The sequence below is a fragment of the Sphingomonas sp. LY29 genome, assembly GCF_035593985.1.
Taxonomy (GTDB): domain Bacteria; phylum Pseudomonadota; class Alphaproteobacteria; order Sphingomonadales; family Sphingomonadaceae; genus Sphingomicrobium.
Map to the genome: position 1 here is coordinate 1,667,121 of NZ_CP141587.1, position 53,310 is coordinate 1,720,430.

General features: G+C 66.0%; 64 protein-coding genes and 1 tRNA gene (1 of these 65 cut by a window edge). 42 read left to right on the forward strand and 23 right to left on the reverse strand.

Annotated elements, in window-relative coordinates; all coding sequences use genetic code 11:
* Position 1: 1 nt before the first annotated feature.
* The 5 genes from pyrE to SH584_RS08490 are packed head-to-tail and all read left to right on the forward strand — an operon-like array spanning position 2 to position 3,772.
* The gene (gene pyrE / locus SH584_RS08470) at positions 2-583 is read left to right on the forward strand and encodes an orotate phosphoribosyltransferase (RefSeq protein ID WP_324806290.1); all 582 of its coding nucleotides are present in this window, start codon (positions 2-4) and stop codon (positions 581-583) included.
* Complete coding sequence (locus tag SH584_RS08475; protein ID WP_324806291.1) at positions 580-1,308, forward strand: pyridoxine 5'-phosphate synthase; 729 nt, start codon at positions 580-582, stop codon at positions 1,306-1,308. Before pyrE ends, SH584_RS08475 begins: the two co-directional genes overlap by 4 nt.
* The gene (gene acpS / locus SH584_RS08480; protein ID WP_324806292.1) at positions 1,305-1,712 is read left to right on the forward strand and encodes a holo-ACP synthase; all 408 of its coding nucleotides are present in this window, start codon (positions 1,305-1,307) and stop codon (positions 1,710-1,712) included. Before SH584_RS08475 ends, acpS begins: the two co-directional genes overlap by 4 nt.
* Complete coding sequence (gene lepB, locus SH584_RS08485) at positions 1,713-2,669, forward strand: signal peptidase I (protein ID WP_416385127.1); 957 nt, start codon at positions 1,713-1,715, stop codon at positions 2,667-2,669. It abuts the gene before it with no gap.
* Positions 2,666-3,772, forward strand: coding sequence for an AI-2E family transporter (locus SH584_RS08490; RefSeq protein ID WP_322841630.1), 1,107 nt, complete (start codon positions 2,666-2,668; stop codon positions 3,770-3,772). Before lepB ends, SH584_RS08490 begins: the two co-directional genes overlap by 4 nt.
* Positions 3,773-3,779: 7 nt before the next feature.
* On the opposite strand, the gene SH584_RS08495 is transcribed toward SH584_RS08490, so the two are convergent.
* Together SH584_RS08495 and rpsU are read right to left on the reverse strand one after the other, a co-directional pair.
* Positions 3,780-4,286: an FKBP-type peptidyl-prolyl cis-trans isomerase gene (locus tag SH584_RS08495; RefSeq protein ID WP_322841629.1), complete on the reverse strand. Its 507-nt coding sequence runs from the start codon at positions 4,284-4,286 to the stop codon at positions 3,780-3,782.
* Positions 4,287-4,327: 41 nt separating this feature from the next.
* A complete protein-coding gene (rpsU, locus tag SH584_RS08500; protein ID WP_294007032.1) occupies positions 4,328-4,534 on the reverse strand; it encodes a 30S ribosomal protein S21 in 207 nt (68 codons plus the stop codon).
* Between the two features lie 318 nt (positions 4,535-4,852).
* Between rpsU and SH584_RS08505 the strand changes: the two genes are divergently transcribed.
* Entirely contained in the window at positions 4,853-5,527 is a 675-nt protein-coding gene (locus SH584_RS08505; RefSeq protein WP_324806296.1) for a murein L,D-transpeptidase catalytic domain family protein, read from the forward strand.
* Positions 5,528-5,610: 83 nt separating this feature from the next.
* Here the strand turns inward: SH584_RS08505 and SH584_RS08510 are convergent, their stop codons facing one another.
* Positions 5,611-6,876 carry a L,D-transpeptidase family protein gene (locus SH584_RS08510; RefSeq protein ID WP_324806297.1) on the reverse strand — a complete coding sequence of 422 codons (1,266 nt, stop codon included), beginning with the start codon at positions 6,874-6,876 and terminating at the stop codon, positions 5,611-5,613.
* A gap of 222 nt (positions 6,877-7,098) precedes the next feature.
* Between SH584_RS08510 and SH584_RS08515 the strand changes: the two genes are divergently transcribed.
* The 3 genes from SH584_RS08515 (at position 7,099) to SH584_RS08525 (ending at position 8,118) form a co-directional block, all read left to right on the forward strand.
* Entirely contained in the window at positions 7,099-7,404 is a 306-nt protein-coding gene (locus SH584_RS08515; protein WP_324806298.1) for a PilZ domain-containing protein, read from the forward strand.
* A gap of 10 nt (positions 7,405-7,414) precedes the next feature.
* The gene (locus SH584_RS08520; protein WP_324809542.1) at positions 7,415-7,729 is read left to right on the forward strand and encodes a PilZ domain-containing protein; all 315 of its coding nucleotides are present in this window, start codon (positions 7,415-7,417) and stop codon (positions 7,727-7,729) included.
* 161 nt (positions 7,730-7,890) lie between these two features.
* A complete protein-coding gene (locus tag SH584_RS08525; RefSeq protein ID WP_324806299.1) occupies positions 7,891-8,118 on the forward strand; it encodes a hypothetical protein in 228 nt (75 codons plus the stop codon).
* 1 nt (position 8,119) lies between these two features.
* On the opposite strand, the gene SH584_RS08530 is transcribed toward SH584_RS08525, so the two are convergent.
* The gene (locus SH584_RS08530) at positions 8,120-9,037 is read right to left on the reverse strand and encodes a peptidylprolyl isomerase (RefSeq protein ID WP_324806301.1); all 918 of its coding nucleotides are present in this window, start codon (positions 9,035-9,037) and stop codon (positions 8,120-8,122) included.
* An 87-nt stretch (positions 9,038-9,124) separates the two neighbouring features.
* On the opposite strand from SH584_RS08530, the gene purT reads away from it, so the two are divergent.
* The 7 genes from purT to SH584_RS08565 are packed head-to-tail and all read left to right on the forward strand — an operon-like array spanning position 9,125 to position 14,413.
* Positions 9,125-10,291, forward strand: a complete 1,167-nt coding sequence (gene purT / locus SH584_RS08535) for a formate-dependent phosphoribosylglycinamide formyltransferase (protein ID WP_324806302.1) — start codon at positions 9,125-9,127, stop codon at positions 10,289-10,291.
* 33 nt (positions 10,292-10,324) lie between these two features.
* A complete protein-coding gene (locus SH584_RS08540; RefSeq protein WP_322841621.1) occupies positions 10,325-10,465 on the forward strand; it encodes a hypothetical protein in 141 nt (46 codons plus the stop codon).
* Positions 10,466-10,493: 28 nt separating this feature from the next.
* On the forward strand, positions 10,494-11,501 hold the full coding sequence (argC, locus tag SH584_RS08545; protein ID WP_324806304.1) for an N-acetyl-gamma-glutamyl-phosphate reductase: 1,008 nt from the start codon (positions 10,494-10,496) through the stop codon (positions 11,499-11,501).
* Positions 11,498-12,661: a bifunctional glutamate N-acetyltransferase/amino-acid acetyltransferase ArgJ gene (argJ, locus tag SH584_RS08550; protein ID WP_324806306.1), complete on the forward strand. Its 1,164-nt coding sequence runs from the start codon at positions 11,498-11,500 to the stop codon at positions 12,659-12,661. The genes argC and argJ overlap by 4 nt, the downstream gene beginning before the upstream one ends.
* Positions 12,658-13,518, forward strand: a complete 861-nt coding sequence (argB, locus tag SH584_RS08555; RefSeq protein ID WP_324806308.1) for an acetylglutamate kinase — start codon at positions 12,658-12,660, stop codon at positions 13,516-13,518. Before argJ ends, argB begins: the two co-directional genes overlap by 4 nt.
* The gene (locus SH584_RS08560) at positions 13,515-13,976 is read left to right on the forward strand and encodes an arginine repressor (protein WP_324806310.1); all 462 of its coding nucleotides are present in this window, start codon (positions 13,515-13,517) and stop codon (positions 13,974-13,976) included. The genes argB and SH584_RS08560 overlap by 4 nt, the downstream gene beginning before the upstream one ends.
* 17 nt (positions 13,977-13,993) lie before the next feature.
* Positions 13,994-14,413: a hypothetical protein gene (locus tag SH584_RS08565; protein WP_324806312.1), complete on the forward strand. Its 420-nt coding sequence runs from the start codon at positions 13,994-13,996 to the stop codon at positions 14,411-14,413.
* A 4-nt stretch (positions 14,414-14,417) separates the two neighbouring features.
* On the opposite strand, the gene SH584_RS08570 is transcribed toward SH584_RS08565, so the two are convergent.
* The 3 genes from SH584_RS08570 to SH584_RS08580 all read right to left on the reverse strand — a co-directional run bounded on the left by SH584_RS08570 (position 14,418) and on the right by SH584_RS08580 (position 16,717).
* Positions 14,418-14,687 carry a hypothetical protein gene (locus SH584_RS08570; RefSeq protein WP_324806314.1) on the reverse strand — a complete coding sequence of 90 codons (270 nt, stop codon included), beginning with the start codon at positions 14,685-14,687 and terminating at the stop codon, positions 14,418-14,420.
* Between the two features lie 181 nt (positions 14,688-14,868).
* Entirely contained in the window at positions 14,869-14,994 is a 126-nt protein-coding gene (gene ykgO, locus SH584_RS08575) for a type B 50S ribosomal protein L36 (protein WP_006833921.1), read from the reverse strand.
* Positions 14,995-15,079: 85 nt separating this feature from the next.
* Positions 15,080-16,717 (reverse strand): M20/M25/M40 family metallo-hydrolase, encoded by a 1,638-nt coding sequence (locus SH584_RS08580; RefSeq protein WP_324806316.1) that lies wholly within the window; start codon positions 16,715-16,717, stop codon positions 15,080-15,082.
* A 163-nt stretch (positions 16,718-16,880) separates the two neighbouring features.
* Here SH584_RS08580 and SH584_RS08585 point away from each other — a divergent pair, with 163 nt between their 5' ends.
* Together SH584_RS08585 and gpmA are read left to right on the forward strand one after the other, a co-directional pair.
* Positions 16,881-18,032 carry a M14 family metallopeptidase gene (locus SH584_RS08585; protein WP_324806318.1) on the forward strand — a complete coding sequence of 384 codons (1,152 nt, stop codon included), beginning with the start codon at positions 16,881-16,883 and terminating at the stop codon, positions 18,030-18,032.
* Complete coding sequence (gpmA, locus tag SH584_RS08590) at positions 18,032-18,718, forward strand: 2,3-diphosphoglycerate-dependent phosphoglycerate mutase (protein ID WP_324806320.1); 687 nt, start codon at positions 18,032-18,034, stop codon at positions 18,716-18,718. Before SH584_RS08585 ends, gpmA begins: the two co-directional genes overlap by 1 nt.
* Positions 18,719-18,730: 12 nt before the next feature.
* On the opposite strand, the gene SH584_RS08595 is transcribed toward gpmA, so the two are convergent.
* Positions 18,731-19,339, reverse strand: coding sequence for a GGDEF domain-containing protein (locus SH584_RS08595; protein WP_322841611.1), 609 nt, complete (start codon positions 19,337-19,339; stop codon positions 18,731-18,733).
* A gap of 114 nt (positions 19,340-19,453) precedes the next feature.
* On the opposite strand from SH584_RS08595, the gene purE reads away from it, so the two are divergent.
* The 3 genes from purE to SH584_RS08610 are packed head-to-tail and all read left to right on the forward strand — an operon-like array spanning position 19,454 to position 21,721.
* Complete coding sequence (gene purE / locus SH584_RS08600) at positions 19,454-19,936, forward strand: 5-(carboxyamino)imidazole ribonucleotide mutase (protein ID WP_322841610.1); 483 nt, start codon at positions 19,454-19,456, stop codon at positions 19,934-19,936.
* Positions 19,933-21,003: a 5-(carboxyamino)imidazole ribonucleotide synthase gene (locus SH584_RS08605; protein ID WP_324806324.1), complete on the forward strand. Its 1,071-nt coding sequence runs from the start codon at positions 19,933-19,935 to the stop codon at positions 21,001-21,003. Before purE ends, SH584_RS08605 begins: the two co-directional genes overlap by 4 nt.
* A 37-nt stretch (positions 21,004-21,040) precedes the next feature.
* Positions 21,041-21,721 (forward strand): CDP-alcohol phosphatidyltransferase family protein, encoded by a 681-nt coding sequence (locus SH584_RS08610; RefSeq protein WP_324809543.1) that lies wholly within the window; start codon positions 21,041-21,043, stop codon positions 21,719-21,721.
* Positions 21,722-21,791: 70 nt separating this feature from the next.
* On the opposite strand, the gene SH584_RS08615 is transcribed toward SH584_RS08610, so the two are convergent.
* Both SH584_RS08615 and SH584_RS08620 read right to left on the reverse strand, forming a co-directional pair.
* A complete protein-coding gene (locus tag SH584_RS08615) occupies positions 21,792-24,653 on the reverse strand; it encodes a M16 family metallopeptidase (protein ID WP_324806326.1) in 2,862 nt (953 codons plus the stop codon).
* A gap of 98 nt (positions 24,654-24,751) precedes the next feature.
* Complete coding sequence (locus SH584_RS08620; protein WP_324806327.1) at positions 24,752-25,573, reverse strand: DUF1206 domain-containing protein; 822 nt, start codon at positions 25,571-25,573, stop codon at positions 24,752-24,754.
* A gap of 98 nt (positions 25,574-25,671) precedes the next feature.
* Here SH584_RS08620 and lepA point away from each other — a divergent pair, with 98 nt between their 5' ends.
* On the forward strand, positions 25,672-27,477 hold the full coding sequence (gene lepA / locus SH584_RS08625) for a translation elongation factor 4 (protein ID WP_322841606.1): 1,806 nt from the start codon (positions 25,672-25,674) through the stop codon (positions 27,475-27,477).
* 168 nt (positions 27,478-27,645) lie between these two features.
* On the opposite strand, the gene yghU is transcribed toward lepA, so the two are convergent.
* The 3 genes from yghU to SH584_RS08640 are packed head-to-tail and all read right to left on the reverse strand — an operon-like array spanning position 27,646 to position 29,859.
* The gene (gene yghU / locus SH584_RS08630) at positions 27,646-28,488 is read right to left on the reverse strand and encodes a glutathione-dependent disulfide-bond oxidoreductase (protein ID WP_324806331.1); all 843 of its coding nucleotides are present in this window, start codon (positions 28,486-28,488) and stop codon (positions 27,646-27,648) included.
* Between the two features lie 38 nt (positions 28,489-28,526).
* On the reverse strand, positions 28,527-28,889 hold the full coding sequence (gene crcB, locus SH584_RS08635; RefSeq protein WP_324806332.1) for a fluoride efflux transporter CrcB: 363 nt from the start codon (positions 28,887-28,889) through the stop codon (positions 28,527-28,529).
* Between the two features lie 4 nt (positions 28,890-28,893).
* A complete protein-coding gene (locus SH584_RS08640; protein WP_324806334.1) occupies positions 28,894-29,859 on the reverse strand; it encodes a DUF808 domain-containing protein in 966 nt (321 codons plus the stop codon).
* 101 nt (positions 29,860-29,960) lie between these two features.
* Between SH584_RS08640 and SH584_RS08645 the strand changes: the two genes are divergently transcribed.
* Positions 29,961-31,151 (forward strand): chymotrypsin family serine protease, encoded by a 1,191-nt coding sequence (locus tag SH584_RS08645; RefSeq protein ID WP_324806336.1) that lies wholly within the window; start codon positions 29,961-29,963, stop codon positions 31,149-31,151.
* A gap of 80 nt (positions 31,152-31,231) precedes the next feature.
* Here the strand turns inward: SH584_RS08645 and SH584_RS08650 are convergent, their stop codons facing one another.
* The 3 genes from SH584_RS08650 to SH584_RS08660 form a co-directional block, all read right to left on the reverse strand.
* On the reverse strand, positions 31,232-32,050 hold the full coding sequence (locus SH584_RS08650; protein ID WP_324806338.1) for an N-acyl homoserine lactonase family protein: 819 nt from the start codon (positions 32,048-32,050) through the stop codon (positions 31,232-31,234).
* 141 nt (positions 32,051-32,191) lie between these two features.
* On the reverse strand, positions 32,192-32,623 hold the full coding sequence (locus tag SH584_RS08655) for a hypothetical protein (protein ID WP_324806340.1): 432 nt from the start codon (positions 32,621-32,623) through the stop codon (positions 32,192-32,194).
* 83 nt (positions 32,624-32,706) lie between these two features.
* Positions 32,707-33,099 (reverse strand): hypothetical protein, encoded by a 393-nt coding sequence (locus SH584_RS08660; RefSeq protein WP_324806342.1) that lies wholly within the window; start codon positions 33,097-33,099, stop codon positions 32,707-32,709.
* A gap of 337 nt (positions 33,100-33,436) precedes the next feature.
* Here SH584_RS08660 and SH584_RS08665 point away from each other — a divergent pair, with 337 nt between their 5' ends.
* From SH584_RS08665 to SH584_RS08680, 4 genes are all read left to right on the forward strand, one after another.
* A complete protein-coding gene (locus SH584_RS08665; RefSeq protein WP_324806344.1) occupies positions 33,437-34,126 on the forward strand; it encodes an SRPBCC family protein in 690 nt (229 codons plus the stop codon).
* Positions 34,127-34,136: 10 nt separating this feature from the next.
* Complete coding sequence (locus tag SH584_RS08670) at positions 34,137-35,360, forward strand: zinc-dependent alcohol dehydrogenase (RefSeq protein WP_324806345.1); 1,224 nt, start codon at positions 34,137-34,139, stop codon at positions 35,358-35,360.
* The gene (locus SH584_RS08675; RefSeq protein ID WP_324806347.1) at positions 35,347-36,126 is read left to right on the forward strand and encodes an SDR family NAD(P)-dependent oxidoreductase; all 780 of its coding nucleotides are present in this window, start codon (positions 35,347-35,349) and stop codon (positions 36,124-36,126) included. The genes SH584_RS08670 and SH584_RS08675 overlap by 14 nt, the downstream gene beginning before the upstream one ends.
* A 77-nt stretch (positions 36,127-36,203) precedes the next feature.
* Positions 36,204-36,971 carry a hypothetical protein gene (locus SH584_RS08680; protein WP_324806349.1) on the forward strand — a complete coding sequence of 256 codons (768 nt, stop codon included), beginning with the start codon at positions 36,204-36,206 and terminating at the stop codon, positions 36,969-36,971.
* A 288-nt stretch (positions 36,972-37,259) separates the two neighbouring features.
* Here SH584_RS08680 and SH584_RS08685 read toward each other — a convergent pair whose 3' ends face one another.
* Entirely contained in the window at positions 37,260-37,874 is a 615-nt protein-coding gene (locus SH584_RS08685; RefSeq protein ID WP_324806351.1) for a peptidylprolyl isomerase, read from the reverse strand.
* 78 nt (positions 37,875-37,952) lie between these two features.
* On the opposite strand from SH584_RS08685, the gene SH584_RS08690 reads away from it, so the two are divergent.
* The 8 genes from SH584_RS08690 to SH584_RS08725 are packed head-to-tail and all read left to right on the forward strand — an operon-like array spanning position 37,953 to position 43,502.
* Positions 37,953-38,864, forward strand: coding sequence for a heme o synthase (locus tag SH584_RS08690; protein WP_322841594.1), 912 nt, complete (start codon positions 37,953-37,955; stop codon positions 38,862-38,864).
* Positions 38,861-38,998: a hypothetical protein gene (locus SH584_RS08695; RefSeq protein ID WP_322841593.1), complete on the forward strand. Its 138-nt coding sequence runs from the start codon at positions 38,861-38,863 to the stop codon at positions 38,996-38,998. Before SH584_RS08690 ends, SH584_RS08695 begins: the two co-directional genes overlap by 4 nt.
* Positions 38,995-39,540: a cytochrome c oxidase assembly protein gene (locus SH584_RS08700; protein WP_322841592.1), complete on the forward strand. Its 546-nt coding sequence runs from the start codon at positions 38,995-38,997 to the stop codon at positions 39,538-39,540. The genes SH584_RS08695 and SH584_RS08700 overlap by 4 nt, the downstream gene beginning before the upstream one ends.
* Before the next feature lie 34 nt (positions 39,541-39,574).
* The gene (locus SH584_RS08705) at positions 39,575-40,429 is read left to right on the forward strand and encodes a cytochrome c oxidase subunit 3 (RefSeq protein ID WP_324806354.1); all 855 of its coding nucleotides are present in this window, start codon (positions 39,575-39,577) and stop codon (positions 40,427-40,429) included.
* Positions 40,429-40,821, forward strand: coding sequence for a DUF983 domain-containing protein (locus SH584_RS08710; RefSeq protein WP_324806355.1), 393 nt, complete (start codon positions 40,429-40,431; stop codon positions 40,819-40,821). The genes SH584_RS08705 and SH584_RS08710 overlap by 1 nt, the downstream gene beginning before the upstream one ends.
* The gene (locus SH584_RS08715; protein ID WP_324806356.1) at positions 40,818-41,417 is read left to right on the forward strand and encodes an SURF1 family protein; all 600 of its coding nucleotides are present in this window, start codon (positions 40,818-40,820) and stop codon (positions 41,415-41,417) included. The genes SH584_RS08710 and SH584_RS08715 overlap by 4 nt, the downstream gene beginning before the upstream one ends.
* Positions 41,410-42,636, forward strand: a complete 1,227-nt coding sequence (locus SH584_RS08720; protein ID WP_324806357.1) for a M16 family metallopeptidase — start codon at positions 41,410-41,412, stop codon at positions 42,634-42,636. The genes SH584_RS08715 and SH584_RS08720 overlap by 8 nt, the downstream gene beginning before the upstream one ends.
* Positions 42,633-43,502, forward strand: a complete 870-nt coding sequence (locus SH584_RS08725) for a class I SAM-dependent methyltransferase (RefSeq protein ID WP_324806358.1) — start codon at positions 42,633-42,635, stop codon at positions 43,500-43,502. Before SH584_RS08720 ends, SH584_RS08725 begins: the two co-directional genes overlap by 4 nt.
* Here SH584_RS08725 and SH584_RS08730 read toward each other — a convergent pair.
* Genes SH584_RS08730 through SH584_RS08740 form a run of 3 tightly spaced genes read right to left on the reverse strand, consistent with a single transcriptional unit; the run spans position 43,499 to position 45,155 of the window.
* Complete coding sequence (locus tag SH584_RS08730) at positions 43,499-44,137, reverse strand: heme exporter protein CcmB (RefSeq protein ID WP_416385175.1); 639 nt, start codon at positions 44,135-44,137, stop codon at positions 43,499-43,501. The genes SH584_RS08725 and SH584_RS08730 overlap by 4 nt on opposite strands.
* A complete protein-coding gene (locus SH584_RS08735) occupies positions 44,134-44,682 on the reverse strand; it encodes an ABC transporter ATP-binding protein (RefSeq protein WP_324806362.1) in 549 nt (182 codons plus the stop codon). The genes SH584_RS08730 and SH584_RS08735 overlap by 4 nt, the downstream gene beginning before the upstream one ends.
* Entirely contained in the window at positions 44,679-45,155 is a 477-nt protein-coding gene (locus tag SH584_RS08740; protein WP_416385128.1) for a metallopeptidase family protein, read from the reverse strand. The genes SH584_RS08735 and SH584_RS08740 overlap by 4 nt, the downstream gene beginning before the upstream one ends.
* A gap of 15 nt (positions 45,156-45,170) precedes the next feature.
* Here SH584_RS08740 and SH584_RS08745 point away from each other — a divergent pair.
* The 6 genes from SH584_RS08745 to SH584_RS08770 all read left to right on the forward strand — a co-directional run bounded on the left by SH584_RS08745 (position 45,171) and on the right by SH584_RS08770 (position 49,940).
* A tRNA-Ser gene (locus SH584_RS08745) sits at positions 45,171-45,261 on the forward strand.
* A 192-nt stretch (positions 45,262-45,453) separates the two neighbouring features.
* The gene (locus tag SH584_RS08750) at positions 45,454-46,641 is read left to right on the forward strand and encodes a tyrosine-type recombinase/integrase (RefSeq protein ID WP_324806364.1); all 1,188 of its coding nucleotides are present in this window, start codon (positions 45,454-45,456) and stop codon (positions 46,639-46,641) included.
* Positions 46,642-46,819: 178 nt separating this feature from the next.
* A complete protein-coding gene (locus SH584_RS08755; RefSeq protein ID WP_324806365.1) occupies positions 46,820-47,017 on the forward strand; it encodes a helix-turn-helix transcriptional regulator in 198 nt (65 codons plus the stop codon).
* A complete protein-coding gene (locus SH584_RS08760) occupies positions 47,017-47,712 on the forward strand; it encodes a hypothetical protein (protein WP_324806367.1) in 696 nt (231 codons plus the stop codon). The genes SH584_RS08755 and SH584_RS08760 overlap by 1 nt, the downstream gene beginning before the upstream one ends.
* A gap of 6 nt (positions 47,713-47,718) precedes the next feature.
* Positions 47,719-48,489, forward strand: coding sequence for a hypothetical protein (locus tag SH584_RS08765; protein ID WP_324806368.1), 771 nt, complete (start codon positions 47,719-47,721; stop codon positions 48,487-48,489).
* The gene (locus tag SH584_RS08770; protein WP_324806369.1) at positions 48,486-49,940 is read left to right on the forward strand and encodes an AAA family ATPase; all 1,455 of its coding nucleotides are present in this window, start codon (positions 48,486-48,488) and stop codon (positions 49,938-49,940) included. Before SH584_RS08765 ends, SH584_RS08770 begins: the two co-directional genes overlap by 4 nt.
* Positions 49,941-50,123: 183 nt before the next feature.
* Here SH584_RS08770 and SH584_RS08775 read toward each other — a convergent pair whose 3' ends face one another.
* From SH584_RS08775 to SH584_RS08785, 3 genes are all read right to left on the reverse strand, one after another.
* Positions 50,124-50,816: a hypothetical protein gene (locus SH584_RS08775; protein WP_324806371.1), complete on the reverse strand. Its 693-nt coding sequence runs from the start codon at positions 50,814-50,816 to the stop codon at positions 50,124-50,126.
* A 206-nt stretch (positions 50,817-51,022) separates the two neighbouring features.
* Positions 51,023-51,661, reverse strand: a complete 639-nt coding sequence (locus SH584_RS08780) for an AbiV family abortive infection protein (protein WP_324806373.1) — start codon at positions 51,659-51,661, stop codon at positions 51,023-51,025.
* 449 nt (positions 51,662-52,110) lie between these two features.
* Positions 52,111-52,743 carry a DUF2726 domain-containing protein gene (locus SH584_RS08785; protein ID WP_324806375.1) on the reverse strand — a complete coding sequence of 211 codons (633 nt, stop codon included), beginning with the start codon at positions 52,741-52,743 and terminating at the stop codon, positions 52,111-52,113.
* 279 nt (positions 52,744-53,022) lie between these two features.
* Here SH584_RS08785 and SH584_RS08790 point away from each other — a divergent pair, with 279 nt between their 5' ends.
* Positions 53,023-53,310, forward strand: the 5' portion of a protein-coding gene (locus SH584_RS08790) for an HNH endonuclease (protein WP_324806377.1). It continues 615 nt past the right edge of the window; only the first 288 of its 903 coding nucleotides appear in the window; it begins with the start codon at positions 53,023-53,025; its stop codon lies off the right edge, out of view.

A 53,310-nucleotide genomic window follows, 5' to 3' on the forward strand; every position in this document is an offset into this window, starting at 1 on the left:
CATGACCGACGACGAGATTTTGGCGGAATTCCGCGACGCCGACGCGCTCCTTGAAGGTCACTTCATCCTGTCGTCGGGGCTGCACAGCCCGCGTTACCTGCAATGCGCGCGGGTGTTGATGGACGCCAAGCGCGCTTCCCGCCTCGCTGCCGCGCTCGCCGCCAAGCTTCCGCGCGACATTGCGGAGTCGGTCGACGCGGTCGTCTCCCCGGCGATGGGCGGGGTGATCATCGGCCACGAAATGGGCCGCGCGCTGGGCAAGCGCGCGATGTTCGTCGAGCGGCCCGAGGGCGAGTTCTACCTCCGCCGCGGATTTGCGCTCGAGCCGGGCGAGCGCGTGCTGATGGTCGAGGACGTCGTCACCACCGGCCTGTCGAGCAAGGAAGCGATCCGCGCGATCGAGGAAGCCGGCGGCAAGGTCGTCGCCGCCGCCTCGCTGGTCGATCGGTCGGGCGGCACGGTCGAGCTTGGCGTGCCGTTTACCCCGCTGATCCGCATCGACGTCCCCACCTACACCGCCGACGGCCTGCCGCCCGAACTCGCGGCCGTGCCCGCCATCAAGCCGGGCAGCCGCTCGGCGTGAACCGCCCGCTGCGCCTTGGCGTCAACATCGACCATGTCGCGACCATCAGGAATGCGCGTGGCGGTTCGCATCCCGACCCGGTCCATGCCGCACTGACCGCGGCGGCTGGCGGGGCCGACGGGATCACCGCTCACTTACGCGAAGATCGGCGCCACATCACCGATGGCGACATCGACCGGCTGATGGCGTCGATCGACCTTCCGCTGAACCTGGAAATGGCAGCGACCGAGGAAATGCTGGGCATCGCGCTCGCGCATCGACCGCACGCCGCCTGCATCGTCCCCGAAAAGCGCGAGGAGCGCACCACCGAGGGCGGTCTCGACGCTGCGGGGCAGTTCGAGATGCTCAGCCCTTATGTCGCGCGGCTGTCCGATGCGGGCATCCGCGTGTCGCTGTTCATCGAACCCGACGCGCGTCAGATCGAAGCCGCCTTGCGCCTCGGCGCCCCCGTGATCGAGTTTCACACCGGACGCTTCGCCCATGTCGAGGGCGACGAACGGGAGATGGAATTGCGCCGGATTGCCGACGCCGCCGCGCTGGCCGCGAAGAACGGGATCGAACCGCACGCGGGCCACGGCCTGACGTTCGACAATGTCGCGCCGATCGCCGCGATTCCGCAACTCGCCGAACTCAACATCGGTCACTTCCTGATCGGGGAGGCGATCTTTGTCGGACTGGAAAACAGCGTCCGGCAAATGCGGGCGCTCATGGATGCCGCTCGATGATCGTCGGCATCGGCAGCGACCTGTGCAATATCGAGCGCATCCAGGCGTCGGTCGACCGGTTCGGCGAGCGCTTCCTGCTTCGCGTCTTCACCGACGTCGAACGGGCAAAGGCGGAGCGACGCCCGTTCACCGCCGCGGGAACGCTGGCCAAGCGGTTCGCCGCCAAGGAAGCTTTCTCGAAAGCGGTCGGCACCGGGTTCAAGCGCGGGGTATTCATGAAGGACATCGGCGTCGTCAATGCGCCGTCGGGCGCGCCGACGCTCGCGCTGACGGGTGGCGCCAAGGCCCGGCTTGACGCCTTGGCCCCGCCGGGCCACGCCATCGACGTGCATCTGACGATGACCGACGACCATCCGTGGGCGCAGGCCTTCGTCATTCTGACCGCTCGCAAGATGGAGCCCTGATTGTCCGACACGTCCGAGCCGGTCGCCGCCGCCGCTCCCCCCTCCACTGACACCGCCGCACCTCCCGCCAAGGAAAGCCGCGGAAGCGCGATCTGGCGCGAAGTGAAGGGGCTGTTTTGGGTCTTGCTGGCGGTACTCGCCTTCCACAGCTTCGTGGCCAAGCCCTTCTACATTCCCTCGGAATCGATGATGCCGACCCTGCTCACCGGCGATCGGCTGGTGGTCAGCAAATATCCCTACGGCTGGTCGTTCGTCTCGCCGACCATCCCTAATCCCGCCGCCATCTTCCGCACGCTGGTGCTGCGCGGGCCGGCGGAGCCGTGGGGGGTGACCTTGCCTTTCATGAAGGGGCGGGTGCTTGGCCGCGTTCCCGACCGCGGCGACATCGTCATCGTCACGCCGCCCGGCCAGAATGAGGATTATATCAAGCGCGTGATCGGTCTTCCCGGCGACACCGTCGAGGTTCGCGGCGGACGTCTGATCCTCAACGGCAAGCCGGTCCGCGCGCAGGTCGTGCCGCCGGCGATGGTGCCCGTCGACGCCAATGCGCCGTGCAGCTTCAACAATTTCTGGGACCGCCGCGTCGACACGCCGAGCGGCAGCTACTGCCGCCTGCCTTTGGTGCGCGAAACGCTTCCCAATGGCGCGAGCTACGACACGATCGAGGACGGGCGCAGCCCCGGCGACGACTTTCCCGCCACGCGCATACCGGCCGACCATGTCTTCCTGATGGGCGACAACCGCGATCACAGCAGTGACAGCCGCTATGCGCTCGGCGCGCCCAACAACGGGCTCGGCGGTCCGGTGCCGATCGAGAATATCGGCGGCCGCGCCGAGTTTATCACCTTCAGCCTCGACGGCACGACGACGTTGAACCCGCTGACCTGGCTGCAGGCATTTCGCGGGGGCCGTGCCGGCCGCTCGCTTCATCCGGTCGAGGAAGGCCAAGCCCAATGACCGAAGCGACTACGCATGAGCATCACCATCATGTCGAAAAGCCCGGCCCCGCCGACTTCTCGGATTCGCTGACCCGCACCGAATCGCGCAAGGCGATCATCTGGCTCGGCATCGCGCTGATGATCGTCGGGGTGATCTGGCTGGCGCAGCCGATCCTGCTGATCATCGGCGGGATGGTGTTCGCGATCATCCTCGACGGCGGGACCCGTCTGCTCGGGCGGGTGCTTCCGATCGGACGCGGCTGGCGACTGGCGATCGTGACCATCGTCGGCTTCGGCTTTCTCGCCTGGACCTTCTATTTCGCGGGGACGACGCTGGCTGAACAGGCCGGGGCGTTGCGCACGACGGTGATGGCGCAGGCCAACAAGGTCATGGAATGGGCGGCGGGCACCGGGATGATGCCCGAAGGCGGCGTCGGCAATCTGGGCAACCAGCTGCTCGGCGGCGTCGGCCGCCTGACTAGCGCGGTCAGCACCCTGTTCGGCGCGCTCTCGTCGATCATCCTGATCCTGTTCATCGGCATCTTCATCGCGATCGAGCCCAAGCTTTACGATCGCGGCGTCGCCTGGATGCTCCCGATCCGCAGCCGCGCCAGCTTCTACGAGATCGGCGACCACGTCGGCTTCGTCCTACGCCGCCTGATGGCGGGCCGGATTCTCGGCATGGTCGTCGAAGGCGTCGGCACCTGGCTGATGCTGATGTGGGGCGGGGTGCCGATGGCGGCGCTGCTCGGCCTGCTCACCGGTCTGCTCGCGTTCGTCCCCAACATCGGCGCGGTGGTGTCGGGCGTGCTGATGGTCGCGGTCGGCTTCTCGGCCGGGACCGACGCGGGCATCTGGGCGATCGCGACCTATCTGTTCGTGCAGACGGTCGATGGCTATCTGATCGTGCCCTATGTCGCGAAGAAGACCGTCGACCTGGCGCCCGCGCTCGTGCTGGCGGCGCAGCTGATCTTCGGTGCGCTGTTCGGGATCATGGGGCTGCTGCTCGCCGATCCGATCGTCGCGACGATCAAGACGACGCTGGAAGACCTGTCGAAGCGGAAGGGCAAGGCGCCCGATGGCGACGCGCTTCCGCCGAAGCAGGAAGCGCCGCCGGCCTAAAAGCGCTCTAGAGGCCTTGGGGCGGCAGCTGGCCCTGCGCGGCCTGCGCGGCGGCGACCTGCTCGGCGGCGTTGGGGACGACCTGCAGGACGTGCACGTCGAATTCCAGGTCCTCGTTCGGCTTGAACGGGCTGCCCGGGGGCGGGTTCGGACCGTAAGCGAGCTTGCCCGGAATCTTGATCTTGTAGCGGCCGCCCTGCTGCATCCGCATCAGGCCCTGCTTGAAGCCGGGAACGACCTGTCCGACCAGCAGCGGCGCGGGGCCGCGACCATCGGTCGAATCGAAGACCGACCCGTCTTCCTTGCGGCCGGTATATTCGATGATCACGCCGTCCTGCTCGCCGATCGCGGGACCCTTGCCCGGCGCGATCGTCTGCACGTCGACCACTTCCAGCCGACCCGCGCCCATCATCGCGACGCCAAGGGCGATCGCCGCTAGCAGCGCGATCCCCAGCCAAAGCTTGAGCATCGAGCCGCGCGCGATCGGGCGAATCGGAACCTGGGTCACAGACATGGAATCATCCTCGCGAGCGGCGATGGAAGGCGTCGAAGGGCTTAGCGGGCGCCTTCGCGCTCGACGCGCTTGCGCTCGAGCTTGCGAGCACGACGGATCGCGGCGGCACGTTCACGCGCACGCTTTTCCGACGGCTTCTCGTAGTGACGACGCAGCTTCATTTCGCGATAGACACCTTCGCGCTGCAGCTTCTTCTTGAGCGCGCGCAGCGCCTGGTCGACATTATTGTCGCGAACGATGATCTGCATAAAAAGTCGTCCAACTCCCTTCGATCGCCCACCGGTTGGGCATGCCGGGCAACCGGGCCAGGACATCCGGCCCCAGGGTCGCCAAGCAAAGAACATGATTCGCTGAAACGGCCCTTTGGACCCAGCGGAAGGCGGCCCCTTAACAGCGCTTCCCAAGCAATTCAAGCGCAGGCGGAATCGGCCTGCCGACGACGAACCGTGGCCGATCCGCGATAAACCCTTGGAACTGCTGGCTTATCGTTATCGGCGATTAAGCTTTCTTCCCGTATAAGCTTGGGCTCAACGGAGGGGTAGTTCATGTCCTTGAATCGTCGGGAAATGTTGCGTCTGGGTGCTGCGGGTGCAGGCGGCTTGCTGCTGACCAGCGCGGCGGCCTCGCAAGTCCTGCCGCTTGGCCGGATGACGCCGCAATCGTCGGCAATGCCGCCGGTCCGCCCGCTCTTGCCGGCCACCGTCGCGTCCGCGCCGCTGGCGCCGGTCGGTGTTGATCCCGCGCTGTTTCAGCGCGCCAAGGCCGCGCTTGCGCGCCACGCTTATTCCATCCGCGACCGCGATTTCATCGGCATCGTCGATTTCGCGCAGCATTCGCATCTGCCGCGGTTCCACGTCGTCCACCTTCCCAGCGGGACGGTCGAAAGCCACGCCGTCGCGCACGGCAAGGGATCGGACCTTGGCCACACCGGCTTCCTCGCCAGCTTCTCGAACCAGCCGGGGTCGGAAGCGACCTCGAACGGCACCTACATCACCAGCGAAACCTATGAAGGCAAATACGGCCATTCGATGCGGGTGAAGGGCCTCGACTGGTCCAACAACAATGCCGAGAATCGCGCGATCGTCATCCATAACGCCTGGTATGCCGAACCCGACGTAATCGCGCAGCATGGCAAGCTCGGCCGCAGCCAGGGCTGCTTCGCCTTTTCGCGCAAGAGCCAGTGGGACGTCATGCATCGCCTCGGCGGCGGCCGCATGATCTACGCGGACAAGCTTGCCTGACCGGCACGCTCTCCTCCACCACATAAAAAGGGCGGCGCCGATCATCTCGGCGCCGCCCTTTCCGTATCCGCTGACGTCGCGCCCTAGTTCGACGCGACTTTCTTCGCCGGGGCGGCGCCGGGCGCCTTGCCGTCGTTGTCGAGCAGTGCGGCGATGACCTTGGCATCGCGCTTGTAGAGGTCCTGATACTCGGTGATCGTCCCGTCGGTCAGCGCGGCGGCGCTGAAATAGACGATGTGAACCGGCACCGGCTTGACGAAATTCGCCTGCTTCGACTTCTTCGAAGCGAGCGTGTCGGCGATGCGATCGGTCGTCCATTCGCCGCCATCGTCGCCGAGCAGTTCGGTCGCCAGGTCGAGCACGTCTTCGGTCCGGACGCAGCCATGGCTCAGCGCTCGTACCTGACTGTTGAAGCGGCTACGCGCGTTCGTGTCGTGCAGATAGATGTTGTACGGATTGTACATCACGAACTTGAGCTGGCCGAGCGCGTTGCTCGGTCCCGGCGGCTGGCTCCAGCGGACGAATTTGCCGTTCTTGTCCTTGATCGCGACGAAGCCCGACTTGCCCGCCACTTCGGGCCAGATGCTCTTCGGCACTTCCCACGACGGGTTGAGGATCACGCCGGTCGCCATCACGCTAAGCTGCGGGGTCGGCGTCTTGATCGCGCCGGCGATCGCCTTGCGCTTCCAGCGGGTCGCGCCATTCTCGACCAGGGTCGCGTGAAACGACGGCACGTTGACGATGATATACTTCTGCCCAAGGTCGCGCGGCAGCCAGCGCCAGCGGTCCATGTTGAGGCGGATCCGGTTGACCTTCGCGGTCTGATCCTTCGGCGTCACCTGAAGCGCGGTGCGAAGCGCGCCGTATTGCGGGTGGCTGGGCAGCAGGCCGTTGAGTGCCTCGGCAATGCGGTTGTCGTACAGCGCACGGTCGAGCAGCATCCGCTGGCGCGTCGCGTCGATATCCTTGTCGACGATATGCCAACCGATGCGCGCATCGCCGCGAACGTGTCCGAGCGCGATGTCGGACGACAATTTGTTGAACGACGATGTCGCCGCCGCGGACAGCGCAACCGGATCGCCACCGCGAAGCGCTGCCTCGAGCGCACCCGGATTATAGTCTGCCGGCGTCAGTCCTTCGCGGCCAACCCCGCCGATGTAGGCGATCAGCGCCTGCACCTGCGCCGGCTGCCACACGGGCGGCGGCGGCGGCGGGGGCGGCACGTCGGCCGGGGCCGCGGTCGTCGGCGCGGGCAGGGGGGCGATCGGGTCGGTCGGCGCAACCTGGGCAATCGCGGAAATCGACAGCGACGCCGTTCCCGCAAACAGGACAAGCTTGTTCCAACGCATCATGATCACTCGTTCCCCTATGAATTTCGCTCTCGCGCGGTCCGGCTGTTCTAGCCCGTGCGCCCCTGCTTGCTACCCTCACCCAACAATACATGTGATGAACGGTGGCGACCAGAGGGCGAAGTGCCCTCCCGACAAGTTTTCGGCCGCGCCAACCACTTCTTAAGCAGTTGGCATCCATGGTGAACTTCTTGGGCGCGTGGTGCGCCAAGGGGATCCATCGTGACGACGCGTTTCCAGCTTCAGGGCACCATGATCCCCCGCGCGGTCCGCCGCATGGTCGATCATCGCAGCGAGCCGCGGGTCGACGCCGACCAGGGCAAGTGCTCGCTTCGGATGAGGGGGCGTGACCATGATGTCACGCAGGTCAACTGGTCGTCCTCGGGGGCGATGATCCGATTTGACGATGACGCGCATATCGGCGAACCGCTAACGCTCCAGTTGCTTGACCGCGAAGCGGTTCATGGTCAGGTGCGCTGGTGGCGGGATGGCCGGATGGGTATCGGGTTCGGGCAACCGCTGGAGTGACGTCGTGGAGATGAGTTTCGTCATGATCAAGGCGCGGATTGCCGATGCCGAGGACCCTGCCGACCGCCGACGCGACCCGCGTCTTCCGGTCGACCTCGACGCTCGCGTCCGCGAATTGGGCAGCGAGGGCAATGAGGCGCGCGTCCTCAACATCAGCACCACCGGCTTCATGGCCGAGACCGACGGCGAGTTCGAAGTCGGAAGCCGGATCTGGCTGATCCTGCCTGGCCGCGAGCGCGCGAATGCGCTCGTCCGCTGGATCGCGGGCAAACGGATTGGCGCCGAATTCGCGGAACCAATTCAGCTCGACGCACTCGACGCCTGAGCGATTTGGGCCGGCGTGGCCCGATTGCCACATCGACGAATGCGGGGCGTCCCGCGCAGGGGCAGGTCGTTCCGGCCATGCAACTCAAACTTCTTTCGGTCGTTCAAATCCGCCGAAAGGAACTTCACATGGCTTCTGTCCCTACGCTCGGAGATTTGCGCATGACGCATGATCCCAAAGGCCGCGGATATCACGCCGTCTATCGGGAACATCAGGTCAACCATTGCCCCGGTTGCGGCCGCACGCACTGGCTGATCGGTCGCATGTCGGCCGAATGCGCCTTCTGCACCACGGCGCTTCCGCTGGCCGAGGCGAGCATGCGTTCGCACAATGCGCCTGCGGTCATCCAGCACCGCAACCGCGACATTCACTCGGCCTGGGCCGCCTGATCTAACGGGCTGCGACCGCCCTTACCGGCGGATTGACATTGCAGACATCGACGCCGCCGGCGGGACGAATGAAAAAGTCGTCCCGCCGGTTTTTTCGTGCGTTGAGGTAGGCCGCGAACGAGGCGCCCGACAGATATTCGAAGCGCGGCCGCTCGGCGGCGGGGATGTCGGCAGCAAGGCGTGCGCGGACGATCGGCACGTCCGACGAGCGCTCCTTGTAGAAGCCGAGCGCCTCGGTCCCGCGCGGAAGCGTGGTCATCGCCTCGAACCCGGACACGATCCGCCCGACCAGCGCGATGTTGCGGTCTAAGTGGCGCGGCGCATGGCCGATCACCGCGTATAGCTCGCCGCCGGTGCCCGTATCGGGCGCCATGTCGCGGCCGACCCCGACCATGCCGTAGCAATGGGCAAGGTTCGCGGTGCCGCGCTTGGCATCATAAGCCATCGGCCACCCGTCGACGAAGCCCGCGGCCGGCGCATAGGCATCGGGCGATCCGGTCGGCGTGATCCGGAGCCCGCGATAGGCGCGGTGATATTCGGCCGGCGGCTTGGCGACGACCCCGGCGGGCAGCGATCGCTCGCTTTCGTTATTGCCCCACTGGACGACATAATTGTCCTGCACGCGATAGATTTTCGCGCCGTCCCACCAGCCGCCTTTCGCCAGCGCGCGAAGATTGGCGACGTGCACCGGGGCAAAGGTCGGCGCCAATTGCATCACTACGCGCCGGTCGCCGGCAAGGTCGAATACTAGCAGGTCCGTCGCGGGAATCTCGCGCCAATCGCCGGCCGGCGCCGCCTCGACCACGCCGCCGGGCGTGACGAACGTGGACTTGGGCGCGGCGGGCGGCGCGGAGGGCGCGGCCTGGCCCATCAGCGTCGCCGCGATCGGCAGGATGGCAAGCGTTGCAAGTCGGCGCATGGGCAGGGCCTTCGTTACTGGAGGACGGGTCGCGGCCGAACATTGCCGCCTCCCCATTCATGCGCAACCCCGCTAAAGCTTCGGCCCATGTATCTAGCCACCATCATGCTGCTCGGAGCGGGCGAATTGGGACGCGAGGTGGCAATCGCCGCCAAGCGGCTCGGCTGCCGCGTCATCGCTTGCGACCGCTACGCCAACGCCCCCGCGATGCAGGTCGCCGACGCGTTCGAGGTCTTCCCCATGCTCGACGGCGCCGCGATCCGCGCCGCAGTCGAAAAGCATCGCCCCGACCACATCGTGCCAGAGATCGAGGCGATCGACACCGCAATGCTCGGTGAGCTCGAGCAGGAAGGCTGGCACATCGTCCCGTCGGCGCGCGCGGTCCAGTTGACGATGAACCGCGACGGCATCCGCGAATTCGCCGCGCGCGAACTGGGCCTGACGACCTCGCGCTACATTTTCGCCGAAACCCGCGAGGAGGCGATGGCCGCCGACGTCGGCCTGCCCGCCGTGGTCAAGCCGGTGATGTCGTCGAGCGGGAAGGGGCAGAGCGTCGCCCGCACCGTCGAGGAGCTTGGCACCGCCTTCGACTATGCCGTCGCCAACATGCGCGGCGACCGTGCGCGGGTGATCGTCGAGGAGTTCATCGCCTTCGACCAGGAAATCACGTTGCTGACCGTCTCGACCAGGGACGGCATCCTGTTCTGCCCGCCGATCGGCCACGTGCAGGAAGGCGGCGACTACCGCACCAGCTGGCAGCCTGCCGCGATCGACCCGGAAGTGATGGCGTCGGCTCAGGAGCAGGCGCGCACCATCGTCGAGGCGCTCGGCGGGCACGGCCTGTTCGGGGTCGAATTCTTCGTCGCCGGGGGTCGCGCCATCTTCTCCGAACTCAGCCCGCGCCCGCACGACACCGGCATGGTCACGCTGATCGGCCAGTCGCCCGACGAATTCGCGCTTCATGTCCGCGCGATCCTCGGCCTGCCGATCCCTGCGATCGAACTGGCCGGCGCTGCGGCCTCGGCAGTCATCCTCGCGGATCGCGCCTGCTCGTCCTTTTCCTTTGCCGGGGTGGCCGAAGCCCTGGGCGACGGCGCCGCCGACATGCCCGTCGACGTGCGGCTGTTCGCCAAGCCCGAAACGCTTCCCGGCCGGCGGATGGGCGTCGCGCTGGCGCGCGATGTGGATCTGGAGAAGGCAGTCGCGCGCGCCACTTCTGCTGCGGCCAAGGTGCGGATCGACTATCGCGACTAGGCAACCAAAGGCGCGTCCGATCATTGATCCGCCATGTCGATTGCCGCCCCTCGTCCCGATGCCAAGACGCTCCGTTCGATGGCGGAAAAAGCCGACGACCCGGTGATCGCGCAGGCGCTGCGCGATCTCGCCGCCGAATATGAGCGAATGGCCCGCGAACGCGCGGTTGCATAAAAATACAGTTTCTTGCATGGACGGCGAAATGAAGACCGTCTCGATCCTTGGTGCCTCTGGCTATGTCGGCGGCGAACTGCTGCGCCTGATCGCCGCGCACTCCTCGTTGCAGGTCGGCGCCGCCTTCGCGAATTCGAACGCGGGCCAGCCGGTCGCCAGTCTCCACCCGCACCTGTCGCTCGCCTACGCCAACCGCGCATTCGACGCGTGGGACCCCAAGCTGCTCGACGGCAGCGATCTCATCTTCGCCGCCCTCCCGCACGGCGAGAGCCAGGCGCTCGCCGACGAGATGATCGGCAGCGGAGCGAAGATCGTCGATCTCGGCGCCGACTTCCGCCTCGACACCGCCGAAGACTATGAACGCTGGTATGGCGAGCCGCACCAGCGGCCCGACCTGCTCGACAGCTTCGTCTACGGTCTGCCCGAGGTCCGCCGCGACGCCATCGCTGCCGCGTCTCGCGTCGCCGCGCCCGGATGCTACCCCACCGCGGCCAGCCTGGCGCTTCGCCCGCTGGTCGAAGCGGGCGTGATCGAAAAAGAGGGCATCGTCGTCGATGCCGCGTCGGGCGTCAGCGGCGCGGGCCGCTCGGCCAACGCGGGCACGCATTTCTGCACCGTCGACGGCAGCTTCCGCGCCTACGGCCTGACCCGCCACCGCCACACCGCCGAGATCGAAATGATGACCGGCGCGCAAGTGCTGTTCACCCCGCACCTGCTACCCACCAGCCGCGGCATCCTCGCGACCTGCTACGCCAAGGCGACCGCGCCGTGCGATCCGCTTGCGATCCTGCGCGATGCCTGGGCGGGCGAACGCTTCGTCCATGTCGGCGAGGCCTTGCCCGAAACCAAGTGGGCGACCGGATCGAACGCCGCCTTCCTCAGCGCGCGGTACGACGAGCGCACCGGGACGGTCGTCGCGCTCGCCGCGATCGACAATCTCGGCAAGGGCGCGGCGGGTCAGATGATCCAGTGCGCCAACCTCATGCTCGGCCTCGACGAAGGCGCGGGCTTGTCCAACATCGGAGTGTTTCCATGAGCGTGACTTTGGCCGAGGGTTTCGTCGCCTCGGGCGTGGCGGCGGGCATCAAGGCGTCGCGCCGCGACGTCAGCCTGCTGGCGACCGACGACGGCGAGCCCGTCCCCGCCGCGGCGGTGTTCACCCAGAACAGATTCCGCGCGCCCCCGGTCGAGGCCAGTCTCGAACGATTGCAGGGGTCGGGCGGCATGGCATCGGGTGTGATCGTCAACAGCGGCAACGCCAACGCCGGGACCGGCGCAAAGGGCCGCGCCGATTCCGAAGCGATGTGCGACGCGGCGGCGGAAGCGGTCGGCTGCGCATCGCAGGACATGCTCGTCTGCTCGACCGGGCTGATCGGGTTCCGCCTGCCGATGCGCAAGATCCTGACCGCGATCCCGATCCTTGCCGACACGCTCAGCCGCGACGGGCATCGCGACGCCGCCAAGGGCATCCTGACCACCGACACGCGGCCGAAGGAGGCTTCGGTCAAGCGCGATGGCTATTCGGTCGGGGGAATGGCCAAGGGCTGCGGCATGCTCGCGCCGAACATGGCGACGATGCTGGCATTCCTGACCACCGATGCGGCGGTGGCGCCCGACGAGCTTCGCCCGATCCTGCAGCGCGCAACCGACGCGACCTTCAATGAGCTCATTACCGACGGCGCGACCTCGACCAACGATACCGTCATGCTATTCGCCAGCGGCCGCAAGGGGCGTCCCATCGACCTCGACCAGTTCGAAGACGACGTTCGGCAGGTGTGCGAAGAACTGATGCTGATGATGGCGCGCGATGCCGAAGGGATGACCAAGCTGGTCGTCGTCCGCGTCACCGGCGCCGCCAGCAATGCGGAGGCGCGGAAAGTCGCGCGGTCGATCGGCAACAATCAGCTGATCAAGTGCAGCTGGTACGGCGCCGACGCTTATTGGGGCCGCCTGCTGGCGGAAGCGGGATCGTGCGGGGTCGAGTTTTCGACCGACGCGTCGGCGGTCAGCTACGGCGGCGTCGAGGTCGCGCGCGGCGGGGTAGAGATCGCGCACGACAGCGCGGCGGTCCGCGACCACATGACCGGCGAGGAGATCGACATCCTGATCGACCTGGGCATCGGCGACGGCGTGGGCCGCGCCGTGTCGGTCGACCTAGGGCCCGGATATATCAAGGAAAATGCAGCGACGTCATGATGGCACCCAATGAAACCGCCGGGATCCTCATCCAGGCGCTGCCCTATATCCGCAGCTTCACCGGCAAGACGATCGTGGTGAAGGTCGGCGGCGTGCCGATGACCGATCCGGCGCTGATGCGCAGCCTCGCCAAGGACATTCTGCTGCTCCACTCGGTCGGGATCCGCCCGGTGCTGGTCCACGGCGGCGGTCCGCAGATCGACACGATGATGGCGCAGGCCGGGATTGCGGTGACCCGGATCGACGGGCTGCGCGTCACCGACGCCGCCAGCCTCGACATCGTCCGCATGGTGCTGGTCGGCAAGACCAACCGCGACCTCGTTGCCGCGATCAACGCGCTGGAGCCGGTCGCGATCGGCGTCGCGGGCGAGGACGGCCGCCTGCTGGAGGTCGAGCCGATCGACCCGAAGCTGGGATTTGTCGGGCGGGTCAGCAAGGTGCGCGGCGCGCTGCTCCACGACTTCCACGACGACGGGCTGATCCCGGTCGTTTCGACCGTCGGCGCCGACACGACGGGCCAGCCCTACAACATCAACGCCGACGACGCCGCGCGCGCGATCGCGGTCGCGATGGGCGCGGAGAAATTGATTTACCTCACCAGCACGATCGGCCTGCTCGAAGACCCGGCCGATCCTTCGACGCTGGTCCAGCGGCTGACCGCGGGTGAGGCGCGGCGGCGGATCGACGACGAATCGGTCACTGGCGGCATGATCCCCAAGCTTCAGGCCTGCGCCGAGGCGGTCGAGGGCAGCGTGGGAAGCGCGCACATGATCGACGGCCGCGCCGAGCACGCGATCCTGGTCGAGCTGTTCACCGACGAAGGCATCGGCACGATGGTCGCCGAGACCGCGCCGTGACGACCAAGGCGCAGCGCCAGCGAATGATCGCCGACTGGCTTCAGTCGCACCGGGTCGGCAGCCAGGAGGAAGTCGTCGCGCGCCTGTCGCTCGCGGGGATCGAGGCGACGCAGGCGACCGTCAGCCGCGATTTGCTCGAGCTTGGCGCGGTCAAGCTGAAGCGCGAAGGCTCGATCCGCTATGTCCTTCCGGGCGACGTCGAACCGGGGTTCGCCGCGGCGAAACTCGACCGGCTGCTGGCCGAATGGGTCGATTCGATCCTGGTGTCTGGCCACATGCTGGTGCTCAGGACACCCCCCGGATCGGCGAACCTGGTCGCCAACGCGCTCGACGCGGCGGGGCTCGACGAAGTCGCAGGCACGATCGCTGGCGACGACACCATCTTCGTCGCGCTGACCGACGGAGTGAACCCCGGCGCGGCGGCGGCGTTGTTACAGCGTCGGCGCACCGGCGCCTGACGCCCAAGGAGAGACGCATGATCCGCGCGACGATTTCGCTGCTTGCCCTGACCGCCCTTGCCGCGTGCCAGCAGGAAGCCGCCGCCCCACCGCCCGCCAAGGACATCGTGGTCCGCAGCGCAGCGCAGAAACAATTGTTCGAACTCTCTGACCTTAACCGTACGATCGCACTGAAGCGCGCGATCTCAGGGCAGGGCCTGTCCTGCCCGCAACTCGTGACGAGCGGGTTTTCGACTCGCTACAAGGACATGGACATGTGGACGGCCACCTGTTCGGACAAGCGGCAATGGGCGCTGTTCATCGGCGCTAATGACACGGTGCAGGTCCGCCCGTGCAAGGATAACGCGCAGTTCGACCTTCCGCCGTGCACGATAAAGCCCGGCACCGAGGGCGGCACCGGGCTCGACGAAGTCAATCTGGTCAACAGCGACGCATGAGGCGTCAGTCGCAGCGACGGACTTCCTTATATTCGCCCGACGGGGTGCGTTCCTTGACGGTGACGCAGGCGCCCTTGCGGCTTTCCTCGCGCCAGCTGCCGTCGGCGTTCGACTGCCGCGCGGCCTTGGGGACGCGCTTGCCGTCCTTGATCTCGTAATTCCAGCTGCTTGGCGTCGACTTGTTCTGACCCGGATCGGCGAAGGCAGCCGAGGCCGCCCCGGCGGCGAGCGCCACGCCGGCAACCATCAGTACGATCTTCACTGTGCGTGTCATCATCTTCACTCCTAGCCTACCGCTCTACACGCGCCCTCCTGAACGAAGGATGAAACGAGCGCGACGAGCGACAAACCGTTAGGTCGGCGGTATTTACGCCTATAATCCAAACGCTTGAGATACGCAAAAAGCCCCGCCCGAGCGATCGAGCGGGGTTCGTGCAACCCGTCGGAAGGCTTGATTAGCCCTGGCGAGCCTTGAAGCGACGATTCGTCTTGTTGATGACGTAGGTGCGGCCGCGGCGGCGAATCACCCGGCAGTCGCGGTGACGCGACTTCAGCGACTTCAGTGAATTGCGAATCTTCATGGCCGGGACGCCTGCCTTCGTTAAATCTGGTTATGTCGGAGGTTTGGAAAACCGGCGCTCCCCCTATGGCGAGCGCCGGGACAAGTCAAGGACGGCGGGGGGCGGTCGCCGGAGCGCGCGGCCCCCTGGGATCGAACAGATCGCCGAAGTAATCGCCCTGCAGCCACATCGGCCGCTGCGGCGCATCGGCCATCCCGCGCGCGATTCGGTAATTGAGGTCGGCATAGCGCGCGCCCGCGTCCCAATCGATCTTCTGGCTGAGGTCGTCGCCGAGCGAATGGTAGGTCTTGTTGAGATAGGCGTCCCACTTCGCCTTCCCGCCATTGGCATGGCCGGTCATCAACAGCACCGCGGGCACCCCGCGCTTCACGAACATATAATGGTCGGACCGGGTGAAGATCGCTTCCTCGGGCATCGGGTCGGGGCTGACCGACACGCCCATCGTGCGGCCTGCCGCGACCACCGTCGCGCCGATCGTCGAATGGTCCGCGCCGAACGCGGTGACGTCGGTGAACGGGTAGAGCAGCAGCGGCATGTCGAGGTCGACGAGCCCAACGATGCTCGCCTTCGGCACGGTCGGATATTCCGCGTAATAATCGGCGCCGAGCAGCCCGCGTTCCTCGCCGGTGTTGGCGATGAACAGCAGCGAGCGCTTGGGCCGCACCGGCTGCGCGGCGAACTTGCGCGCGGCCTCCAGCAGCGTCGCCACCCCGGCGGCATTGTCGAGCGCGCCATTGTAGATGCGGTCTTCGCCGGGCTTGGCATCGGCCTTCACACCGAGGTGGTCGAGGTGACCCATCAGCACGACATGCTCGCGCGACAGTGCGGCGTCCGACCCGGGCAGCTTGCCGATCACTTCTGGGCTGGTGAATTCCTCCCACGTCGAGGTCGCCTGCACCTGGATCGTCGGGCGAAGCGCGAAACCGCGCGGCGCGGTCTTGCCGCGGCTCTCGGCCTGCACCGCCGACAGCGACTTCGGCGCGCCTTCGAACAGCTTCTCGGCAATGTCCTTCGATACGCCCATGCGCAGCAGCATGGCGGGCGCGGTCGACCCGGCGCGGCCCGACTTGTCGATCCAGTCGATCAGCGGACGACCGGCGCTGCGGATCGCCCCGCTATTGCCCGAATAGCGCGCGGGGATTTCGATGAAGCCGACCGCGCCCGCGGCGGCGGCGGTGTCGACCTTGGTCGCGCCGAGGTGCGCGTCGACTTCGCTCGGCAGGCCGGCGGGCGTTCCCGATAGCGCGACGACGACCTTTCCGCGCACGTCCAGCCCGCGATAGTCGTCGATGCCGTAGCGCGCGTCGCGCAACCCGCGCCCGACGAACACGAAGCCAGCGCTGCTGTTGATCGCCTTGACCGTCGCGTTCGGCCGCATCGAAAAATCCTTGCCCGCGGTCAGGGCCAGGCGGCGACCGCCGATCGTCAGCGCGGCGACGGGCGGCTGCGCGAACGAGGCGCGGCGGAACGGCACCTGCTGGAACCAGGTGCCATTGTCGCCCGCCGGGACCAGCCCGATCGCGCGGAACTGCGCGGCGACATAGTCGGCGGCGATCAAATAGCCGCGTGATCCCGTGTCGCGCCCCTCGAGCGAATCGGCGGCGAGGAACTCGATGTCGGCGCGGACGCGCTGGGCGGCGTGGACGTCGGAAACGGCCTGCGCCGCCAGCGGCAGCGGGGACAGGAAGGCAAGGCCGGCAAGAAGCAGGGCGGAAACGCGCATGGGGGATCGGCTTTCGAATGGTGGTTCGGCGTCCGGCGTATCGGACCGGTGCGCCCGCGACCAGCGCCCCGACCGCCGTTCGTCGAAACGCGGGGTTTGCCCATCGACCGGCACCGCACTATCAGGCGCCCACCTATCCATTCTCGACCGCAACAGGATCCTCATGGCCATCACGATTTCGAGCGCATTCGACGCCGGCAACATCCGCGTCGTCGAGGCACAGGGCGACCGCATCGACCTTGAAATCGTCAAGGATCACCAAAGCGACTTCTTCCAATGGTTCCACTTCCGCCTCGCCGGCGCCGGTGGCCGCGAAGTCACGCTGCGCATCACCAATTGCGGCGCGTCGGCCTATCCGGGCGGCTGGCCCGGCTACAAGGCGCGCGTGTCGATCGACCGCGAGGATTGGACGCAGATTCCCGGCACCAGCTATGACGATGGCGTCCTCACGATCCGCTTCACGCCCGAATCCGACCTCGTCTGGCTCGCCTACTTCGCGCCTTATTCGATGGAGCGTCACCATGATTTGGTGTCGACCGTCGCCGCGCTTCCCGGCGTGGAATATCGCAGCCTTGGCAAAAGCCTCGACGGGCAGGACATCGACTGCCTGACGATCGGCGAGGGCGACCTGACCGTGTGGCTCTACGCGCGCCAGCATCCGGGCGAATCGATGGCCGAATGGTGGATGGAAGGCGCGCTCGAAAAGCTGACCGACCCCGACGATCCCATCGCGCGCGTCCTTCGCCGCGACTGCACCTTCCACGTCGTTCCCAACATGAATCCCGACGGGTCGCAGCGCGGTCACCTTCGCACCAACGCGGTCGGCACCAACCTCAACCGCGAGTGGGCAACCCCGACCGCCGAAAAGAGTCCCGAAGTGCTCTGCGTCCGCAATGCGATGGATCAGGATCCACCCGCCTTTGCGATGGACATCCACGGTGACGAGGCGATCCCCGCCAACTTCCTCGCCGGGTTCGAGGGCATCCCCTCGCTGACCGATCGCCAGTCGAACCTGTTCAAGCTGTACAGCGACACGCTCGAGCGCATCTCGCCCGATTTCCAGACCCGGCAGGGCTATGAAATCGCCAAGCCGGGCGAGGCCAACATGACCATGTCGACGACCCAGCTCGCCGAGCGCTTCGGCTGTTGCTCGATGACGCTGGAGATGCCGTTCAAGGACAATGACGACCTGCCCGACGAGCTGTACGGCTGGTCGCCGGAGCGTTCGAAGTATCTCGCCGGCGCCTGCCTCGACGCGCTCCACGCGATCCTGCCCGACGTGATCGAGGCCGAAGCCAACCGGGCCAAGCGCTGATGCCGACGCTCGTCCTGCTCCGCCACGGCCAGTCGCAGTGGAATTTGGAAAACCGCTTCACCGGATGGTGGGACGTCGACCTTACCGAGCAGGGCGTCGCCGAGGCGCGCGCCGCCGGCGTGCTGCTCAAGGAGAAGGGGCTCGATCTCGATCGCTGCTTCACCTCGCTCCAGACCCGCGCGATCCGCACGCTCAACTTCGTGCTGGAGGAAATGCAGCGGCTTTGGCTGCCGGTAAACAAGGACTGGCGGCTCAACGAGCGCCACTATGGCGGGCTCACCGGCCTCAACAAGGCCGAGACGATTGCCAAGGTGGGTGAGGAACAGGTCAAGATCTGGCGCCGTTCGTTCGACATTCCGCCGCCGCCGCTCGACCTCGACAGTCCCTATGCGCTGGCGTCGGACCGTCGCTATGCCGGGATCGTGGTGCCGAATACCGAAAGCCTCAAGGACACCATCGCGCGCGTCCTGCCTTATTACGAGGCGGAGATCGTCCCCGCGCTTCGCCGCGGCGAGCGGGTGATCGTCGCCGCGCACGGCAATTCGCTCCGCGCGCTCGAAAAGCACCTGTCGAACATCGCCGATTCGGATATCGTCGGGCTGGAAATTCCGACCGGCCAGCCGATCGTCTACGAGCTTGGCGACGACCTGTCGGTCAAGGACCGCTACTACCTCAGCGAACGCTGAGGCCGAGCCGTCCTAGGCTGCGGCTTTAACCCGGTACATTTCTTGGTCGGCGCGGGCGAGCACGGTCGTCGGCGTGTCGCCATCCTCGATCGTCGTCATCCCGATCGCCACCGACAGCGGCATCGACGCGCCTTCGTACAGGCATTCCTCGCCGGCAATCATCGACACCAGCCGGCCCGCGATCTCCATCGCCAGGCCTTCGTCGGCATGATCGAGCAGGATGCAGAATTCGTCCCCGCCCAGCCGCGCGACGCAATCGTTGGTTCGAGTCCCGTCGAGCAGCTTGTGCGCGACGTGGATCAGCGCGGCATCGCCGCCGCCATGACCGAAATGGTCGTTGAGTCGCTTCAGCTCGTCGAGATCGACGAACAGCATCGCCGCCGGAATTCCGTGCCGATGATGGCGCGCGATCATGCCTTCGAGTTCGCGCATCAGCCCGCGGCGATTGGCAAGCGGGACGAGCGGGTCGCGGAAGGCGAGTTGCTCCAGTTCGACGACCTGTGCGCGGAGCGCCGCGACGTCACCGCGTAGCCGCTCGATCTCTTCGAGCAACATCGCCGGATCCGAGGCTTCGCGCGCCACGTCGTGCATGAAATCTTCCCGCTGAATGACGTGCTGCATAAATCAGATACGGCAAAAAGTGGAATCGGCTTCATCCGCCTGTCCCAGATTGCACCACGCGCCACACCGCTTTAGACGGCGGTGCAACTTTCCCGCTTCAGCCGAGGACCGGATATGGCCGACCCGATCGTCGGAATCATCATGGGCAGCACGTCCGATTGGGAAACGATGCGCCATGCCGCCGAAACGCTGGATGCGCTCGGCGTCGCGCATGAAACGCAGGTCGTTTCCGCGCACCGCACCCCGCAACGCCTTTACGATTATGCCAAGGGCGCGAAGGACCGCGGGCTCAAGGTGATCATCGCCGGCGCGGGCGGCGCGGCGCACCTGCCCGGCATGGCCGCGTCGATGACCGCGCTCCCGGTGCTCGGCGTGCCGGTCGAAAGCAAGGCGCTGAGCGGAATGGATAGCCTGTTGTCGATCGTGCAGATGCCCGCCGGCATCCCGGTCGGCACGCTGGCGATCGGCCGCGCCGGGGCGGTCAACGCCGCGCTGCTCGCCGCGGCAATGCTGGCGACCACCGACGAAGCGCTCGCCGCGCGCCTTGCCGACTGGCGGCAGGCACAGACCGACGCGGTCCCCACCGACCCCGCATGACGGTTCCACCCGGCTCCACCATCGGCATCGTCGGCGGCGGCCAGCTCGGCCGGATGATGGCGGTGGCGGCGGCCCGGCTCGGTTATCGCTGCCACGTCTTCGACCCGCACCGCCGCCCTTGCGCGGCCGAGGTCGCGGCCGAATTCACACGCGGGGACTTCACCGATCGCGACGCACTCAAGGCATTCGGCGACGCGTGCGATGTCGTCACCTATGAATTCGAAAATCTCCCGGTCGAGCCGCTCGACGTGCTCGGCGCGAAGCTTCGCCCCGGCACCACCAGCCTCGCGGTCGCGCAGGATCGCGCCGAGGAAAAGCGCTTCCTCGACCGCATCGGCGCCGGCGTCGCGCCGTGGCGGACGATCGACGGCGTCGAGGATGTGCGCGCGGCGCTCGACGCGCTCGGCGCGCCGATCCTGCTCAAGACCCGCCGGCTCGGCTATGACGGCAAGGGGCAGGCGTGGGTGCATGACGCCAGCGAGGCCGACGCGGCATGGCAGTCGATCGGCGGGCAGCCCGCGGTTGCCGAGGCACGCGTCGCCTTCGATGCAGAGTTCAGCCTGATCGTCGCGCGCACCGCCGATGGCGCCACCGCGCTGTTCGGCCCGATCGAGAATCGCCACGAAGGCGGCATCCTCCGCCGCTCGACCGTCCCTGCTTCGAAGGGGATCGAGCCGCTTGGTGACGAAGCGCGCCGAACCGCCATCGCCATTGCCCACGACCTCGACCATGTCGGCGTGCTGACGGTCGAATTCTTCGCGGTCGGCGAGCGCGCGCTGGTCAACGAAATCGCCCCGCGCGTCCACAATAGCGGGCATTGGACCATCGAAGGCGCGTTCACTTCTCAGTTCGAACAGCATGTGCGTGCGATCTGCGGATTGCCGCTCGGCGATCCCGGCCTGATCGCGGGCGGCGCGACGATGGACAATCTGATCGGAGCCGACGTCGACCGCTGGGCCGAGCTGCTAGCGGAGCCGGGAGCGGCGCTGCACCTCTACGGCAAGGGGGAGGCACGGCCCGGCCGGAAGATGGGGCATGCCACGAGGGTCGGCAGCCCCCGGACTTGAAATGACATTGATATTACAGCACGGCGGCGATTGACCCATCAACCGCCAGGACCGTCCGCTGCCCGACGTCAAGCCGATCACCCGAATCCAGGAAAACCTCGTCGCCCGAGTCGAGCGGCGGCTGCTGACCTGGCTTTGCGCCCGCTTGCCGGCGTGGGTGACGCCCGACCAGCTCACGTCGCTCGGCCTCGTCGGCGCGGCAATGGTGTTCGTCGGCTATGGCCTCAGCACAGTCGATATCGGCTGGCTCGGCCTCGCGATCGCGGGCTTCTTCGTTCACTGGTTCGGCGATTCGCTCGACGGCAGCCTCGCGCGCTTCCGCTCGATCGAGCGACCGCGCTTCGGCTATTTCATCGACCATAGCGCCGACGGCCTCGGCAATTTGATGATCGTTGGCGGCCTCGGGATCAGCCCGTTCGTCCGGCTCGACGTCGCGTTGCTCGCGCTCGCCGGCTATTATCTGCTGTCGATCCACGCCTTCCTGTCGGCGCGGATCATCGGCGAGCTTCGCTTGTCCTACGTCGCCGCGGGGCCGACCGAGCTTCGGCTGCTGCTGATCGCGATGACCGTCCTGATGTTCGTGCTCGGGCGCGACACCACCCCGCCGCTGTTCAATGGCTTCGACATTTTCGTCGGCGTGGTCGCCGCCATCATGATCACCATTTTCGTCGTCCAGACGATCTCGGTCGCCCGCCTGATCCTGCGTCAGGGCGAATAGGAAAAGGCCAAAAGGAAACGGCGCGAGGATCGCTCCCCGCGCCGTTCCTGTTTGCGTCCGGCCTGGCGCCTTAGCGCGGCTGGATCACTTCGACCGGCAGGCCCAGCTTGTCGAGCTGCGGCTTCACCTTGGCGGCGTCACCGACCACGACCCAGACGAAGCCCTTGGGATCGACCGCGCCGCGGATCGCCTGGTCGAGGCTCGCCGCGGTGTAGCCGCGATACTTGGCGGCCAGGCTTTCCTGATAGTCGAGCGGACGACCGAACAGGTCGTTCGACATCATCGCGCCGAGCACCGCTTCCGACGTCTCATACTGACCCGGAAGCATATTGATCCGGTTGGCGATGGTGCGGGTCAGTTCCGGCCCGGTGACGCCCTTGTTGCCAAGGAAGCCGCCGATCTGCTCGTTGAGCGCAACCAGCGAGTCGCCCGTGCGGTCGGCCTGAACCGGTGCCGAGATGAAGTAGGGCACCGACTTCTCGCTCAGCTGCGCCGAACCGCGCACGCCGTAGGACCAGCCCTTCGATTCGCGCAGGTCCATGTTGATGCGGCTGAGGAAGTTGCCGCCCAGCACATCGTTCGCGCTGGTCAGCGCTTCGATGTTGTTGCGCGGGTCGGCCGGGGTCAGCTGCCCGCCCAGAATCACCGACTGCGGCGAGTCCGGACGGTTGACGAGCACGATGCGTGCCTGGGACGGCCGTGCCGGCGGCGCGGTGAAGTTCTTCACGCCCGCGGGGACGGTCGGGGTTGCCCAGCGCCCGAACTCGGCCTCGATCAGCGGCTGGATTTCCGACAGCGGACGATCCGACACGACGAAGATCTTGGCGCGGTCGGGACGGAGCCAGCCGTCCTTGAACGCGACCAGATCGGCGCGGCTGAAACGGCTGATCGCCGCTTCGTCACCGCCCGCGATCACCGCATACGGGTGGTTGGGACCATAAAGCAGCGCCGGCAGCACGCGCTGGCCGATACCGTTGGGGTCCTTCTGCACCTGCTTGATCGCGGTCAGGCGCTGGGTGCGGACGCGCTCCAGCTCGGCCGGATCGAACGCCGGATTCTTGACGATGTCACCCATCAGCGCGAGCGACGGGCCGAGGTTGGCACTCAGCGCCGACATGCTGACGGTCGAACGATCGAGCGAACTGCCCGCCTCGATCTCGACGCCAAGGCTTTCCTTGGCTTCGGCCACCTTCTGCGACGACAGACTGGTGGTGCCTTCGTCGAGCATGGTCATGACCATCGACTGCAGGCCGCGACCGTTGGCGACATCGGCAGCTTCGCCGGCGTCGAACGACAGCGCCATCTGCGTCACCGGAACGGCGTTGCGCTGCGCGTATTGGATCTCGATCCCGTTCGACAGCGTCGCCTTGGTGACATCCGGGAAGTCGAGGCCTGACAGCGTGCCGACCGGCGGCACTTCGCGCTTGGGACCGGGGCGTGCCGCGGTCGCATCCTTGTTGAGCTTGGCCGCCTTGCCGCCGACCGACGCCGCTTCCTGGTAAGGCGCGCGCTGGCCGGGTTCGAGGCGCAGCGAGAAGGCCGGCTTCGACAGATATTCGCGCATCGCGGTCGTCACCGCCGCCGGCGTGATCGCGGCATAGGTGGCGAGGTTCTTGGCGTACCAGTCGCTGTCGCCGGCGAAGGTCTGACCTTCGGCCAGCGTCACGGCCTTGCCGCCAAAGCCGCCGACCTGCTCGAGCCCGCGGATCTTGCCGCCGACTTCGCTCAGCGCGGCACGACGGACTTCCTCTTCGGTCGGGCCATTGGCGATATATTCGGCGACCAGTTCATCCAGGCGACGCTCGACCAGCGCCGGATCGACGCCCGGCTTCACCGTCGCCTGGACGTTGAAGATGCCGACGCGCTGGAAGGCGTAAAGACCGGCCTGGACACCCGTCGCGATCTTTTCATTGCGGACCAGCACTTCGTCGAGGCGCGAGCTGGCGAGACCGCCGAGCACCGATCCGCCGACGTCGAGCGCGGCAAGACGCGGGTCGAGCAGGCCCGGCGCCGGCCACCAGCGCGACACCTGCACCGCGGCGACATTGTCCTTCATCACCATCGACTTGGGCGCGGCAAGCACCGGCACCGCGGCCTGCGCCGGATTGTTGACCGGGCCGCGCGGGATCGATCCGAAGTACTTCTGCACCAGCGGGCGCGCTTCGGCGGCGTTCAGGTCGCCGGCCAGTACCAGCACCGCATTGTTCGGGCCGTACTTGTCGGTGAACCACTTGCCGACGTCGGCCAGGCTGGCGGCGTCGAGGTCGGCCATCGAGCCGATCGTCGAGTGCTGATACGGGTGGCCATCCGGGAAGACGTTCTTGAGCACTTCGTAGAAGACGAGGCCGCCCGGACGATTGTCGCCCTGGCGCTTCTCGTTCTGCACGACGCCGCGCTGGTTATCCAAGTTGCCCTGCGTCACCGCGCCGAGCAGGTGACCCATGCGGTCGCTTTCCATGAACAGCGCCCGGTCGAGCGCGCCGCGCGGGACCGTCTGGAAGTAATTGGTGCGATCGCTGTTGGTGGTGCCGTTGTAATCGGTCGCGCCGATCTGCTGCAGATATTCGAAGAAGTCGCCCGGCAGGTTCTCGCTGCCGTTGAACATCAGATGCTCGAACAAATGCGCGAAGCCGGTCTTGCCCTTGGGCTCGTCCTTGGCGCCGACGTTGTACCACATGGCGACGCCGACGACCGGCGCCTTGCGATCTTCATGGACGATGACGGTCAGGCCGTTGTCGAGCACGAAGCGCTGGTGCGGGATGGTGACCGCGCTCGCCAACTCGGTGACGGGCACCGGCTCGGCCTGAAGCGCCTCGGCCGGAGCGGCCGGCGGTGCGGAGGCGATGTCAGTGGTGGTCGGCGTAGTCTGGCAGGCGGCAAGCAGCGACGCGCTGGCAAGCAGCAGCGACAGGCGGCGGGCGGTCAACGTCATGAAATAACTCCCCTATGATCGGGCGGGGAGACTAGGGAGAAAGTGGCGCTACGCAACCGGCTTCGACCAACGGTCGGACCCGGTCGACCAACGGGGGCTCAGTGGCGGTGCTCGGCCACCTTGCCCTTAAGCCGTGCGACGAGGTCGTCGTTGGCGATGGTGCGATAGCGCGCGATCAGCAGGCTGACGAAGCCGAACAGGATCAGCCCGACCGCGACCAGCTGGAACAGGGTCTCACTCTGGTTGCGGAGCAGCGCCAGCGCATCGCCCGACCCGCGCATCCGCTCGTGATCCATGCCCGCCTTGACGATTGACCAGCCAACAATGCCGATCACCAGCGCCCGCGCTGCATAGCCGACCTGGCCCGCCGGCTTCATGATCGACGGCGCGCCCGCCATCCCGTCCATGAACTTGGCCTTGTAGGCGACAATCGCCTGCGCCCCCGCAACGCCCAGCACGATGATGCCGATCAGCACCAGCAGAGTGTCGCCGCCGGTCGCCTGCGACACCTGCTCGGCCGCCTGCTGCTGCGTCCCGGTCGAACCGGTCGCCTGACCGTCCTCACCGCTCGTGGTGCCGGTGCTCGTCAGCGCGCGCACCGCGATGAAGCTGAGGATCCAGTAACCGATGCCGCCGATCGCACTGAACGCGCGGCGCGCACGACCCTTCGCGTCGTCGCCCTTGCAGTCGAGGTCCATGATCGCGGCGTAAATCTTGTAGAGGCCGTAGCCGAACAGGCCGACCGCCACGAGCGCGAGCAATGCCGACCCCAGCGGCAGATCCTCGATCGCCTTTACCGTCTCTCCGGTCGACAGCGCCTTGCCGGTCGACAGTGCGATCCAGCCGAGCAGGATGTACACCAGTCCCCGCGCCGCATAGCCCAGCCGCGCCCACGTTTCGATCCGCCGCACTCGTTCCATTTGCCGTCTCCCTGTTGCGGGCATGACGGTTTAACTCCCGAAACGTTCCGGCGCGTCGCCGATGACAGCGCAACTTTGCTCTGCTAGCGGGCGGCGCGATGACTGACCTTTCCAAAATCCGCAATTTCTCGATCATCGCGCACATCGACCATGGCAAGTCGACGCTCGCCGATCGGCTGATCCAGACGACCGGCGGCCTGACCGCGCGCGAGATGACGAGCCAGGTGCTCGACAATATGGAGATCGAGCAGGAACGCGGGATCACCATCAAGGCGCAGACGGTGCGGCTGGAATGGAAGGGCTATCAGCTCAACCTGATGGACACGCCGGGCCACGTCGACTTCGCTTACGAAGTCAGCCGCAGCCTCGCCGCGTGCGAAGGCGCGCTGCTGGTCGTCGATGCGGCGCAGGGCGTCGAGGCGCAGACACTCGCGAACGTCTACCAGTCGATCGAACACGACCATGAGATCGTGCCCGTCATCAACAAGATCGACCTTCCCGCCGCCGAGCCCGAAAAGGTCCGCGCCGAGATCGAAGAAGTGATCGGGCTCGACGCGTCGAACGCGGTGATGACCTCGGCCAAGAGCGGGATCGGCATCGAGGAAGTGCTCGACGCGGTGATCGAGCGCATCCCCGCCCCCACGGGCGACCGCGACGCGCCGCTGAAAGCGATGCTGGTCGACAGCTGGTACGACCCCTACCTCGGCGTCGTCATCCTGATCCGCGTCATCGACGGCGTCATCAAGAAGGGCCAGGAAATCAAGTTCATGGCCGCGGGCACGCGCCACCTGATCGACCGCGTCGGCTGCATGCGCCCGAAGCTGGAAATCCTGCCCGAGCTCGGTCCCGGCGAGATCGGGATCATCACCGCGCAGATCAAGGAAGTCGCACAGACCCGCGTCGGCGACACCATCACCGATGCCAAGCGGCCCGCCGCCGAAGCACTGCCGGGCTTCAAGGAAGTTCAGCCGGTCGTGTTCTGCGGCCTCTTCCCGGTCGACGCGGCCGACTTCGAAAAACTGCGCGAAAGCATCAGCAAGCTGCGCCTCAACGACGCCAGCTTCAGCTTCGAGACCGAAAGCAGCGCGGCGCTCGGCTTCGGCTTCCGCTGCGGTTTCCTCGGCCTGCTCCACCTGGAGATCATCCAGGAGCGGCTGACTCGCGAATACGACCTAGACCTCATCACCACCGCGCCGAGCGTGGTGTACAAGATGGTGCTCAGCCATTCGAAGAACGAGCCGGCGCAGACGATCGAGCTTCACAATCCCGCCGACATGCCCGACGTCAACCGGATCGAGAGCATCGAGGAGCCATGGATCGAAGCGACGATCTACGTCCCCGACGAATATCTCGGCCCGATCCTGAAGCTGTGCCAGGACCGCCGTGGCATCCAGAAGAATCTCACCTACGTCGGCGGCCGCGCGCAGCTCACCTACGAATTGCCGCTCAACGAAGTGGTGTTCGACTTCTACGACCGGCTGAAGTCGATGTCGAAGGGGTATGCCAGCTTCGACTATCACCAGATCGGCAACCGCGAGGGCGACCTCGTCAAGATGAGCATCCTCGTCAACGAGGAGCCGGTCGACGCGCTCAGCATGATCGTCCACCGCGGCACCGCCGAAACGCGCGGCCGCGGCATGGTCGAACGCCTCAAGGAACTGATCCCCAGGCACTTGTTCAAGATCCCGATCCAGGCCGCGATCGGCGGTAAGGTCATCGCCCGCGAAACGATCAGCGCGATGCGCAAGGACGTCACCGCCAAATGCTACGGCGGCGACGCGACCCGCAAGCGCAAGCTGCTCGAGAAGCAGAAGAAGGGTAAGCTCAAGATGCGCGAATACGGCAGCGTGAGCATCCCGCAGGAAGCCTTCATCGCCGCCCTACGCATGGGCGACGAGAACTAAGGTTCCGGCGACGCGCAAGCGTCGTTGGAAGGTTCTCGGAGGGGACGAGAACTAAGGTTCCGGCGACGCGCAAGCGTCGTTGGAAGGTTCTCGGAGGGGACGAGAACTAAGGTTCCGGCGACGCGCAAGCGTCGTTGGAAAGTTCTCGCAAGCGACGAGAACTAAGCCCTAGTCCAGGTCCGCTGCCGCGTGCCGCTCGGCGACGAAGCCCGGGTTCTTGTCGTCGGTCTTGCGGTTGACGCGGCGGCCTCGCTGGACGGCGGGCCGGGCGGCGACTTCCTCGCGCCAGCGATTGAAGTGGCGATACTCGGCGAGCCCCAGGAATTTGGCGGCGCCGTCATAGGCCGCGCCTTCGGCGACGCCGCCGTACCACGGCCAGATCGCCATGTCGGCGATGCTATAGTCGTCGCCCGCCATGAAGCGGTTGTCGGCCAAATGCTTGTCGAGCACGTCATACTGGCGCTTCGCCTCCATCGCGTAGCGGTCGATGGCATATTCGATCTTGACCGGCGCATAGGCGTAGAAGTGGCCGAAGCCGCCGCCGAGGAAGGGCGCACTGCCCATCTGCCACATCAGCCAGCTCATTGCCGCGGTGCGCGCGGCGGGGTCGGTCGGCAGGAAGGCGCCGAACTTCTCGGCGAGATAGAGCAGGATCGCGCCGCTTTCGAACACGCGCTGCGGCTTGGCGGGATCGCTGAGGTCGAGCAGCGCGGGGATCTTCGAATTGGGATTGAGCGCGACGAAGCCCGATCCGAACTGCGCGCCCTCGCCAATGTCGATCAGCCAGGCGTCATACTCGGCGCCGGCATGGCCCGCGGCGAGCAGCTCCTCGAGCAGGATCGTGACCTTGATCCCGTTGGGAGTGCCGAGGCTGTAGAGCTGGAGCGGGTGATCGCCGCGCGGAAGCTCGGCGTCCTGGGTCGCGCCCGACACGGGGCGGTTGATGCTAGCGAACTTGCCGCCGCTGGGCTTTTCCCACTTCCAGACGGCGGGCGGGGTGTAATCGGTCATGGCGGCTCCTTCGCGTAGGCTGGCCGCGAGATGGGGGCTCAGCGCGCCAAGGCAAGGCCGGCAGCGATGGCCGCGAGGCTGACGAGCACGCTCGCGCCGACGTATAGCGCGGCGAGGCCGGGCTCCCCACGTTGCCACAGCGTAAGCGCGTCGAGGCTGAAGGCGGAAAAGGTGGTGAAGCCGCCGAGGAAGCCGGTGATCAGGAATAGTCGTGCGGGCTGCGCGGTCTGGGCGAGGTCGAATAGGCCGACCGCGAGCCCGATGGCGAAGCTGCCGACGACATTGACCGCCAGCGTGCCCCACGGGAACGCCGGACCGAGCAGGCTGAGCGCCGCGCGGCCGACGGCGAAGCGGGTGACCGAGCCGAGGCCGCCGCCAAGAAAGACGAGCAGCCAGTTCATCGCCTTAGTGCGCCTCGACCGCGTCGCTGGCAGCGGGCTTCTTGTGGAAGGGCTTGAGCGCTAGCACGATCGCGCCGCCGACGATGGCGCCGGCAATCGACGCGCCGATCGCGTTGGCGATCCATTCGACCACTGCACCGAATCCGCCGCCACCAAGCGCGACCGCAATCGAATGCGCGGTGTCGTGCACGAGGTGCGGGATCGCGGGCGCGCCGAGCTCTTCCAGACCGTGGAGCAGGATCCCGCCGCCGACCCACAGCATCGCCGCGGTGCCGATCACCGACAGCGCTTTCAGCAGCTTGGGCACGACATGGACGAGGCCCCGGCCGAACGACTGCGCCGCATTGTTGTCGCGCTCGGTCATGTGGATGCCGATGTCGTCGAGCTTCACGATCAGCCCGACCACGCCGTACACGGCGACGGTGATCGCCAGCCCGACCAGCGCAAGCGCCGCGGCCTGCATGCCGATGCTCATGCCTTCCAGCTCGTTGAGCGCGATCGCCATGATCTCGGCCGAAAGAATGAAGTCGGTGCGAACCGCGCCCGCGACCTGCCTCTTCTCCAGTTCCTCGGGCGTGTCGGCGGCCATCAAGTCGGCCTCGGCATGGTGGTCGCCGCTGATCGCCTCCAGGATCTTTTCGGTCGCTTCGAAGGCGAGGTAGGCGCCGCCGATCATCAGGATCGGGGTGATCAGGAACGGCGCGAAGGCGGCCAGTCCGATCGCGGCGGGAAGCAGGAACAGCAGCTTGTTCTTCAGGCTGCCCTTGGCGATCTTCCAGATGATCGGCAGTTCGCGGTCGGGCGACAGGCCGGTGACGTAGCGCGGGGTGACTGCGGTATCGTCGATCACCACGCCCGCCGACTTGGTCCCCGCCTTCAGCGTCGCGGCGCCGATGTCATCGACCGACGCAGCGGCAAGCTTGGCGATCATCGACACGTCGTCGAGCAGCGCGATCAGTCCGGATGGCATCGAAATTCCCCTGTTTGTCGTGCGCTTCGTTAGCGAGGCGGATCGCGGTTGGCGAGGCTCGTCAGCTTGCGTCAATCTTGGCGGCGTCAGAAAGGACGTCGATGACCTCGCTTGCCCGTTCGCGCCTCGCCGCCGCCCTGCTTGCCGCCGCTCCCGCGACGGCGGCGCCGGTGCAGACGCCCGACCAGGCGTTCGCGCAGGACGCGGTGCCTTATGCCCGCCGCTACGGAGTGAGCGAGGACCAAGCGGCGACGCGGCTGCGCGCGCTGCAGGTCAGTTCGACCGTCACCGACCGCCTGCGCGAGGCCTATCGCGACCGGCTGGTCGGCATTTCGGTCGATCATTCGCCGGCCTTGCAGATCGTTGTGTTGCTCACCGGCGACGCGCCCGTGGCCGACACGCAGGTGGTGGCCGAGGGCATTGCGATCCCGATCCGTTTTCGCACCGGCGCGCCGTTCAGCGGCGACACGGTCGTCCGCGCGATGCTCCAGCGCGGGCCGGAACTCACCGCGCTGCTGCCCAATGCGCGTGGCATGGGGCTCGACGCGCGCACCGGCGAGCTGGTGATCCTGATCCGCTCGGCCGACGCGGCGCGGCTCGACGTCGCCGACCTGAAGGCAAAGGCCGAAGCGATCACCGGGGTCCGGGTCCGGCTAGATCTCGCCGACCGCCCGATCGCCAACCTGTCGCTGACCGGCGGGGCGCGGGTGGAAGGCGTGCACAGCCTCGACGGGAAGCGTTACGCCTGCACCACCGGCTTCGCGGTCACTGACGGCGCGCGCCCGGGGATCGCGACCGCGGCGCATTGCCCCGACGAACTCACCTTCCGCGACCCCGACGGTGCGCGCGTGACCTTGCCCTATGTCAGTCAGTGGGGCGCGCGGACGCAGGACGTGCAGGTCAACCTCGCCCCCGCCGATCAGCAACCCTTTTTCTACGCGGACCGTCCCGCCGGCGCGCTGCGCAAGCTGGCGGGCGCCCGCTCGCGGCTGAGCACCCGCGCGGGCGAATGGCTGTGCCACTATGGCGAAAGCTCGGGCTATAGCTGCGCCGAGGTCGAACTGACCCAATTCGCCCCGCCCGGAACGCTCTGCGCCGGGGCGTGCGCACCAACCTGGATCACGGTGCGCACCAACGACTGCAAGAGCGGCGACAGCGGCGGCCCGGTGTTCGCGGGCGACGTCGCCTTCGGCCTGACCAAGGGCGGCAGCGGCGGCCGCGGCGCCCGCTGCAACTTCTATTTCTACATGTCGACCGACTTCCTGCCTGCCGAATGGCGCTTGATGCGCTAGAGCCGCTTTCGGCCCGAGACCGAACCGTCGATCGAGGAACGGTTAAACGAGGGCGGCCGCTCGTTCGGTCCGGCCGCCGATCACTTCGCGGACTTGGGGAAGGCCGGCAACTTCGAAATATCCCGAGGCTCGTGCTGGATGATCACGCGCGCGCCGACGTTCTTGGCCAGCCGGTCGAAGCGGTCGTGGGAGGCGAGGGTATCCGCCCGATCCGCATTGAAGGTCGGCACCCCCCGGTTCGCCACCTGCTCCTGGAAATGATATTGGTCGCCGGACAGCAGCACCGGCCCGGACGCGAGGCGCACCAGCAGTGCCGAATGCCCCGGCGTATGCCCGGGCATCGACAGCATCGTCACCCGCCCGTCACCGAAAACGTCCTGGTCGCCGGTCACTTCCGTGACCTTTGAGCCCTGCTCGAGCCAGGGAAGAAACTGCGGCTTGAGCTGATCCCTCGACCGGACGACCTCCAAATCCTTCTTGCCAATCAGCAGCGTCGCCTTGGGAAAGTCGGGGAGCTGACCGGTATGATCGTAATGGTAATGGCTGATCCCGACGAAGCTGATGTCGCCCGGCTCCACGCCAATCCGGGCGAGCTGCGGAACCAGCCGCTGCCTCAGGAAGCTGCCGTCTTTGTCCTTCGGTCTGCCCGCCAACGCGCCATCGAGTCCGGTATCCCAAAGCAGGAACCGGTCGCCATTCCTGATCAGGTAGCAGCTGGCAGAAAGCGTCCGCTTCTGACCAGCATAAAGGCCGGTGTCCGAGAAGGTGGCGAGGTCGACGTCGATCGACCCGCAATCCAGCCGCCACAACTCGGGCCCGGCGGCCTTCCTGGGAAGATCCTGCGACGCTGTACTTGCGGATGCCAGCAACAGGAGGATGGATGCGGCTGCGATCTTCATCAGATACCCTCGTCTTCATCGCTCGTCCGACCGTTCGACCACGCGAGGAGGCGAGAAAGAACGCGAACTGCCAATTCCGACGTGCGGAGGCTTGTCTTTTCTAGCCTGTCGAAAACGTCTGCTTTCGACCCATTGCGGACATTAGCCCGCCAGCCGCTGCTCATACGCTGAGAGCAACTCGCACAGCGAAGCGTGGCCGTCAGCGCTCATCTCGACGGTGTTGCGAACCGCGTGATACTCAACGTCGTTCTTGATGGAGCCGCGAGCAGCTACCCGACGCACGACCTTAGAGAACTGGAACCTCATCGCGCTCAGGCTCGGCAACCCTTTTAGCGCAAGCTCGTCGTCGATGGCTGCTACTCTATCGCGAGGCCACCCATCAGTGGCTTCAATGGTGTCCCCAATGGCCATCGCAAGACCTTGCCTCGCTTTGGCGGGAGATTGGGCCGCAAGCTGATCAAGGCAAATTACGGGATCAGTCTCGGCTGTCAGCAACTCGACTGGCACGGTGTCGCGCACCAGGCGAGCAAACGACGCACGCATTTGCTCATAGTTCTCAGCATCGATTTTCATGGCCGCAGGCTGTCATGGCAGGAGGCAGTTCGCAATGTCCGCTTTCCACCCATTGCGGACATTTCGCCGGACCACACGGAGGTTCAGGCGCTCGACGGCACAGGCGGCCGCATCACCTCGAAGTTCCTTGAAATTGGTATTTTGAAAAGCTCGCCTGAAGGTGGTTCGTCATCAGCAGTCGAAACCAGAAAATTCCTTTCTACGGTGAAGCGCGCGGCAGGAGAAAATTTTAGCGCACGAGCGCGGAACCAGGGAGTCCATTGCGCTGATCCGTCCTCCAAAACGATGAAGTATGCGGGCTGAAGCAATCGAGCGACGAGAGCTGTCATCAGAACGGCCCAGATAGCCAGCAATCCGGCCACGGAGAACCAAACAAGAAGGCGATCGCCCGTAGTGAGACTCGTGTTCGCCTCCATCCGGAAGATTGCCCACAGCGCATAGGCGCCCATGAACTGAAGGACGGCAAATCGGACCATCACGCCTCCGCGAGGAACCCGCAGACTGAAGGGGGCAATCAATTCTTCAGGCCTCTTCATGATCAACTCTCAATTGATTGGATGCGCCCAAGATCGCAAGTTTCTCAACGAGCGGCAATCTGCTCTCTCCGGTTATGCAAATGTCAGTTTTCCACCCTTAGCGGACGTTGCCCCACGTCGCGGCGAAAGCCTCGACACCAACCCCTCACAACTCGCCGCACCGGCGCGGCCGCCCACCGTTCTGGCTCTTCACCACGGAACGGCTTGCCCCCGCCCTTGTTCACTCCTTGTCGGCAGCGGCGTTTCCGCTCCTGCCACAGACAAGCGGAGACATATCATGGCGGGAGCCAAATCCGGGTCTGGAAACGACCTGACCACTGGCCAGCGCGTCGCGATCGGCGCGGGCGCGGCGGCGGCCGTCGCGGGTGCGGCGCTGCTGTTCACCAGGAAATCGGGCGGACCGTCCGACGACAAGCGCATCAGCGACGCCCCGTCGTGGACGCTTCGCGACACGCCCACGGGCGACAAGGGCGCGCTGATCGGGCGAAGCGTCACGATCAACCTGCCGCGCCGCGAAGTCTACGACCGCTGGCGCGACTTCACCCGCTTTCCCGATTTCATGGACAATGTCCGATCGGTCGAGAAGCTGGGCGACCGTCGATCGCGCTGGACGATCGAGGCGCCGGCGGGAAAGACCGTCGAACTGGTCACCGAGATTATTCACGACGTTCCCGGCGAGCGGATCGCGTGGAAGAGCGTCGAGGGCAGCGAGATCATCACCGCGGGCCAGGCGATGTTCAGCGACGCCCCTCCTGGCCGCGGTACCGTCGTCCAGCTGGTGATGACCTACGCCCCGCCTGCGGGCGCGATCGGCAAGCTGGTCGCCAAGCTGTTCCAGCGCGAACCAGCGATCCAGGCGCGCCGCGACCTTCGCCGCTTCAAGCAATTGCTCGAAACCGGCGAAGTCACGGTCAACGCCAGCCCGTCGGCGCGCAAATCCGAATCCCCCACCGAAGCCCGAATTTAGGAGCAGACCGATGCGCGCAGTAACCTGGCATGGTCGCCACGACGTCCGCGTCGACAGCGTTCCCGACCCCGAAATCGTCAATCCCCGCGATTGCATCATCAAGATCACCTCGACCGCGATCTGCGGGTCCGACCTTCACCTCTACGACGGCTACATCCCCGGCATGCGCGCCGGCGACATCCTGGGCCATGAGAATATGGGCGAAGTGGTCGAGGTCGGCGCTAAGTCCACGCTGAAAAAGGGCCAGCGCGTGGTGATCCCCTTCACCATTTCGTGCGGGTCGTGCTTCTTCTGCTCGAAGCAGCAATTTTCCGCCTGCGACAACAGCAACCCCGCCGAGACCGCCGACCCGTCCGAAATCGCTTACGGCCATTCGATGGGCGGTGCGTTCGGCTACGCCCACCTAACCGGCGGCTATGCCGGCGGACAGGCCGAATATCTGCGCGTGCCCTACAGCGACGTCGGGCCGATCGTCATCCCCGACGGGCTGGAGGACGACAAGGTCCTGTTCCTGTCCGACATCCTGCCGACCGGCTGGCAGGCCGCGGTCAATTGCGACATCGAACCCGGCGACACCGTCGCCGTGTGGGGCTGCGGCCCGGTCGGCCTGTTCGCGATCCAGTCGGCCTTCGTGCTCGGCGCGCACCGCGTCATCGCGATCGACCATTTCCCGCGCCGGCTTCAGCTCGCCAAGTCGATGGGCGCCGAGATCCTCAATTACGAGGAAGTCGACGTCCGCGACGCGCTCAACGAGATGACCGGCGGGATCGGTCCCGACGCGTGCATCGACGCGGTCGGCATGGAAAGCCACGGCATGTCGGTCGACAACATCGCCGACACGATCAAGGCGCACACCTACCTCGGCACCGACCGCCCCCACGCGCTACGCCAGGTCATTCTGGCCTGCCGCAAGGGCGGGCGGGTCTCGATTCCCGGCGTCTATGGCGGGATGGCCGACAAATTCCCGATCGGCGCGCTCATGGAAAAGGGGCTGACCGTGAAATCGGGCCAGACCCACGTCCAGAAATTCGGCCGCAAGCTGCTGGAGATGATTGGCGAGGGGAAGCTCGACACCACCTTCCTCATTTCGCATCGGTCGAGCCTCGAGGATGCGCCCGACATGTATCGTCACTGGCACGACGAACAGAACGACTACACCAAGATCGTCCTCAAGCCCGACATGGCCAAGGGCGATATCAAGACCACGAAGGAACTTGCCGATGTCGACGCGTAAACTTGCAATCGTCACTGGGGCCTCGACCGGCATCGGGCTCGAAATCGCGAAGCTGGCGGCAAAGGACGGCTACGACCTGCTGGTCGCCGCCGACACGCCGTTCGTCGATGCCGCGGCCGGGCTCCGCGGACTTGGCGTCGAGGTCGAGCAGGTCGAAGCCGATCTTTCGACCGAGCAGGGCGTTCGCCAACTGCTCGATGCGGTCGGCGGCCGCGCGGTCGACGTGCTCGTCGCCAATGCGGGGCACGGACTTGGCGGCGCCTTCCTCGACCAGTCGCCGCAGGACTGGCGCCACGTCGTCGACACCAACATCACCGGCACGATCCTGCTGGTCCAGGAGATCGCCAGGCAGATGGTCGACCGCGGCGAGGGCAGGATCCTCATCACCGGTTCGATCGCCGGCCATGTCGCGGGCGCCTTCCACGCGGTCTACAACGGGACCAAGGCGTTCGTGGACAGCTTCGCCGCCGCGCTTGGTAACGAATTGAAGGACAGCGGCGTCACCGTCACCTGCCTCAAGCCGGGCGCGACCGAGACCGAATTCTTCCGCCGCGCGGGCATGGAGGACACCAAGGTCGGCCAGTCGGACAAGGCCGATCCTGCCGATACCGCCAAGACCGGCTGGGATGCGGTGCTGAAGGGCGAGCATGCCGTGGTCGACGGGGCGATGAACAAGGCGCAGGTCATCGCGTCGGGCGTCCTGCCGGAATCGGTCACTGCCGAAATGCACCGCAAGCAAGCCGAACCCGGATCAGGCGACGACTGATTTGTTCGCCAGGATCCCGAATTTTTCGTCGCAATAATCGGGTGTAGCCTCCTGCCACCAACGCAGGAGGCGACTCGATGAAAAGCGTAAGAACGGTAGCGGTAAGCCTGTTGTTCGCGGCGAGTTCGCCGGTCCTTGCCCAGACCCCGCCCGGGCTCTCCGACCTCATCGGCGCGCGCGCCGCCGGCGCCGAGACCGCCATGCAGTCGCGTGGCTATGTGAATGTCGGTGCGCAGCAGGGCGACGACCGGGTCTGGACGACGTGGTGGAACGCGCGAACCCGGACCTGCGTCACCGTCTCGACCGTCAACGGCCGCTACGACGCCATCACGACGTCGCCTGCACCCGATTGCCGGCAGGCGGGAATGCCGACGACGCTGCCGGGATCGCCGGTTCGCCCGATGCCCGTGCCCGGGCAGGACAGCTGGTTCGACCTTGGACTGGTCTGCTACGGCGAGGGGCAGCAGCCCGCGCTGGCGCGCCGCTATGGCTATCAATGGGATCATCGGCGCGGTCGCTACGTCTACGGCGACCGGACCGAGCTGACGACGCGCGATTTCGACGCGTCGGTGATGATCCAGTTGTGGGCCGACGGCGGCCGCATTCGCCTTCCCAACCGGCTGGTCCCGCCGATCCATTCGCGCGGCAACGACGGCTGGTGGGAACTCGACAATGTCTCGCGCGGGCAGAACGAGATCCGCGCTTCCTACCGCCTGAACGGCCTCAACAAGCCGCAGATCCGCATCGATCGGCGCAGCGGGCGTATCTCGATCCGGGGTGCGGCCGATTATTCGTTCAGCGGCACGTGCGACACGGTCGACAACAACGCGCAGCGACGCTTCTGAACGCTCTCGACCACAGGCGGTTCGGCGCGCATCCTGACCGCGCCGAATCGCCTATGTTGGAGCGTACCCCATGATCAGCCTCTGGATCGCAGCGTTGCGATTGCAGGGCTATCGGCCCGGCACTCGCGAACCGATCGACCGACAGGCCGAGCTCGCGACCGCGAACTAGCGCTGTCCTACATGGGCGCCGTCATGCCACAAAAGGCATCGGCCGGCGGTTCGGACGACATTCGCTTAAGTTCGCAAATCGGGCCCGAAAATGCGCCTCACTCCACGAACTTTGCGAACTTAAGGGGCGACGCGGGTGGCCTTGGTGATGCGGATCGCGGGGTCGAGCATCTGCCCGACCATCCCCGCCGATCCCTTCGTCGGGGAGACGGGCGAGGCGAGGATCTTCTCCACCACGTCCATCCCTTCGACGACATGGCCGAAGGCGGCGAAACCTTGGCCGCTGGCGTCGGCGTCGAAGCCGGGGATGTCGGTGGTGACGATGAAGAATTCGGCCTGTGCGCTGCCGGGCTTGAGCGCCGCCATCGAGACGGTGCCGCGAACATGCTTGATCCCGGTCTGGCTGGTCGCCTCGTGCGCGATCGGCTTGCCCAGCTTGCGCGCGTCGGTGGTGATCCCGCCCTGGATCAGCCCGCCCTTGCCGTAGGGCATCGCGCGGTAGAAGCTTTCGCCATCGAGCTTCTTCTTGTCGATATAGTCGAGGAAGTTGCGCGTGGTAATCGGCGCGCGGCCACGGTCGAGGGCCAGGACGATCCGCCCCGCGGCGGTGTCGAAGCCGACCTTGACCAGATCCTCCTGCGGCGTCGCGGCGGGCGCGGGGGCAGCCGTCGGTTGGGCGAAGGCGGGAAGGGCGGTCATCGCGACCAGCGCGGCAAGGGCGATTCGAATGCTCATGGGTCCGATCATAGCGGCCTGACCTGAACCGCCAATGTGCTCTTTTCCTCTGCTCCCCAACACCTTATAGCGCGCCCCGTGACCAGCATCCCCATCGCCCGCGACGACGGCCTTCCGGCCGACTGGCGCGACCTGTTCGCGCTGACCAAGCCGCGCGTGATGAGCCTTGTCGTCTTTACCGGCCTGTGCGGGCTGCTGGCGGCGCCGGGGACGGTCCACCCTGTGCTCGGCTTTGCCGCGGTGCTGTGCATCGCGCTCGGCGCGGGCGCGGCCGGCGCGCTCAACCAATGGTATGAAGCCGACCTCGATTCGAAGATGAAGCGCACTGCGGGCCGCCCGCTTCCGGCCGGGCGAATGACCCGCCAGACCGCGCTCCACTTCGGGGTCGGGCTGTCGATCTTCTCGGTCATCCTGATGGATCTCGCCGCGAACCACCTCGCCGCCGCGATCCTGCTCGCGTCGATCCTGTTCTACGTCCTCATCTACACCGTCTGGCTGAAGCGCCGCACCGCGCAGAACATCGTCATCGGCGGCGCCGCCGGCGCCTTCCCGCCGCTGATCGGCTGGGTCGCGGCGACGGGGGAGATTTCGACGCTTCCGGTGCTGCTGTTCGCGATCATCTTCCTGTGGACGCCGCCGCATTTCTGGGCGCTGTCGCTGTTCGTGAAGACCGATTACGCCAACGCCGGCGTGCCGATGCTCCCCGTCGTGTCGGGGATCACCACCACCCGCCGCCAGGTCATGCTCTACACGCTGCCGATGGTCGCCGCCGCGATCGCGCCGTGGGCGCTCGGGCTGACCGGGGCGATCTATGGCGTGGCGTCGGTCGCCCTCAACGCGGTCTTCCTGGCCTTGAGCGCCCGCGTGCTTCTCAACCGCGCGACCGAGCCGGCGGGCATGAAGCCCGAAAAGCAGTTGTTCGCTTTCTCGATCCTTTATTTGTTCGCGCTGTTCGGCGCGCTCGTCGCTGACCGATGGATATTGGCATGACCCCGACCCCAATCGACCAAGATGCAGTCCGCAAGCGCCAGCGAGACCGCGCGCGCGTGATGGCGCTGTTGCTGGGCCTGTTCGTGGTGCTGATGTTCGGCATCACCATCGCCAAGATGAGCATCAACCAGTGACCACCATCGCCGCGAAGAATCGCACGGTCGGCATCCGCGCCGCGCTGTTCGGGCTGGCGATGCTCGGTCTCGCCTTCGCGTCGGTGCCGCTCTACCGCGTGTTCTGCGCGGTCACCGGCTTCGGCGGCACGACGATGCGCGCCGATGCCGCACCGGGCGCGGTCGCGGGCGAGATCGGGGTTCGCTTCGATGCCAACATCGACCCCGCGCTGCCGTGGAAGTTCGAGCCCGAGCAGGGCACGGTCCGCATCCATCCCGGCGCCCGGACCGTGGTCGCCTATCGCGCCACCAACCTCACCGCGCGCAGCACGTCGGGGGAGGCGACCTTCAACGTCTCGCCTGCGGTCGCCGGCCAATATTTCAGCAAGATCGAGTGTTTCTGCTTCACCGAGCAGACGCTTCGGCCCGGGCAGAGCGTGAACATGCCCGTGGTCTTCTTCGTCGATCCCAAGCTTCGCACCGACCCCGCGACGCGCGACATCGACGAAATCACGCTCAGCTACACCTTTTATCCGGTGGAAAATCCCGCTAGCGGCGGCTAGAGCGCACACGCGGAAATTTCAGGAATCAGCACCCATGGCGTCGACCAAGAACCACGATTATCACATCCTACCGCCCGATCAGTGGCCGATCATCGGCTCCTTTTCGGCGCTGGCGCTGACCGGCGGCGGCGTGATGTGGATGCACGACAATCCCTATGGCAAGTTCATCACGCTCGCGGGCCTGGCCGGCGTACTGATCACGATGTTCAGTTGGTGGGGCAACGTGATCCGTGAAGGTCGCGCGGGCGATCATACCCCCGTCGTGCAGCTTCACCTGCGCTACGGAATGATCCTGTTCATCGCGTCCGAAGTGATGTTCTTCGTCGCCTGGTTCTGGGCGTTCTTCGCAGGCGCGCTGTTCCCCGCGCCGATCGAGATCGTCGACGGAAGCGCGCAGGTCATCGCCGACGCCGCGACTCCCGCCGCGTGGCCGTTCCCGGGGATCGAGACGATCGACCCGTTCGGGCTTCCGCTGCTCAACACGCTGATCCTGCTGTGCTCGGGCACGACGATCACCTGGGCGCACCATGCGCTGATCCACGGCGATCGCGACGGCCTGAAGAAGGGCCTGCTCGCGACCATCGCGCTCGGCCTCGTCTTCACCGCGATCCAGGCCTACGAATATATGCACGCGCCGTTCGGCTTCGCCGGCAACATGTACAGCGCGACCTTCTTCATGGCGACCGGCTTCCACGGCTTCCACGTGCTGATTGGGACGATCTTCCTGATCATCTGCTACGTCCGCGCGAAGAAAGGCGACTTCACGCCCAAGGCGCACTTCGGCTTCGAAGCGGCGGCATGGTACTGGCACTTCGTCGACGTGGTGTGGCTGTTCCTGTTCGTCTCGATCTACGTCTGGGGCGGCTGGGGCGCGCCGGTCCACGGCTGATGAACGGCGAGGCGCCGGTCACCGGCGCCCACCCGTTCGTCAAGCCGTCGCTGGCCGCCGCGACGCTTCGTGGGCTGTGCCCACGCTGCGGCGCGCGCACCCTGTTCGACGGCTTCGTCAAGCTGACGCCGAAATGCCGCAACTGCGGGCTCGACGTGTCGGCCTATAATGTCGGCGACGGTCCCGCCGCCTTCCTGATCCTGATCGTCGGGACGATCGTCGCGGTGTCGGCGATCGTCGTCGACCAGGCGGCAGGCCCACCGTGGTGGGCTCACCTCGTCTGGATCCCGATCGGCCTCGGCCTGACACTCGGCGGACTCCGCCTCGGCAAGGCCGCTTTGCTTTACCAGGAAGTCAGCCACCAGGCGCGCGAAGGAAGGCTGGTCGAATGACTCGCAAATGGCCCATCCTGCCGACGATCATCGTCCTTGCCGCCGTCGCGACGATGGTGATGCTCGGCGTGTGGCAGTTGCAGCGCAAGGCGGAGAAGGACGCGCTGCTGGCGACCTACGCCGCCGCGTCGAACCTGCCGCCAATCGGATGGCCGACGATCCCGACCGCCGCGCCGCCGCTGTTCCGCTCGGCGACGGGCAATTGTCTTGGCGTGACCGGTTTCCGCACTGCCGCCGGTCAGAATATGTCCGGCGAGCCCGGCTATGTCGTCATCGCCGACTGCCGCAATGGCGCCGAAGGGCCCGGCATGGCGGTCGAGCTTGGCTGGTCGAAGGATCCCAACGCCGGCCGGGCCTACAAGGGTGGGCTGGTCAGCGGTGTCATCGCCCCCGACCGCATCGCGCGGATCCGGCTGGTCGCCGCGTCGCCCGGGCCGGGCCTTTCGCAAAGCGCGCCGCCGTCACCCGCGTCGATCCCGAACAATCATCTGAGCTATGCGGTGCAGTGGTTCCTGTTCGCCGGGATCGCGCTGGTCATCTACGTGCTCGCGCTGCGCGGGCGCTGGCGAAAGGAAGCCGGGACGCCGAATGGCTGAGCTGACCCGCCTCGCCAACGGCGTGACCGTCGCGATCGACCCGATGGAGGGCGCGCAGTCGGCCTCGATCGGGCTTTACGCCGCGGTCGGATCGCGCTCCGAACCCGACGGCAAGGGCGGCCTCGCGCATCTGGTCGAGCATATGGTGTTCAAGGGCGCGCGCGGCCGCGACGCCCGCGCGATCGCCGAAGCGATCGAGGATGTCGGCGGTTCGCTCAACGCCTGGACCGCGCGCGACCAGACGGTGTTCCATGCCCGCACGCTCGGCCCCGATGTCGGGCTCGCGCTCGAGCTGATCGCCGACCTCGTCCGCGCTCCGCGGCTCGATGCCGACGAGCTTGAGCGCGAGAAACTGGTGATCCTGTCGGAGCTTGGCGAATGCCTCGACGCGCCCGACGACCTGATCCACGACCATCTGTTTGAAGCCGCTTATGGCCAGCAACCGATCGCGCGCCCGGTGCTTGGCCGCGAGCCGAGCATCACCGCGATCACGCGCGACGACTGCACCGGCTGGCTGACCGATCAGTACCGTCCCGAGCGGCTGGTCATCTCCGCAGCGGGCAAGGTCGATCCGTCGCACATCCTGCTGCTCGCCGAAGCGCTGTTCGGCGACCTTGTCGCGGCGCCGCCTCCGCCGATGGCGCCGGCGACGTTCGTCGGCGGCATCCGCTCCGATCGCAAGACTGCCGAGCAGACGCACCTCGCCTTCGCCGCGCCGGGGCTGGCATCGAACGATCCCGCGGCGCCCGCGCTCGCCCTGTTCGCGCAGGCGGTCGGCGGCGGCATGTCCTCGCGGCTGTTCCAGGACCTGCGCGAGGAGCGCGGGCTGGCCTATTCGGTCTATGCGTGGACGCAGGGTTTCACCGAGACGGGGATCTTCGGGGTCAATCTGTCGACCGACAAGGCACGCGCCGCCGAAGCGATGGCGCTGGCCCGCGATACGGTCGCGCGCGCGGCGGAGGAATTGACCGACGCCGAGATCGCCCGCGCCCGCGCGCAGGTCGAGGCGGGGCTGTTGATGAGCCTGGAAACGCCGCAGGGCCGCGCCGATTCGATCGCGCGTTCGATCGAGATTTTCGGGCGGATCATGAGCCTCGAGGAAATGCTCGCCGAGCTTCGCGGCGTCGATGTCGCCGCCGCCCGCGCCGCAGGGCAAGCGATGCTGTCGGGCCCGGTCGCGCTCGCGTCGATCGGCGGCAAGCTCGCGCTCGCGGCATGACACTCGGTCCACTCCAGACGATCGTCGCCGAGCCGTGGAGCGACTGGGGCCTGATCGATTCGGGCCATGGCCGCAAATGGGAACGCTATGGCGCGGTCACCGTCGTCCGCCCCGAACCGCAGGCGATGTGGGCGCCCGCGCTCGACGAATGGTCTCCCGATGCGACCTTCGTTCCGGGATCCGACGAGGAGGGCGGCGGCCGCTGGATCCAGCATCGCCCGGTGCCCGCGAGCTGGCCGCTCCAGCGCGACGGCGTGCGCTTCCACGCCAGCCTGACGCCGTTCCGCCACCTCGGCTTCTTCCCCGACATGGCGCCGCAGTGGGACTGGATGCGCGAACGCGCCGCCGACGCCGAGGTCATGAACCTGTTCGGCTACACCGGGGTCGGCACGCTGCTGCTGAGCGAAGCGGGCGCGAAGCTGGTCCATGTCGACGCGTCGAAAAAATCGGTCGAGGGCGGCCGCGCCAATGCGACGCTGTCGGCGATGGCCGACCGGCCGATCCGCTGGATCGTCGACGACGCCGCCAAGTTCACCGCGCGCGAAGTGCGGCGCGGGCGGCGCTACGACGGCATCCTGCTCGATCCGCCCAAGTTCGGGCGCGGGCCCGAGGGTGAGGTGTGGCGGCTGGAAGAACATCTTGCCCCGTTGCTCGCCGACACGCGCCGGCTGCTCGATGCCGACAGCCGTTTCCTGGTGCTGACCGTCTATGCGGTGCGGATGTCGGCGCTGAGCATCGGCGAGCTGCTTCGGCAGCTGACCGAAGACCTTGGCGGGACGGTCGAATGCGGCGAGATGGCGGTACGCGAGGAAGCGCGCGGACTGCTGCTTCCCACGGCGATCTTCGCGCGGTGGCGTAAGGACTAACTGCGCGCGGCGCGGATCGCGGCGCCGGTGACGAACGGCGCGCCGGCGACGATCAGCAACGCGATTGCCGCTTCCAGCTTCAACGCCGAACTGCTCGTGTCGCCCGTCGCCGACGCGCCAAAGATCAGCAGCGGGATCGCTAGCGGCATCAGGAGCAGCCCCGCCAGCGCGCTGGCGCGCGCGAGCCCCTGGGTCATCGCCGCGACCGCGACCGCGAGCGCAGCAAGGGCGGGAGTACCGATCGCCAGCGTCAGCAGGGTGCGGCCGAGCGCGGGTCCATCGAGCCCGACGAGCAGGCTCCCCGGGACGGCGGCAAGCATCAGCAATGGGCCGAAGGTCAGCCAGTGGCCGACGATCTTGGCCGCGCCGACCATCTCGTCGGCGACCCCCGCCAGCTTCAACTGGTCGAGTACCCCATCGGCGCGGTCGGGCTCGATCAACCGCTCGATCGGCAGCAGCGCCGCGGTCAGCGCGGCGATCCACAAGGCGCCGCCGCCGATCCGGGCGAGCAGCGGCGCGTCGGGACCGACGGCGAAGGGCACGATCGTCGCGACCAGCAGGAAGAAGGCAGCAGGCAGCCACGCCGCGCCCGACAGGCCGCGACGCACTTCGCGAAGGATCAGCGCGCGGGTCACAGCGGCCACTCGCGCCAGTCGCCACGCATCGCGCCGTGACTCGTCGCGATCGCCGCGCCCGCCGCATCACGATGTCGTTCGATGACCTTTTCGAGGCGAGCGACCCCGTCGCGGTCGAGGCCGTTGAGCGGCTCGTCGAGCAGCCATAGCGGCGCGTCGCTCGCCACGACCCGCGCCAGCCGCGCGCGGCGTGCCTGTCCGGTCGACAGCATGCGCACGGGCACATCGGCGAGCCGGTCGAGGTCGAATGCCGTCAGCGCCTCGGCAAGTTTCGGCCCGCCCCAGAAGCCGAGCGCGCGTGCAAGCGGAAGGTCACGGTCGAGCGCCAGATGATCGTCGGCCAGCGCAACGTCGGCGCGCTCGATCGTCCCCGCGTTGGGCAAGAGCAGCCCGGCGATCAGGCGCATCAGGCTCGACTTGCCGCTGCCGTTGGGGCCGGTCAGGTGCACCGCGTCACCGGGCTCGACTAGCAAATCGCGTCCCTCGAACAGCAATCGCCCGCCGCGGGTCAAGGCGATCCCGTCGGCGCGAAGCAGCGCGTTCAAGCCGCGCCCTCGAGCGCGTGCATGTCCTCGTCGCTGAATCCGAAATGATGGCCGGCCTCGTGGATCAGGATGTGGCGGACGAGATGCTCGAGTTCCTCGCCGTCCTCGATCCATTCTTCCAGGATCGCGCGGCGGAACAGGCGGATGCGGTCAGGCAGCGTGCCGCTCGTCTCCACCCCGCGCTCGTGGATCGGGATACCTTCGTAAACGCCGGTCAAATCGAGCGGATGATCGATTTCCAACTCGCTGAGGAGTTCCTCTTCGGCCACCTCGTCGACCTGCAGCACGACATGCGCGAGGTGGCCGGAAAACGGCTCGGGCAACGCGTCGAGCGCAGCGCGCGCGATCGCCTCTATCTCGGCGGCGGAGGGGGCAAGGTCGAAGCGGCGCAGCATGGTGCGAACGGCATAGGAGGACCGCGCCCTCGCGCCAAGCTTGCCCGATGCGCCGCGGCCCCCTAGAGGGCGGTCCATCCGGGCAAAATATGCGGAGCGGTGGCCGAGTGGTCGAAGGCGCTCGCCTGGAAAGTGAGTATACGCCAAAAGCGTATCGAGGGTTCGAATCCCTCCCGCTCCGCCAAATTCCCATCCACAGCCGTCCGGACACGTCTCAAAAAGCGCGGCATTTTGCCATTTTTTCGTTCATGTTGTCCGCACGCGTCTCCACGCATCTCCCTAAATCCTCGGCCGCATTTAGGGCTAGATTTAGGGTTGAGCCGAAACCGTCCCTAAAATACCAAGGATGGGGACGGCGACTCAAAGGGGGAATCACATGGCGCGAGCCATTAATCGGCTCACGGTGAAGGGCGCTGCGGCGCTCAAAGAGCCGGGACTTCATGCCGATGGCGGTGGTCTTTACGTGAATGTGAAGAAATCAGGGGCCCGGTCCTTTGTCTTCGTCTTTCAGTGGAAGGGGAAGCGGCGGGAGAAGGGGCTCGGCTCGCTCACGTTGGTGTCGCTCGATGAGGCTAGGGCCAAGCGGGACGAGGCACGCAAGCTTCTGGCGGATGGCATTGACCCACTAGAGCCCAAGGCGGCCGCAAACGACATAACCTTCGGGGAAGTGGCCACGTCCCTAATTAGGGACCTTGAAACGGGTTGGAGCAATCCGAAACATCGCCAGCAATGGCGAAACACGTTGGCCAATTATTGCGCACCCATTTGGGAGACGCCGGTGGACGCCGTGGACACGGACGCCCTCGTCGCCATCCTCAAGCCGATGTGGAACGACAAGCCGGAGACGGCCTCACGGCTCCGGGCTCGCATCGAACGCGTCTTGGACGCGGCCAAGGTGAGAGGCCTTCGCTCCGGCGACAACCCGGCCCAATGGCGCAGCCATCTTGCCCATATTCTCCCGGCCCGCACGAGAGGTGCAGGAGTCCGCCACCACCCGGCTCTCCCCTATGCCCAAGTCCCGGACTTCGTGAAGGGACTGAAGACCCGCGTAAGCACTGCCGCGCGCGCGCTGGAGTTCTTAATCCACACTGCGGCGCGCACGTCTGAGGTGCTCAACATGACGTGGGGAGAAGTGAACCTCAACGCTCGGCTGTGGACCGTGCCCGGCGAGCGGATGAAGATGAGGCGCGAACACCTAGTGCCGCTCACTGAGCCCGCTCTAGTGGTGCTCCGGGCCATGGCGGTTGTCGGAACGGACCCGGCGGCTCCCGTCTTTCCCAGCCGGAACGGTAAGCCGTTATCCGGAATGAGCATGGAGATGCTTTTGAGACGCATGCAATGCGATGACTTCACCGTCCATGGCATGCGCTCCAGCTTCCGCGATTGGGCTGGCGATGAAACGGCGTTTCCGCGCGAAATCGTGGAAATGGCGCTCGCGCACATCGTGGGCAACGCGGTGGAGCAAGCCTATAGGCGGGGGACCGCGTTGGCGAAGCGTCGGGACCTCATGGAAGCGTGGTCCGCGTTCGTGGCTGGGTCTCCCGCGTTGAGAGTTTCCGCGTAGTTATTTCTAGCTCACCCAAATAATTTTTGTTCGCCTTTTCGTTCATGTTGTGTCCGTGAGTATCCACGAGCGTCCGTGAGTGTCCACGCGTCCCATACCCGGCATTTTACCGGGTCTTCACAGATAGTTAGACCCCATTATCGTTATCCACATCGCAAACAGTGGAAACGGTGAATCAATGCTCAATTTCTCGAAGAACCTATCGCGTACCGAACTCGCCGCTGAACTCGGCATTGGTCGTGTGACAATCTGGCGCGCCGAACGTGCGGGCCGCGTTCCCGCTGGCATCCGCGTGAGCCCAAACCGCACGGAGTTCACTCCGGCCGCCCAGATGGTCATCGCGGACGTTCTCCGCCAGCCGGTGGAGGCGCGCTAATGGCCTTGCTCACCAGTGAGCGGACAACTGCCGCTCTGGAATCGGCTGAGCGCCGCCTCGCGGACTTCAAAGCGGAGCACGCAAGGAAGACCGCGGCGCTAACCGGTGACCTCGATTTTGACGGTAGCTTGGCGCTCCGTAATGAAATCGCGGACCTTGCGCTCAAGGTTGCAGCGGCCTCGGATGCCGCCGACCAAGCGCGCCGCAACGTCGAAGTCGCGCAACGGGCTAAGGCTGAGGCCGAAACCGAACGGGAATACAAAGCGGCGGAGAAGTCCGCGCGGGCGGCCGAAAAGTTGACGCTTGAGGTTTCTTCCGTTGCTGACCGGCTTGCCGGGCTGCTTGGTGCCTTGGAGGCGAGCCGTTTGACGGTGGAAGCGGCCAACGCACGGCGCGGAGCGCGGCCTCACATCAAACATGGCGAGGCTCGTGTGCGTGAGATACCCCAACGCATCACTCCGGCTGTGTTCGAAAAGCGCACGGTTTGGGAGGATGGAGCGGGCCGGAGCCCCGCCATCTTCCGTCAGCTACAGACCGGCGAACTCGTGCCGTCCGAAGGTGGCTTCACAAAGCGCGTGGAAACGGTCGTGAGCCGCGCGGAGCAAGTCACGCCCGCCCACATTCCTGGGGGGCTCTTCAAGGACGCAATGCGCCTCACGGGACTGAAGGGCGAGGCCCTCTTCCCGGCCCGCTAACCCCAATTGAAAACGCCCGCCGTGGTGAGCGGCGGGCGGTACTTTGAAAGCAGCAACAACATGACTGATAAGCGTTTCCTCGCGGACGGCGAAGAACAATCCAGTGGCCCCATTTCCATCCTCCGCACCTTCGTCCTCCACAGCAAAGTGAAGGTGCTTTCCGGGCTCGCGGCCCTTTCTTATGTCGCCGGGCGTGAGGGTGACGATGAGTGGGCTTGGGCAGCTGAGGCCGAAGACGCGCTCATTGACGCATTCTTTGTGCAGCACGGCGACACCCGCCCGAACGGTCCGAGGTTTGAGCGTTATTTGACCGCGAAGGCCACCCTTGCCGCCGCTTTCCGCGGGGGTCACGCGCAACGAGAGATTGACTTGGCACTCACCGGCCGGGTTCGGACCTTCGAGCAAGAAACCTCACCCCGGCAGATGGTGGCGAAGGTTTGCGACCGGGCCATTGCGCTCGCACGCGCTCACGCGACAATCTACGCAGATGAAATTGACATCGCTTCAGACCGGCACCCGCACGCCATCGAGTCCGCAATTCGCTACGTCTCCATCAAAGTTGCGCAACGGCACGCGGTCACGGATGCCGAGGCGGCCTATTGTGCGCTCAAAGCATTCGAAGACCTTGGGCTAGACGCCGATTGGGAGGCGGCCGCCGTTGCCATGGAGGGGGCGGCCGCGGGTCGTGCGGATCGTGAGGCCGAAGAGGAAAACGCTCGTGAACGCGCCGCCGAAGTGTCCAAGGCAACCGCGTCACTCTTCGACGGTGTCGAATGAACGGGGCCGCGATGCTAGCGGACCCGGAGGCCGGGCTTGCCTTCGCCGCCGCCGAACTTGTCCGCCGGTTGCCGGTCCTCAGCGGCGACGAGGCCCTTGAGCGCGCCCTCAGCGAGTTCCGCGAGAGGGGCGTCGAGCCGCTTCTCCCCGCAATTCAGAAAGCGCGTGTGGCGGCCCGGACCGCGGCCCGGGAGCGCAACGCTCGCGCTCACGAAGAGGCGCGAACCGAAAGTGAGCGCGCCGAAGAGGAATTGGCGCGGCTGCGCGAAGCAAGGCGCCAAATGGTCGGCACGCCGAGCGCCGCCCGTGCGATTGTGCCCACACCATTCCTTTGGGCCAACCCGGCCCGTCTCCCGCGCCGTTCGTGGCTCTATGGTCAGCATCTAATTCGCGGCGAGGTGAGCCTCACGCTTGCTCCCGGCGGCGTCGGGAAGACCTCGCTGGCGGCGGCGGAGGTGGCCGCCATGTCCACCGGCCGCGCGCTACTTCATGACCATCCGGACCGGCCCCTCCGCGTTTGGTGGTGGAATGGCGAGGAACCGGAAGACGAAATGGCCCGTCGCCTAGCGGGGGTCGCGAAACATTATCGGCTTCCGCCTAGCGCGTTCGCGGACCGCCTCTTCATCGACAACGGCAATGACTTGCCACTCATGCTCGCGGAGCAAGGCCGGGAGGGCACCAAGATTTGCACGCCGGTCGTGGAGCACTTGGTGGAGGCACTAAAGGCGCGGCGCATTGACGTGATGTTGATTGACCCGTTCGTCTCAACCCACAATGTCCATGAGAACGACAACTCCGCAATCCAGCAAGCCGCGTCGGCATGGAAAGCCGTGGCTCAGCGGGCCGGGGTGGGCATTGGACTTGCGCACCACACCCGGAAGCTGGCGGGCCGCGATGCGTCCGCTGAGGACAGCCGCGGCGGCGATGCGCTTGTCTCCAAGGCGCGTGACGCCCGCGCCCTCAACCCCATGGGTGAGGCGGACGCCACACGGCACGGCATACACAAGCATGAGCGCCATTCCTACTTTTCGACAGGCACCGGAGGGAAGTCGAACATGACGCCCAAATCGGACCGCAAGGTGTGGTTCAAGCTGGAATCAGTAGGGCTTGGAAACGGCGCATTGAACGCGCCGGAGGACCGGGTCGCGGTTGTCACGAAGTGGGAGCCGCCGGTGGTGGAGCAAGACCTTTCGCCGCTCGCGGTGTCCCGTCTGGCGGACCTGATGGGCGAGCGCGAGTGGCGGGCCTCAAAACAGGCCCGCGGGTGGCTCGGACGGCTTGTTGCGGAGGCCTTTGAATTGGGCAGCGAAGACGGCTGGGAGGGACGAGCGCGTCTTATTCTAAAAGAACTTGAGGTCCGCCGGATTATCATCGCTACTTTCGGGCAGGACGAGCGCCGCAAGTCGGTCCCTGTGTACCGCCTTGGAGCGAGAGAAACGGCGGAAATCTGACATTTGCTCCACTTGCTCCACCCGTGCTCCACCTTTGCTCCACTTAGGTAGAGCGCTCATTTGCTCCACTGCTCCACTTGCTCCACCCACCTTTATTAGAAGGTGGGTGGAGCAGTAGGTGGAGCAAGGGTTGGAAGAGGTAATCTCAACCCCCAGGAATCTTCGCTCCGATGCCGCACTAAATTACTTGCCCTTGTGCCGACCGTAAGCCTCACGCCCTAAGAGGGCGCAGTAGATGGCGGCGGTGAGCGTCGCGTCGGCCTTCATATCGCTTACCCCGAAGGCGTAGGACACAAATTCCAGCGCTTGAGCGGCGGCCACGGCTCGCAGAGGCTCGAAGGCTAGGAGTTGTCCATTTTCAGTGATCAAATCCCGTAACTTGCCCTTTCTCTGTTCAAACGAGCGGAGAAGCGCTTTCATTCCGCGGCCGCGTTCTGCCTGCGCGATCAATTCACCAAGCGCGTGGTGAAGTTCCTTGAGAACCTGAAGGGCGTCGGCATATGCCGGGTCATTCCCTTGATGGCGCTCAATCGCGTCCGCCAGCTCGTCCACGGCGGTTATCGCCAAAGGCGCAAAGGTCCGCACGATGTGGACCTGTTCCGTGAGCGTGCGCCGTCCCGTCCAATTTGAGGCCTTCGCTTTAGCGCCAACGGGCGGGTGATATGTGATGTCCGGCGACGTTGCCTGAGAGGTGGAGACGGCATCGTGGACGCTAGGCGGCAGAGGTACGCCCGCGCCCCCGTAGTCGTTGCCGTAATTCATCCCGTAGCCGCCGCCCGCGGGGAGCGCCCCGGTGACGCCGCTACCGTCCGTGCGTGGGGTCCGGCGAGCCACCACGTCATTGGCTTGCTCGGTATTGACGTATTCGGCTTCCAACTTGTGGGCCTGTCTCAAGGCTGGCGAGCCTACTTCGGGCGGCGACGTACTCACATGAGGCGCTCTTAGCGCGTGCGCATCCCGCTCGTGGGGTATGGGCTTGTCGCGTGTCACCCTAGTCCTCTCACCCATGCAGCACCTCCATCCGGGGGAGGGTAGCGGATGCTCGCGGGGTGGGGGAGCCCAACCCCCGGCAAAAATCGCGGTTAGTCCCCCTCACGGACCTCAAGCGGCCGCCCCTCCATGAAAGCCTGCAGGGAAGTTGGGTGTGTGCTGGTCAGCCCTTCGGCATGTAGCATCGCTTTGTATCGGATTACCGCCGCGTGCATCCCGGGCCGCCCGAACTCCGGCCCGACAACCTCGGCCCATAACTCAATCTCGCGGAGCAAAACCGGACGGGCGCCCCACATCATTTCCGCGGTGCGGAGCATCGTCTTGGCAAGGTCGGCATCTATGACTTCCGAAGGCGCGCTCCAGTTCCGGTTGCCAAGGCAGTCTGTGTAAACGGCGACTTGCTTCAAAGAGTCCAGGATGATGGCGTGCTCCCCATCCTTGTCCACGGCCGCAGCCAGCGCGTCCATGGTCCGTGCTCCGTCCGCTACTAGAGAAGGGATGATCCAGCCCGCATTCTTCGCCCGGTGGTTTCGGTAATCACGCCAGCCCTCCTTCAAGGCTCGCTCATCGCTGGACAACGCCAAGCGACGGAGGATGATGACCTTGCCCCGCTCTTCCATGGCGAGGATGGCGAGGGCCGTGGCCGACGGGTAGCGGCCCGCCTCCAGTAAGAGCCTAGCGTCCTCAATGAGGCGCTCCGCATTGGCCTGTGCGGCCCCGATGCCGTCCAAGACCTCCGAGGGACTGAGAGGGCCCGAATAGGGCTTGAGGTGATGCTTCACGGTGAGGGTGTGGCACGGCGCGGACCGGAGGGGGAGCCCGACCCCGGCAAAAATCGCGGGTCCTCCCGGCACCCCCACCCCCACGGGTAACGCGCGAACCGCGTTATTTAACTAGGCGAAAGATCTTTTATGGGATTTGTTGCTTCCACTGGCGCAAAACAGAGAAGGAGTCGCAACAAAGGGAGGAAAGCCGATGTGCGTATCTAGGGCGCAAGATGCCGCGTGCGACGGTAGTTGGTGTCGGTAACTGGCCGAAAGCGGAGCGTCTGCTGTCAGGTGCTAGGTCAACATTCCTGCCGTCCGTTCACGGTGGTGGGCTGTTGACCCTGTCGACGCATGGCAGGCACACACGGCAACGCTGGGGTGAAGTCCCCCGTCTTCTGCCGTACCACGCGCGCTCAGCTGGTCTTTTCAGGTACCAGTTTCTCTACGAGCATTCGCAAGTCACCGGGCGTGGTGTGTCCCGCCACCACTTCGTGGTAGCCAATCCCCGCCTTGCGAAGTGCTTCCTTCTTCACCGCGTCGCGCGCCGCGGCATCGGAAAGATAATGACCGCCCCCTTGGTATTCGATCGCCGCGACCGCATTACATTCGGCATCGACGACGAGCAGGTCGACCCGCTTGCTGTTGATGCAGCGATAAGCCGCGGGGCTTTTGGATCGTAGGATTTCTCCAAGGCTCACTTGCGCCATAACTTGCCAACCCGGGTGGCGAGCCAGAACCAGCCGGTCGAGTTCACGAAACAGCCGGGTTTCGGACTTGTTGAGTAGTGGTTGGACCGCGAAGTCCGCCGCCATCACTAATCGCAACTGGTCCGCAGAATCTGGCAGTTTTTCCTCGGTTTTGGGTTGCCCCCATGGGCCGCGCGCGACCTTACTTCCGCCTTGCCATTTGCCGCGCCGGCGATTCCGCCAATCTTTATGTCGCGTGGCGGCTTTTGCTTCCTTTAATATTGCTCCTCCGATCACAGCGATGATCAGCAAGATCATCAGCGTTGTGTTCGGGAATATCTTGGAAAGGTCGACTGTCATGACTGGCATGAGTGCCGATCAACTAACGCAAGTCAAGATTTCGTCTTCTTTTCGCAACGTTCGCTTTCGACTGCCAATTTAATTGGCTAGCCTCATCGGATTTCCAGATCGTCCCAGCCTGCCGTCAAAGGGGTTTGCTTCCGGTGCTGCTTCGGAGCGTGTCGCCGTTTACTGAGCGTGAAGAAACGTGCTGACGGACATGACAAGCGGCACACTGCCGCGAGCAGCTGCCCTTTCAGTTCTTAGGACTCAGGATATGGTGTTTGCCAGGAGGGCAGCATGGCATTTTGGATAGTTTACCAGGGCAATAGTTGGGCTCGCGCGCGCCGAGGTGGCTACTTATGGGCGCCGAAGGTCGGAAAGAAGGGCCAGACGCAGGCGTACTGGGCGACAATGGAGCAGGTCAGCCCCGGTGACCTGATCTTCTCTGGCGTGGACAATGCGATTCGCGCCATCGCTGAGGCGACGCATCCGGCTTATACCGCCGAGCGTCCAGATCCGCTGGATGAGGATTTTTGGTACGGGGATGGTTGGAGGTTGGACGTTGCCTACACCGATCTCCCGGAG

What these genes read in the sequence shown, in the direction of transcription:
- pyrE (WP_324806290.1), top strand. Translation starts at nt 2, where the DNA reads ATGACCGACGACGAGATTTTGGCGGAATTCCGCGACGCCGACGCGCTC.
- acpS (WP_324806292.1), top strand. Translation starts at nt 1,305, where the DNA reads ATGATCGTCGGCATCGGCAGCGACCTGTGCAATATCGAGCGCATCCAG.
- SH584_RS08490 (WP_322841630.1), top strand. Translation starts at nt 2,666, where the DNA reads ATGACCGAAGCGACTACGCATGAGCATCACCATCATGTCGAAAAGCCC.
- SH584_RS08495 (WP_322841629.1), bottom strand. Translation starts at nt 4,286, where the DNA reads ATGTCTGTGACCCAGGTTCCGATTCGCCCGATCGCGCGCGGCTCGATG.
- rpsU (WP_294007032.1), bottom strand. Translation starts at nt 4,534, where the DNA reads ATGCAGATCATCGTTCGCGACAATAATGTCGACCAGGCGCTGCGCGCG.
- SH584_RS08505 (WP_324806296.1), top strand. Translation starts at nt 4,853, where the DNA reads ATGTTGCGTCTGGGTGCTGCGGGTGCAGGCGGCTTGCTGCTGACCAGC.
- SH584_RS08510 (WP_324806297.1), bottom strand. Translation starts at nt 6,876, where the DNA reads ATGCGTTGGAACAAGCTTGTCCTGTTTGCGGGAACGGCGTCGCTGTCG.
- SH584_RS08520 (WP_324809542.1), top strand. Translation starts at nt 7,415, where the DNA reads ATGAGTTTCGTCATGATCAAGGCGCGGATTGCCGATGCCGAGGACCCT.
- SH584_RS08525 (WP_324806299.1), top strand. Translation starts at nt 7,891, where the DNA reads ATGACGCATGATCCCAAAGGCCGCGGATATCACGCCGTCTATCGGGAA.
- SH584_RS08530 (WP_324806301.1), bottom strand. Translation starts at nt 9,037, where the DNA reads ATGCGCCGACTTGCAACGCTTGCCATCCTGCCGATCGCGGCGACGCTG.
- purT (WP_324806302.1), top strand. Translation starts at nt 9,125, where the DNA reads ATGTATCTAGCCACCATCATGCTGCTCGGAGCGGGCGAATTGGGACGC.
- SH584_RS08540 (WP_322841621.1), top strand. Translation starts at nt 10,325, where the DNA reads ATGTCGATTGCCGCCCCTCGTCCCGATGCCAAGACGCTCCGTTCGATG.
- argC (WP_324806304.1), top strand. Translation starts at nt 10,494, where the DNA reads ATGAAGACCGTCTCGATCCTTGGTGCCTCTGGCTATGTCGGCGGCGAA.
- argJ (WP_324806306.1), top strand. Translation starts at nt 11,498, where the DNA reads ATGAGCGTGACTTTGGCCGAGGGTTTCGTCGCCTCGGGCGTGGCGGCG.
- argB (WP_324806308.1), top strand. Translation starts at nt 12,658, where the DNA reads ATGATGGCACCCAATGAAACCGCCGGGATCCTCATCCAGGCGCTGCCC.
- SH584_RS08565 (WP_324806312.1), top strand. Translation starts at nt 13,994, where the DNA reads ATGATCCGCGCGACGATTTCGCTGCTTGCCCTGACCGCCCTTGCCGCG.
- SH584_RS08570 (WP_324806314.1), bottom strand. Translation starts at nt 14,687, where the DNA reads ATGACACGCACAGTGAAGATCGTACTGATGGTTGCCGGCGTGGCGCTC.
- ykgO (WP_006833921.1), bottom strand. Translation starts at nt 14,994, where the DNA reads ATGAAGATTCGCAATTCACTGAAGTCGCTGAAGTCGCGTCACCGCGAC.
- SH584_RS08580 (WP_324806316.1), bottom strand. Translation starts at nt 16,717, where the DNA reads ATGCGCGTTTCCGCCCTGCTTCTTGCCGGCCTTGCCTTCCTGTCCCCG.
- SH584_RS08585 (WP_324806318.1), top strand. Translation starts at nt 16,881, where the DNA reads ATGGCCATCACGATTTCGAGCGCATTCGACGCCGGCAACATCCGCGTC.
- gpmA (WP_324806320.1), top strand. Translation starts at nt 18,032, where the DNA reads ATGCCGACGCTCGTCCTGCTCCGCCACGGCCAGTCGCAGTGGAATTTG.
- SH584_RS08595 (WP_322841611.1), bottom strand. Translation starts at nt 19,339, where the DNA reads ATGCAGCACGTCATTCAGCGGGAAGATTTCATGCACGACGTGGCGCGC.
- purE (WP_322841610.1), top strand. Translation starts at nt 19,454, where the DNA reads ATGGCCGACCCGATCGTCGGAATCATCATGGGCAGCACGTCCGATTGG.
- SH584_RS08605 (WP_324806324.1), top strand. Translation starts at nt 19,933, where the DNA reads ATGACGGTTCCACCCGGCTCCACCATCGGCATCGTCGGCGGCGGCCAG.
- SH584_RS08615 (WP_324806326.1), bottom strand. Translation starts at nt 24,653, where the DNA reads ATGACGTTGACCGCCCGCCGCCTGTCGCTGCTGCTTGCCAGCGCGTCG.
- SH584_RS08620 (WP_324806327.1), bottom strand. Translation starts at nt 25,573, where the DNA reads ATGGAACGAGTGCGGCGGATCGAAACGTGGGCGCGGCTGGGCTATGCG.
- lepA (WP_322841606.1), top strand. Translation starts at nt 25,672, where the DNA reads ATGACTGACCTTTCCAAAATCCGCAATTTCTCGATCATCGCGCACATC.
- yghU (WP_324806331.1), bottom strand. Translation starts at nt 28,488, where the DNA reads ATGACCGATTACACCCCGCCCGCCGTCTGGAAGTGGGAAAAGCCCAGC.
- crcB (WP_324806332.1), bottom strand. Translation starts at nt 28,889, where the DNA reads ATGAACTGGCTGCTCGTCTTTCTTGGCGGCGGCCTCGGCTCGGTCACC.
- SH584_RS08640 (WP_324806334.1), bottom strand. Translation starts at nt 29,859, where the DNA reads ATGCCATCCGGACTGATCGCGCTGCTCGACGACGTGTCGATGATCGCC.
- SH584_RS08645 (WP_324806336.1), top strand. Translation starts at nt 29,961, where the DNA reads ATGACCTCGCTTGCCCGTTCGCGCCTCGCCGCCGCCCTGCTTGCCGCC.
- SH584_RS08650 (WP_324806338.1), bottom strand. Translation starts at nt 32,050, where the DNA reads ATGAAGATCGCAGCCGCATCCATCCTCCTGTTGCTGGCATCCGCAAGT.
- SH584_RS08655 (WP_324806340.1), bottom strand. Translation starts at nt 32,623, where the DNA reads ATGAAAATCGATGCTGAGAACTATGAGCAAATGCGTGCGTCGTTTGCT.
- SH584_RS08660 (WP_324806342.1), bottom strand. Translation starts at nt 33,099, where the DNA reads ATGGTCCGATTTGCCGTCCTTCAGTTCATGGGCGCCTATGCGCTGTGG.
- SH584_RS08665 (WP_324806344.1), top strand. Translation starts at nt 33,437, where the DNA reads ATGGCGGGAGCCAAATCCGGGTCTGGAAACGACCTGACCACTGGCCAG.
- SH584_RS08670 (WP_324806345.1), top strand. Translation starts at nt 34,137, where the DNA reads ATGCGCGCAGTAACCTGGCATGGTCGCCACGACGTCCGCGTCGACAGC.
- SH584_RS08675 (WP_324806347.1), top strand. Translation starts at nt 35,347, where the DNA reads ATGTCGACGCGTAAACTTGCAATCGTCACTGGGGCCTCGACCGGCATC.
- SH584_RS08680 (WP_324806349.1), top strand. Translation starts at nt 36,204, where the DNA reads ATGAAAAGCGTAAGAACGGTAGCGGTAAGCCTGTTGTTCGCGGCGAGT.
- SH584_RS08685 (WP_324806351.1), bottom strand. Translation starts at nt 37,874, where the DNA reads ATGAGCATTCGAATCGCCCTTGCCGCGCTGGTCGCGATGACCGCCCTT.
- SH584_RS08695 (WP_322841593.1), top strand. Translation starts at nt 38,861, where the DNA reads ATGACCCCGACCCCAATCGACCAAGATGCAGTCCGCAAGCGCCAGCGA.
- SH584_RS08705 (WP_324806354.1), top strand. Translation starts at nt 39,575, where the DNA reads ATGGCGTCGACCAAGAACCACGATTATCACATCCTACCGCCCGATCAG.
- SH584_RS08710 (WP_324806355.1), top strand. Translation starts at nt 40,429, where the DNA reads ATGAACGGCGAGGCGCCGGTCACCGGCGCCCACCCGTTCGTCAAGCCG.
- SH584_RS08715 (WP_324806356.1), top strand. Translation starts at nt 40,818, where the DNA reads ATGACTCGCAAATGGCCCATCCTGCCGACGATCATCGTCCTTGCCGCC.
- SH584_RS08720 (WP_324806357.1), top strand. Translation starts at nt 41,410, where the DNA reads ATGGCTGAGCTGACCCGCCTCGCCAACGGCGTGACCGTCGCGATCGAC.
- SH584_RS08725 (WP_324806358.1), top strand. Translation starts at nt 42,633, where the DNA reads ATGACACTCGGTCCACTCCAGACGATCGTCGCCGAGCCGTGGAGCGAC.
- SH584_RS08740 (WP_416385128.1), bottom strand. Translation starts at nt 45,155, where the DNA reads ATGGACCGCCCTCTAGGGGGCCGCGGCGCATCGGGCAAGCTTGGCGCG.
- SH584_RS08750 (WP_324806364.1), top strand. Translation starts at nt 45,454, where the DNA reads ATGGCGCGAGCCATTAATCGGCTCACGGTGAAGGGCGCTGCGGCGCTC.
- SH584_RS08755 (WP_324806365.1), top strand. Translation starts at nt 46,820, where the DNA reads ATGCTCAATTTCTCGAAGAACCTATCGCGTACCGAACTCGCCGCTGAA.
- SH584_RS08760 (WP_324806367.1), top strand. Translation starts at nt 47,017, where the DNA reads ATGGCCTTGCTCACCAGTGAGCGGACAACTGCCGCTCTGGAATCGGCT.
- SH584_RS08770 (WP_324806369.1), top strand. Translation starts at nt 48,486, where the DNA reads ATGAACGGGGCCGCGATGCTAGCGGACCCGGAGGCCGGGCTTGCCTTC.
- SH584_RS08785 (WP_324806375.1), bottom strand. Translation starts at nt 52,743, where the DNA reads ATGACAGTCGACCTTTCCAAGATATTCCCGAACACAACGCTGATGATC.